Annotated in this window: 52 protein-coding genes and 7 pseudogenes (1 of these 59 running past the window's edge); 38 read left to right on the forward strand and 21 right to left on the reverse strand. The window is 36.0% G+C overall.

Features of this window, described 5'->3' with window-relative positions; genetic code table 11:
• A partial coding sequence (locus C568_RS0123485; RefSeq protein WP_018782879.1) for a GNAT family N-acetyltransferase occupies positions 1-422 on the forward strand: 422 nt, incomplete at its 5' end.
• 382 nt (positions 423-804) lie between these two features.
• On the opposite strand, the gene C568_RS0123490 is transcribed toward C568_RS0123485, so the two are convergent.
• Complete coding sequence (locus C568_RS0123490) at positions 805-1605, reverse strand: hypothetical protein (RefSeq protein WP_018782880.1); 801 nt, start codon at positions 1603-1605, stop codon at positions 805-807.
• A gap of 216 nt (positions 1606-1821) precedes the next feature.
• Between C568_RS0123490 and C568_RS0123495 the strand changes: the two genes are divergently transcribed.
• From C568_RS0123495 to C568_RS0123505, 3 genes and pseudogenes are all read left to right on the forward strand, one after another.
• Complete coding sequence (locus C568_RS0123495; RefSeq protein WP_018782881.1) at positions 1822-2298, forward strand: hypothetical protein; 477 nt, start codon at positions 1822-1824, stop codon at positions 2296-2298.
• 361 nt (positions 2299-2659) lie between these two features.
• Positions 2660-2767 (forward strand): annotated as a pseudogene (locus C568_RS33540) (sensor histidine kinase); the annotation flags it as partial.
• Between the two features lie 76 nt (positions 2768-2843).
• Positions 2844-3341 (forward strand): DM13 domain-containing protein, encoded by a 498-nt coding sequence (locus tag C568_RS0123505; protein WP_003202815.1) that lies wholly within the window; start codon positions 2844-2846, stop codon positions 3339-3341.
• A 167-nt stretch (positions 3342-3508) separates the two neighbouring features.
• Here C568_RS0123505 and C568_RS36545 read toward each other — a convergent pair.
• A pseudogene (locus tag C568_RS36545) lies at positions 3509-3678 on the reverse strand (IS4 family transposase); the annotation flags it as partial.
• Between the two features lie 240 nt (positions 3679-3918).
• Between C568_RS36545 and C568_RS0123515 the strand changes: the two are divergent.
• From C568_RS0123515 to C568_RS0123540, 5 genes and pseudogenes are all read left to right on the forward strand, one after another.
• Positions 3919-6150, forward strand: a complete 2232-nt coding sequence (locus C568_RS0123515; protein ID WP_018782882.1) for an N-acetylmuramoyl-L-alanine amidase family protein — start codon at positions 3919-3921, stop codon at positions 6148-6150.
• Positions 6151-6360: 210 nt separating this feature from the next.
• Positions 6361-6477, forward strand: coding sequence for a YjcZ family sporulation protein (locus C568_RS33545; protein WP_018782884.1), 117 nt, complete (start codon positions 6361-6363; stop codon positions 6475-6477).
• A gap of 487 nt (positions 6478-6964) precedes the next feature.
• The gene (locus C568_RS0123530) at positions 6965-8089 is read left to right on the forward strand and encodes an MFS transporter (RefSeq protein ID WP_018782885.1); all 1125 of its coding nucleotides are present in this window, start codon (positions 6965-6967) and stop codon (positions 8087-8089) included.
• 78 nt (positions 8090-8167) lie between these two features.
• Complete coding sequence (locus tag C568_RS0123535; RefSeq protein ID WP_018782886.1) at positions 8168-9082, forward strand: phosphotransferase family protein; 915 nt, start codon at positions 8168-8170, stop codon at positions 9080-9082.
• Between the two features lie 207 nt (positions 9083-9289).
• Positions 9290-9559: pseudogene (locus tag C568_RS0123540) on the forward strand (IS3 family transposase); the annotation flags it as partial.
• Between the two features lie 80 nt (positions 9560-9639).
• Here the strand turns inward: C568_RS0123540 and C568_RS0123545 are convergent.
• A complete protein-coding gene (locus C568_RS0123545) occupies positions 9640-10593 on the reverse strand; it encodes an N-acetylmuramoyl-L-alanine amidase family protein (protein WP_018782888.1) in 954 nt (317 codons plus the stop codon).
• 380 nt (positions 10594-10973) lie between these two features.
• Here C568_RS0123545 and C568_RS0123550 point away from each other — a divergent pair, with 380 nt between their 5' ends.
• Positions 10974-12158 carry a hypothetical protein gene (locus C568_RS0123550; protein ID WP_018782889.1) on the forward strand — a complete coding sequence of 395 codons (1185 nt, stop codon included), beginning with the start codon at positions 10974-10976 and terminating at the stop codon, positions 12156-12158.
• Between the two features lie 345 nt (positions 12159-12503).
• Positions 12504-12626 (forward strand): hypothetical protein, encoded by a 123-nt coding sequence (locus tag C568_RS36155; RefSeq protein ID WP_003205188.1) that lies wholly within the window; start codon positions 12504-12506, stop codon positions 12624-12626.
• A 6-nt stretch (positions 12627-12632) separates the two neighbouring features.
• On the opposite strand, the gene dhaQ is transcribed toward C568_RS36155, so the two are convergent.
• On the reverse strand, positions 12633-13631 hold the full coding sequence (dhaQ, locus tag C568_RS0123560; RefSeq protein ID WP_018782890.1) for a DhaKLM operon coactivator DhaQ: 999 nt from the start codon (positions 13629-13631) through the stop codon (positions 12633-12635).
• Between the two features lie 12 nt (positions 13632-13643).
• Positions 13644-14216 carry a dihydroxyacetone kinase transcriptional activator DhaS gene (dhaS, locus tag C568_RS0123565; protein ID WP_018782891.1) on the reverse strand — a complete coding sequence of 191 codons (573 nt, stop codon included), beginning with the start codon at positions 14214-14216 and terminating at the stop codon, positions 13644-13646.
• Between the two features lie 263 nt (positions 14217-14479).
• Between dhaS and dhaK the strand changes: the two genes are divergently transcribed.
• Positions 14480-16231 carry a dihydroxyacetone kinase subunit DhaK gene (dhaK, locus tag C568_RS33550; RefSeq protein WP_018782892.1) on the forward strand — a complete coding sequence of 584 codons (1752 nt, stop codon included), beginning with the start codon at positions 14480-14482 and terminating at the stop codon, positions 16229-16231.
• A gap of 392 nt (positions 16232-16623) precedes the next feature.
• Here dhaK and C568_RS0123575 read toward each other — a convergent pair whose 3' ends face one another.
• Together C568_RS0123575 and C568_RS0123580 are read right to left on the reverse strand one after the other, a co-directional pair.
• On the reverse strand, positions 16624-17601 hold the full coding sequence (locus C568_RS0123575; protein ID WP_018782893.1) for a DUF4179 domain-containing protein: 978 nt from the start codon (positions 17599-17601) through the stop codon (positions 16624-16626).
• A 3-nt stretch (positions 17602-17604) separates the two neighbouring features.
• The gene (locus C568_RS0123580) at positions 17605-18135 is read right to left on the reverse strand and encodes an RNA polymerase sigma factor SigX (RefSeq protein ID WP_018766958.1); all 531 of its coding nucleotides are present in this window, start codon (positions 18133-18135) and stop codon (positions 17605-17607) included.
• A 355-nt stretch (positions 18136-18490) separates the two neighbouring features.
• Between C568_RS0123580 and C568_RS0123585 the strand changes: the two genes are divergently transcribed.
• Positions 18491-19924 (forward strand): ABC transporter permease, encoded by a 1434-nt coding sequence (locus C568_RS0123585; RefSeq protein WP_018782894.1) that lies wholly within the window; start codon positions 18491-18493, stop codon positions 19922-19924.
• Positions 19925-19935: 11 nt separating this feature from the next.
• A complete protein-coding gene (locus C568_RS0123590) occupies positions 19936-20622 on the forward strand; it encodes an ABC transporter ATP-binding protein (protein ID WP_018766956.1) in 687 nt (228 codons plus the stop codon).
• A 78-nt stretch (positions 20623-20700) separates the two neighbouring features.
• On the opposite strand, the gene C568_RS34390 is transcribed toward C568_RS0123590, so the two are convergent.
• Positions 20701-20847 carry a hypothetical protein gene (locus tag C568_RS34390; protein WP_018782895.1) on the reverse strand — a complete coding sequence of 49 codons (147 nt, stop codon included), beginning with the start codon at positions 20845-20847 and terminating at the stop codon, positions 20701-20703.
• Positions 20848-21120: 273 nt separating this feature from the next.
• Here C568_RS34390 and C568_RS0123600 point away from each other — a divergent pair, with 273 nt between their 5' ends.
• From C568_RS0123600 to C568_RS36550, 5 genes and pseudogenes are all read left to right on the forward strand, one after another.
• The gene (locus C568_RS0123600; RefSeq protein WP_018782896.1) at positions 21121-21819 is read left to right on the forward strand and encodes a response regulator transcription factor; all 699 of its coding nucleotides are present in this window, start codon (positions 21121-21123) and stop codon (positions 21817-21819) included.
• Positions 21812-22930, forward strand: coding sequence for a HAMP domain-containing sensor histidine kinase (locus C568_RS0123605; RefSeq protein ID WP_018782897.1), 1119 nt, complete (start codon positions 21812-21814; stop codon positions 22928-22930). Before C568_RS0123600 ends, C568_RS0123605 begins: the two co-directional genes overlap by 8 nt.
• 82 nt (positions 22931-23012) lie before the next feature.
• On the forward strand, positions 23013-23873 hold the full coding sequence (gene vanY, locus C568_RS0123610) for a VanY-A/VanY-F/VanY-M family D-Ala-D-Ala carboxypeptidase (protein WP_018782898.1): 861 nt from the start codon (positions 23013-23015) through the stop codon (positions 23871-23873).
• A gap of 54 nt (positions 23874-23927) precedes the next feature.
• Positions 23928-24161 (forward strand): annotated as a pseudogene (locus C568_RS0123615) (zinc ribbon domain-containing protein); the annotation flags it as partial.
• A gap of 273 nt (positions 24162-24434) precedes the next feature.
• Positions 24435-24609: pseudogene (locus C568_RS36550) on the forward strand (IS4 family transposase); the annotation flags it as partial.
• A gap of 162 nt (positions 24610-24771) precedes the next feature.
• Here C568_RS36550 and C568_RS0123620 read toward each other — a convergent pair.
• Together C568_RS0123620 and C568_RS0123625 are read right to left on the reverse strand one after the other, a co-directional pair.
• Positions 24772-26223, reverse strand: a complete 1452-nt coding sequence (locus tag C568_RS0123620; protein WP_029427677.1) for a sensor histidine kinase — start codon at positions 26221-26223, stop codon at positions 24772-24774.
• Entirely contained in the window at positions 26216-26902 is a 687-nt protein-coding gene (locus C568_RS0123625) for a response regulator transcription factor (protein WP_006093794.1), read from the reverse strand. The genes C568_RS0123620 and C568_RS0123625 overlap by 8 nt, the downstream gene beginning before the upstream one ends.
• Before the next feature lie 152 nt (positions 26903-27054).
• Between C568_RS0123625 and C568_RS34880 the strand changes: the two genes are divergently transcribed.
• Entirely contained in the window at positions 27055-27219 is a 165-nt protein-coding gene (locus tag C568_RS34880; protein WP_018782900.1) for a hypothetical protein, read from the forward strand.
• Positions 27220-27553: 334 nt separating this feature from the next.
• Here the strand turns inward: C568_RS34880 and C568_RS0123635 are convergent, their stop codons facing one another.
• Entirely contained in the window at positions 27554-28942 is a 1389-nt protein-coding gene (locus tag C568_RS0123635; protein ID WP_006093796.1) for an MFS transporter, read from the reverse strand.
• 918 nt (positions 28943-29860) lie between these two features.
• On the opposite strand from C568_RS0123635, the pseudogene C568_RS34395 reads away from it, so the two are divergent.
• Positions 29861-30117 (forward strand): annotated as a pseudogene (locus C568_RS34395) (IS5/IS1182 family transposase); the annotation flags it as partial.
• A 109-nt stretch (positions 30118-30226) separates the two neighbouring features.
• On the opposite strand, the gene C568_RS0123645 reads toward C568_RS34395, so the two are convergent.
• Positions 30227-30967 (reverse strand): GntR family transcriptional regulator, encoded by a 741-nt coding sequence (locus tag C568_RS0123645; RefSeq protein ID WP_006093798.1) that lies wholly within the window; start codon positions 30965-30967, stop codon positions 30227-30229.
• Between the two features lie 164 nt (positions 30968-31131).
• Between C568_RS0123645 and C568_RS0123650 the strand changes: the two genes are divergently transcribed.
• The 6 genes from C568_RS0123650 to C568_RS0123675 all read left to right on the forward strand — a co-directional run bounded on the left by C568_RS0123650 (position 31132) and on the right by C568_RS0123675 (position 39925).
• Positions 31132-31278, forward strand: coding sequence for a hypothetical protein (locus C568_RS0123650; RefSeq protein WP_018782901.1), 147 nt, complete (start codon positions 31132-31134; stop codon positions 31276-31278).
• 599 nt (positions 31279-31877) lie between these two features.
• Complete coding sequence (locus C568_RS0123655; RefSeq protein WP_018782902.1) at positions 31878-32678, forward strand: hypothetical protein; 801 nt, start codon at positions 31878-31880, stop codon at positions 32676-32678.
• Positions 32679-32849: 171 nt separating this feature from the next.
• Positions 32850-33161, forward strand: coding sequence for a heavy metal-binding domain-containing protein (locus C568_RS0123660; protein ID WP_003195672.1), 312 nt, complete (start codon positions 32850-32852; stop codon positions 33159-33161).
• Between the two features lie 613 nt (positions 33162-33774).
• Complete coding sequence (locus C568_RS0123665; RefSeq protein WP_018782903.1) at positions 33775-36285, forward strand: GH39 family glycosyl hydrolase; 2511 nt, start codon at positions 33775-33777, stop codon at positions 36283-36285.
• A 208-nt stretch (positions 36286-36493) separates the two neighbouring features.
• The gene (locus tag C568_RS0123670; protein WP_018782904.1) at positions 36494-38773 is read left to right on the forward strand and encodes a glycoside hydrolase family 3 protein; all 2280 of its coding nucleotides are present in this window, start codon (positions 36494-36496) and stop codon (positions 38771-38773) included.
• 45 nt (positions 38774-38818) lie between these two features.
• Positions 38819-39925, forward strand: a complete 1107-nt coding sequence (locus tag C568_RS0123675; protein WP_018782905.1) for an alpha/beta hydrolase — start codon at positions 38819-38821, stop codon at positions 39923-39925.
• 126 nt (positions 39926-40051) lie between these two features.
• Here the strand turns inward: C568_RS0123675 and C568_RS0123680 are convergent, their stop codons facing one another.
• Positions 40052-41722, reverse strand: a complete 1671-nt coding sequence (locus C568_RS0123680; protein WP_018782906.1) for a multicopper oxidase family protein — start codon at positions 41720-41722, stop codon at positions 40052-40054.
• Positions 41723-41925: 203 nt separating this feature from the next.
• Positions 41926-42555, reverse strand: coding sequence for a GNAT family N-acetyltransferase (locus C568_RS0123685; RefSeq protein WP_006093808.1), 630 nt, complete (start codon positions 42553-42555; stop codon positions 41926-41928).
• Positions 42556-42682: 127 nt separating this feature from the next.
• Here C568_RS0123685 and C568_RS0123690 point away from each other — a divergent pair, with 127 nt between their 5' ends.
• The 3 genes from C568_RS0123690 (at position 42683) to C568_RS0123700 (ending at position 45948) form a co-directional block, all read left to right on the forward strand.
• Entirely contained in the window at positions 42683-43498 is an 816-nt protein-coding gene (locus C568_RS0123690) for a MerR family transcriptional regulator (RefSeq protein WP_018782907.1), read from the forward strand.
• A 230-nt stretch (positions 43499-43728) separates the two neighbouring features.
• On the forward strand, positions 43729-44844 hold the full coding sequence (locus C568_RS0123695; protein WP_018782908.1) for a DUF6688 domain-containing protein: 1116 nt from the start codon (positions 43729-43731) through the stop codon (positions 44842-44844).
• Positions 44845-45039: 195 nt separating this feature from the next.
• Entirely contained in the window at positions 45040-45948 is a 909-nt protein-coding gene (locus tag C568_RS0123700) for a polysaccharide lyase (protein WP_018782909.1), read from the forward strand.
• Between the two features lie 221 nt (positions 45949-46169).
• On the opposite strand, the gene C568_RS0123705 is transcribed toward C568_RS0123700, so the two are convergent.
• Positions 46170-46928, reverse strand: a complete 759-nt coding sequence (locus tag C568_RS0123705; RefSeq protein WP_018782910.1) for an SDR family oxidoreductase — start codon at positions 46926-46928, stop codon at positions 46170-46172.
• A gap of 299 nt (positions 46929-47227) precedes the next feature.
• Between C568_RS0123705 and C568_RS0123710 the strand changes: the two genes are divergently transcribed.
• Positions 47228-47791, forward strand: a complete 564-nt coding sequence (locus C568_RS0123710; protein WP_006093813.1) for a TetR/AcrR family transcriptional regulator — start codon at positions 47228-47230, stop codon at positions 47789-47791.
• A gap of 270 nt (positions 47792-48061) precedes the next feature.
• On the forward strand, positions 48062-48559 hold the full coding sequence (locus tag C568_RS0123715; protein ID WP_006093814.1) for a DinB family protein: 498 nt from the start codon (positions 48062-48064) through the stop codon (positions 48557-48559).
• 11 nt (positions 48560-48570) lie between these two features.
• Here the strand turns inward: C568_RS0123715 and C568_RS34400 are convergent.
• Positions 48571-48708, reverse strand: a pseudogene (locus C568_RS34400) (IS1595 family transposase); the annotation flags it as partial.
• A gap of 76 nt (positions 48709-48784) precedes the next feature.
• A complete protein-coding gene (locus C568_RS33570) occupies positions 48785-48925 on the reverse strand; it encodes a YflJ family protein (RefSeq protein WP_018766939.1) in 141 nt (46 codons plus the stop codon).
• A gap of 156 nt (positions 48926-49081) precedes the next feature.
• Between C568_RS33570 and C568_RS0123730 the strand changes: the two genes are divergently transcribed.
• The gene (locus C568_RS0123730) at positions 49082-49441 is read left to right on the forward strand and encodes a hypothetical protein (protein ID WP_006093817.1); all 360 of its coding nucleotides are present in this window, start codon (positions 49082-49084) and stop codon (positions 49439-49441) included.
• 26 nt (positions 49442-49467) lie between these two features.
• On the opposite strand, the gene C568_RS0123735 is transcribed toward C568_RS0123730, so the two are convergent.
• Positions 49468-49653 carry a YhzD family protein gene (locus C568_RS0123735; protein WP_003195690.1) on the reverse strand — a complete coding sequence of 62 codons (186 nt, stop codon included), beginning with the start codon at positions 49651-49653 and terminating at the stop codon, positions 49468-49470.
• A 138-nt stretch (positions 49654-49791) separates the two neighbouring features.
• Between C568_RS0123735 and C568_RS0123740 the strand changes: the two genes are divergently transcribed.
• Genes C568_RS0123740 through yhaM form a run of 3 tightly spaced genes read left to right on the forward strand, consistent with a single transcriptional unit; the run spans position 49792 to position 54937 of the window.
• Positions 49792-51033 carry a metallophosphoesterase family protein gene (locus tag C568_RS0123740; protein WP_018782912.1) on the forward strand — a complete coding sequence of 414 codons (1242 nt, stop codon included), beginning with the start codon at positions 49792-49794 and terminating at the stop codon, positions 51031-51033.
• Entirely contained in the window at positions 51030-53957 is a 2928-nt protein-coding gene (locus C568_RS0123745) for an ATP-binding protein (RefSeq protein WP_018782913.1), read from the forward strand. Before C568_RS0123740 ends, C568_RS0123745 begins: the two co-directional genes overlap by 4 nt.
• 41 nt (positions 53958-53998) lie before the next feature.
• Positions 53999-54937 (forward strand): 3'-5' exoribonuclease YhaM, encoded by a 939-nt coding sequence (gene yhaM, locus C568_RS0123750; RefSeq protein WP_018782914.1) that lies wholly within the window; start codon positions 53999-54001, stop codon positions 54935-54937.
• 37 nt (positions 54938-54974) lie between these two features.
• Here yhaM and C568_RS0123755 read toward each other — a convergent pair whose 3' ends face one another.
• The 3 genes from C568_RS0123755 to C568_RS0123765 form a co-directional block, all read right to left on the reverse strand.
• Positions 54975-56132 carry a site-specific integrase gene (locus C568_RS0123755; RefSeq protein ID WP_018782915.1) on the reverse strand — a complete coding sequence of 386 codons (1158 nt, stop codon included), beginning with the start codon at positions 56130-56132 and terminating at the stop codon, positions 54975-54977.
• 69 nt (positions 56133-56201) lie between these two features.
• Positions 56202-56660: an ImmA/IrrE family metallo-endopeptidase gene (locus C568_RS0123760; protein WP_018782916.1), complete on the reverse strand. Its 459-nt coding sequence runs from the start codon at positions 56658-56660 to the stop codon at positions 56202-56204.
• Positions 56661-56682: 22 nt separating this feature from the next.
• The gene (locus tag C568_RS0123765; RefSeq protein ID WP_018782917.1) at positions 56683-57117 is read right to left on the reverse strand and encodes a helix-turn-helix domain-containing protein; all 435 of its coding nucleotides are present in this window, start codon (positions 57115-57117) and stop codon (positions 56683-56685) included.
• Between the two features lie 273 nt (positions 57118-57390).
• Between C568_RS0123765 and C568_RS0123770 the strand changes: the two genes are divergently transcribed.
• Together C568_RS0123770 and C568_RS0123775 are read left to right on the forward strand one after the other, a co-directional pair.
• Positions 57391-57576, forward strand: a complete 186-nt coding sequence (locus C568_RS0123770) for a helix-turn-helix domain-containing protein (RefSeq protein WP_018782918.1) — start codon at positions 57391-57393, stop codon at positions 57574-57576.
• On the forward strand, positions 57576-57671 hold the 5' end (the start) of the coding sequence (locus C568_RS0123775) for a DUF771 domain-containing protein (protein WP_018782919.1). 177 nt of this gene lie beyond the right edge of the window; the window shows 96 of its 273 coding nt (coding positions 1-96); it begins with the start codon at positions 57576-57578; its stop codon lies beyond the right edge, outside the window. The genes C568_RS0123770 and C568_RS0123775 overlap by 1 nt, the downstream gene beginning before the upstream one ends.

Raw genomic sequence — 57671 nt, forward strand, 5'->3', positions numbered from 1 at the left:
AGGTATCTGAATTAAATTTTGAAGAAGCTTTAGATATTGAATGTAGTATAAAAGAGTTAGGAGGCGAAGTTAGAAAAAAAGCTTTTCAAGATGAATTCCAACATCCAGCATTCACTCACTATCTACTTAGATACAATGGAGTAGCATGTTCCATCGCTTGTATTTTTGAACATGAAAAACAGGCCCGAATGGAAAGTGTAGCTACAATTGAAAAGTTTAGAGGTAAAGGGTTAATAGGTGAACTTATTCACTTTATTCAAAGTGAAGTAATGAATAGAGGACTAGATAATCTTTGGGTGATCCCAATTAACGAAACAGTAGAAAAAGTGTATGAAAAGTATGGATTTGAAACAGTAGAAAAAATTAAAACGGGACATGCGTTTTTAGAAGGAAAAAGCATTAAAGAAATTCACGAGGGGTAGAAAAAATCAACCTATTTTGCTGAAGATAATTATTTAGTTAACAAGTGTATTGAAAGTAAATTAATATACTAAAGTTTACTTTCAAAACTAAAAAAGAGTCCTATTAATTTTAAGTAGTTCAGATAACATGGAGAAACCGTATAAATGGCAGGTTAAATCGAGTATAAAATCACAAAGGTTTTATACTCGATTTTTTTGTTGATATGTAAAGGTTTATCCGATTTCCTTAACGTACAGAAAATTGTCTTGTTGATTAGTTACTCGTTAAAAATGCTTGTAAAGCTTCTAGAGGTTATCATATCAAAAAAAGAAAATTTCACGTTAAACAAAAACATTGTTTACCAAAAAACAATGTTTTTGTTTAATTTCTTAATGAATTCATTCACCTGGGACTTTCTTTTTTATTTTTATGTTGTGTAACGACGGCGAGTTTATGTTTCTTTATCTCAGCAAGCTCATCAGAGGTATAACTAAAAATTCCAGATGCTTTTACTGGATTCGAAGTTATCGTTGCGAGTTTTCGCTTCTCTCCCGGTAGTGCATGAAAAAGTTTATTTAGGTCAAAAGAAGTACTACCTGGTTTTATATTTGGAAATTCCTGTTTAATATATTTTAGAGCTAAAGGACCATTCATTTGACCATTATTGTCACTTTTTAAGTAATATGTTTGCCAATTCGTCAGCGCAATACCAGTATTCCCTGCATCTAATTGTTTTTGTGTAATATAATACGTATCATGTTCATATAGATCTGAGGCATCGGGATTTAAGTCCACTATTATACCAGCTTGCTTAATTAGAAGTTGTTGACCATGTTTTATCGTTTTATATTCAACTTTTCCATCTTCATAGAAAACTTTAATTTTTTTAGAAAAGTTTTGGTTCTTATAATAATCATACACACTAATACCAAATTCTCCTTTGTTAAAAGTAGGAGCTTTGTAAGCACGGTTTTCATTGTTAGCTGTATAATCATATTTAGCACTTTGTTCTGATAAAAGAATAACAAAAGGCTCTTTTAGAAACGTATCATAGGTATCTCCAAATGTTGTAAGAATCGTTTCTCTTGTATCAACGTCTGCTTTCACTTTATGTTTTGTAATTGGGTTGAAACTGAATAAGATTCCCATCGCTATTCCTACAGGGGAAATTTTTTTTATACTTCTCTTTATCTTTTCTTTCATGACTTTGTTCCTTACTTTCTAAATATACTGTTACCAACATGTTTAAATTAATATCGGTAAGTTTATCTTAATTTAAACCCCTTTCAAATTTCTTTCGTAATTGTTACAAAAGTCTTTCTTTGACTTTCTCTGTTTTCGTAAGAATTGTTGCTATCTTGACCATACTGATAAAAGGTTGACTTTCAACTAGTACATTGGAGTTAAAGGAGGGTTAACATGAAAGATGAATTAAGTATAAATATCTATTTAGATGAAACTGATACTCCGTTTTCAAGATATTATAGCTCAGATGATGTTCACCTAAGCTCTGACCTTGAAGATTTTCTTTTGTCAAAGCTACGCAGTGGCAAAAGAAAAGAAGTTGAAATATTTTTTTTAGGTCAGAATGATTTTGACGAAAAGTTACTGAAGACTGCCACATGTAACACTTTTTCTAACATCTTGAACGAAGAGGAATATACATATGCTAGAAATGTCAATAAGGCTATTGTTTTGTTTGTGGTTGGTATTATTGTTGGGTTGATATACTTGAAGCTTTCAAGCAATCATGCCTATATTGCAGGAGTTTTAAGCATAGTGTGTTGGGTTTTTGTTTGGTCAGGTACAGAGATTTATTTTTTTGAAAATCAGCAAATTAAACAAAAAATTAGAAAATGCAAGAACATTATAAATTCTAATATACACAAAAAATAGAATGCTAGTAAATATTTACATTCGCGAAGCTGATTTTCGGATTCTATCTTGTACTTGGAAGTCGTGATGAAGATTAATATCGCCATACGAAGAAAGCGTTCATAAATACCTAAGACCTGGATTTAATCCGAGGTCTTATTTTTATCGCAAAAAAACAACAATCTATACAAAAAGAGCCGTGACTTTAAAGAAGTTTAACCAATATGAATGAAAAACAAGCGAATTTCAGTCTCTAATTTATGTTAACAATAATGTGTCTACTTCTTCTATGTTTAACCGGTGAATTTAAAAAAGGTTTCTAACGGTATGCTATGAAACGATACCAGTTTGATTTTAGTTAAGAAGCAAATATGGAGAGTTAGGAGAAATTGGTGTGAGAGATCGCTCAGATGGAAAACAGGGAAGTGAATTTTGGTTTACTCTTCCCATCACATCAGAAAAAAATAAGACCGCTGAAAGACTTTTGTAATATTTATATTATAGAAATGAAAGACTTTCTTGTTACTATACCACTAAACAGTATACTACAGGAGGACTTTTACTTTATGAAAAGAAAATATGTATTGCTTATAGGAGGTTCCATAATTGTTGGGGGAATTTTATGGTCATTGTTCCGCCCCGAGAAATTATTTATTGATAAGCAAGTGAATGAAGCATTGCCACAAACAGAAATACAATCAAACAAAACAAAACAACAAGAAGAACGAGTAATAAGTACAGGTCAGTTTCAAAACGGTGTTCATGAAACAACTGGAACGGCAACGATCCATCAATTAGGGGATGGAAAACGTGTTTTACGACTTTCAAATTTTTCAACTTCTAATGGGCCAGATGTTCGAGTTGTATTAGTTCCTACGAATCGTTTGAAAAATAACGAAGATGTTAAAAACCATCAGTATATTGAATTAGGAAAGTTAAAGGGAAACAAAGGAGACCAAAACTATGAAATTCCTGAAGGGATAGATGTAAGCACATACGGTTCGGTTTCTATATGGTGTAAGAGATTTAATGAAAACTTTGGTGCGGCTTATTTTGAAAAGTAAGAAAGAACATAAAAATGAGGCTTGTGTACATGTCCCATGCCTATTAACTTAAGAACGAAAACAAAATAAACTTTCGTTCAAATGAACTAAAAAAACTCTTGAAATACTTTTTCCCTTAAAAATGAGCATGCCAAATAAACATAGATAGGCATCATTTTTAAAAATGATGCAGCTTTCTTTTGTCTTCTCAATCCATCATACTCATAGACAACACCCATAATATCAAAGACTGTTTTCTTCTCATATCGATGAGATTTCCGACCATTTTCTGTACTAGGTGGAATAGGCGGATTAGAATCTTTGTTATTTCTTGGGTGTTTTTCTGTATAGCTTGATGGGCATGAGGCCAAGTTGAAAAATACAGAATATCTTATAAAATTCGGAATTTTATAAGATATTAACGAAAGAGTTTTGTAACATTTTCGCAAGAAAGATGAAAGGTATTTAAACTAAGATGAACTTATAAATATTGATTTTATATTTTTAAATCAACATACGACAGTCTTTATATGTTTATTTTTTACAGTGTTACATGTAAGCAATCTAGGCTAAATTTTACTAAGAGAGGACAACAAAAATGAAGAAAAAATTTAAAACAATTGGAATTGGAAAGAAAGTCATTCCTACCGCAGCGGCATTAGGTATTCTTTTTTCAGTAGCTCCTATTGCAGAAAACAAGGCTAGCGCAGGGATAGGTACCGTACTCGATGTGACGATTACTTCATTAGGTATAGTGAAAGACATTTATGAAGGACTTGGAATATCTCCAAATGATCCAGGACCAGGCACTCACATTGATGTATATGCAGAAAATATAACTTACAGGGCTCCTAATTTTACATCTGGGGAATTTAATATTTCCATGCATCATACAGAAGATGATTCAAATTTTACTAAATCAGTTAAAGTACTCTATCCAAATGGAAAAATTGAAATTCATAAATTAAGATCTGGGCAGCAGCTTAAAATTACTGAAGCGGGTACAATTATAGATCTAAACCCTAATGCAAAATCTGTCTCAGAACACGATCTTCTTTACATTACACAAGCACAATTAGACGAAGGAAAGACCGGAGTTGTGATGAATCAAGGTCAAACAGCATTCGTAGAAAAAACATCTGGTAAAAACCCAAGACTTGTTATTCCATTTCATAAGAAAAGATACCCATCATATACTTCTGAATGGTCATTTGCTAGAGGTACAGATGCCCTATTTGCTGAGTTATCAGATGAGGAAAAGCGAATATCAACATTGACTTCAAAGCCAGTATCCAAAGATGTTCTTGAGAATTATGTTAAGAATGACCCTAAAGCTCGTGCGGATTTTAATAACCGGTCAACTAATATATTGGCGGAATCTACAAAAATCCTAGAGACACCTATTACACTACCATTTAGTATACTAAATGACGGTAAACCTTATCAAATTATCCCCTATAAAAAAGGGACGAATAAAGTATTGGTAAAAACAGGTTCAAAATATCTTTCAGGGAAAGAAGGAAATGCACTTCAATATTCTGATTCGATTGGTGATGATGAAGTGTTTGAACTTGTTCAGACCGGTAATTCTCATGATAATAAATTCCAATTCTATTTAAAAAACAAGAATGGAGTAAGTTTGGCTGGTAATTCTTATGTTCAACAATTTGGTACTGATTGGAGTTTCAAATCCGAAATTCGTTTCACTGCAAAAACTAACAATGAAATTCATAACTGGTTAAGAGAATGGTACCCTGGGAAAGAAAATGAGAAACAGAATTATGACGGAATAGAGTTCAGAAGTAATGATAAAGGTGATAGTTCTATATGGACTGCATATGATTCTACTGGAAAATTGATTAAAAATAGTTGGATAAACCAAGGTACGCAAAATCCCGGTTGGTATTATGCAGATGCTTCAGGAGTTCTCTTGAAGGGTTGGCAGAAAATTGGGGGGAATACGTATTATTTTAATCCGGAGTCTAACATGATGGCTTCAGGAATAAATTCACAAATTGAGGGTAAGTACTATCACTTTAATGATTCTGGTGCTTTGCAACGATCAGCATGGAGAGATAATTACTATTCTGATGCTTCTGGAGCGTTGGTTAAAGAAGGTTTGCGGGAAATCGATGGTAAAATTTATGATTTCCAAAATTACCAACCTACTAAAAATAAACTACGTTTAGAAGATCAAAAAGTCATTCTTCATTTTTCTGACAAGGGCGTGCTTGAGAGAGCTTCTGATCTGAATGGAAACGCACTAACTACTCCTACAACTGTTATTTTTAACGAGAAACAACTAGCCTTTGAGAAAAACGGTGCTATTAGAAAATTAGGAGTGACTGAAAAGAGAGCTTTTCCTCAACCGGATGGAAGTGAGAAGGATGCAATCCACTATTATAGCTTAGAAGAAGGAGCTACTTATTCTGGTTGGAAAACGATTGATGGAAAGAAATATCATTTCAAAGACGGCGTACACTATACTTTCGATGGACATGAAACCATTGACGGAAAAAGATATTATTTTAATCATGACGGAGAAGCTAAGCTAACAGGGTTCGATAAAGTTGATGGTAAGATATACCATTATGACGATAAAGGTGTAATGCAAACGGGCTGGCAAGAAATCGATGGTAAATGGTATTACTTCGATGAATCTGGAGCAGCTAAGATAGGATGGTTCCAAGTTGGTGGTGGGTATCATTTCCCTTATTACGGATACTTTACGTATTATGCTAAACAGGATGGTTCAATTTATACAGATACCAAGGTTGAAATTAACGGAAAAACCTATACATTTGACAGTCATGGACACAAAGGTTATTAATCATCCAAAAAAATATAAATATGACTCGCTAAATGAGACCCACACAGCCTCCAGATGCTTTCAGCATCTGGAGGATTTTTATTAACTTGATGGTGATGTGGTGCACCCATAAAGAAAAAGGACCTGCTCATATATTGTTTAAAAACATAAAGTAATGTGTATCCGTTAAAACACATGTGTATGGTCCCTCTTACTCAAGGAGGAAATGTTATGGGCTTTGGAGGTAGTTGTGGTGGTTTTGGTGGCGGATTCGCTTTACTAATTGTCCTGTTCATTCTGCTAATTATCATTGGTTGCAGTTGTTGGGGCGGCGGATTCGGTTGCTAGTAAAGAAAAGGCACTCATTGGAGTGTCTTTTCTTTATGAAAAAATCCCCACACATTGTGCAGAGATAAAGAGTGAATGTACTCATATATTACAACAATATTCCTCCACTAACAAAACAGTAAAATCTCATTATGGGGCACGGCAAGAATTCCTTCTTTTTTGAGCCAATCACTAGAGGACAGTTATATAATTATGTTTTTATATTTAATGGAAATGAAGTTATTTGAGGTCTATTAGGGGTCCTGACGTCAAAACGCGGACATCGTATATTATCAAGACCTAAATTGTAAAAGGTCATAAAAAATTAAGGGTATTACATATAAGTCATTTATAATATGTAATACCCTTTTACTTCTTTTATTTTGATTGAGAGATTAAATTATTACTTTATAAGAATTAATTATAAATATAGATAATTAAGTTGTAATTTACTCTGTTGAAGTGATGCACCTAAAATGAAGGTAACTATTATATAAGGGGTAATTTTATGAGTAATAAATTGAAATATTTATTAGGGATTAGCATTACCGGATTCGGGGATGGAATTCAACAAATTGCTTTGCTATGGTATATTTTTCATTTAACAGGACAATCAACTTCTATCGGATTAATGATTGCTATTTATTATATACCAAGTGTCATTTTAACACCTTTTGTGTCTGTTTATGTAGATCATCATGACTCTAAAAATATTGTTGTTCTAACAGATAGTATTCGATTTGTACTTGTTTTAATCATGGCGATTCTCGTTTTCATAAGATTTGAATCAGTATTTGTTTTTTACATTATGCAATTCTTATTAGCAGTTTGCTACACCGTTTACAAACCTGCATCTTCTGCATTTATTAAGGAAGCATTCTGTAATCATGATATACCATTTGTCATATCAAAAGCATCTTCATTAAATGAAGCAGCATTAATAGTGGGAACTGGTATTTCTGGGTTATTTCTAGTTAAATTTTCTTTAGCTACTAGTTTCTTTATTAATTCTGTAACATTTTTAGTTGCGGCTATTTTCTTTTCTTCCATAAAAAGAATGAACCCTAAAAAAATAAAGAATACAAGAATATTCTACCTTGCAGAATTAATATCGGGATGGCATTTTATTAATCAAACAGAAGGAATGAAATACTTACTGTTTTTATCTATTTTGAATAGCATTAGTATACAAATGACAACAACTTTATTATTACCTCTTGCAGAACAGTTTGAAGGAGGGATTATAGCAGGTTTTATTGCTATCTATTTTTTAAAAAAGTTTAAACATAAAGTTATTTTTATTACGATGGTGGGTATGGCAACCTCTTCTTTTTTATTATATTTGAATGACTATAAAACAACGGCCGTTATTTGTATATTTATAATGGGATTATTTACCATGTCGCACTTGATTATTGTGCAAACGTTAATACAGTTGAATACTACAACAGAATATATTGGCAGGGTAATAGGCTTAAGAACGATTCTAGCATCATTTGTTAAGATATCATCTGCTCTATTGACTGGTATTTTAATAACTCGTATGGGAGTGAATCATATTTTGCTTTTATTTTCTATCTTAATATTGGCTAGCTTTATTACGATTGGAAATATGAAAAAACAAATGTATTAAAATGAAGGGAAATACATCTGGAAGATTAATCAGAGATGCTGTTACAGGTTGTAAATAACTTACGAATCGGGGGATAAAATGATTAATATACGTTCGAAAACAGAAGAACTAAGAGCAAAATTAAAAACTATATTGAGTCGAGAATATAAAGAATTGGCTGTTAAGGAGTTAAAAGTAGTAGGAAATGGAGTACAAAATATTGTGTTTCGAGGAGATTCGAAAAAAGGACCTTTAGCATTTCGAGTACCGTGGGAACGTGAAGTGAAAAATATAAATGAAGAGTTGTTTAGTAGTCGACTTTCGTTACAAAAGGAAGCGGAACTTTCTAAGTTTTGTAATTCTAAAGACATTCCAGTACCAGAGATTCACGGATTGCATCTTTCTACGGAACTTGATTTTTTAATTTCAGATTACCTGGCTACTGATCATATTCCAATTTCTGCGTACAAAATAGGAGAAGTAGTTAACAAGCTTCACAGTATGCCAATTGAAGATTTAAATTACCAACATAGGACTAGAAAACCATCTAGCAAGTATATAGCTGAACGTCTCGTGAAAAGAGTAGAAGGATTTAATAAAATTACGCATTGCGATATTAAATTTCCTGATATATCAATAATCGAACAGATTCTTAAACAAGCGGATCATGTAAGGAAGTTATTACATATGGACATTCGACCAGCAAATCTAATTGGATATAATGGAGAAGTTAAGGCGTTGGTTGATTGGGATAATGCTCTAATTGGTCACCCGCTGCTAGAACTTATGAGGATAGCTGAAACTAATGAGATCGATTGGTATGAATTTAAAGATGGATATCAGAATAAAGATATATTTGAATATATTCCTCCTATTGTCAGCTTATTGTATCAGCTTGATACAGCGGTAATGCTTGCAAACCTGTTTATAGCGCAACTGAAAATAGAGGATAAAGGCATATTCTATAAAGAGCGTGTTAAAACACTTCATAATGAAATACATAGATGTTTATAAGAATAAATAAAAGATGCTTTCACATAGGGGGGCCCGCCACATCGCCATCAAGCTAAATGCACGAGTTATCCCAAAACAATAAAAACGAGCAAAATGCACAAAATTTTCGTTCTGGGGGTATTATGAGATCTTAAGTTGATGGGCATGGGGTATCTCATTTTCGTTAACTTGATGGCGATGTTTCCGTACCCCAAATAGGGTGATAATTATTACAGGCACCCGGAATTTCAGCGCTGTGTAAAGGAAATGGGTATGAGACAGTCTATGTCACGTAGAGGAAACTGTCTAGATAATGCCTCAATGGAATTCTTTTTTGGTCATATGAAAGATGGATTAGACTATAAGTGTTGTCAAACGTTCCGCTCTCTTCAACTAGTAATCGAGAATTATATACAAGATTATAATTATGATCGTTATCAATGGACTCTCAAAAAAATGGCTCCGGTACAATACTGGAACCATCTTTTAAGTGCTTAATTTTTTAAAGGTCTTTTTATTAAACTGTCCATTTTATAGGGTACAGTTCATATATTGGTTCTCCTCTTTTTTATGAAATCTTATCTTCTATAAATAGGCAATGTATGTTTCCCTTGAATTAAGTTCCACTCATCCGAACTTTTTAGAAGTTTAATATTTAACAATGCTTTGCCATCTACGATTTCAATATCAATTTGACCTTGTTTACCAAATTGATCAAAAATTAAAGTTGCTTTATTATTTTTGAATGTTACAGTACCGTCTATATATGCTATATCTTCAGCGTTATCGGAATAAGAAGATACACCGACAACTGCTTCGTTTTCAGAAATAGGACTAATCTTCATCATTGTGAAAGCTGGGCCGATATACGGTGGTTTCGTCGGTAGTTCTTGTTCTGACCATGTTCCTTGAACGTTGTATAGAATAGAAGTTGGTTTTGCATCAGGATTCCATGCACCGTCTTTATCGAGATAGTACCATTGTAATTGATCGTCGACAAACCATCCAGTTTTCATTGCACCGCTTTTATCAAGGAAGTACCATTTGTTTTGGTCGAGTACCCAACCCGTTTGCATAATACCCTTTGCATTTAAAAAGTACCATTTGTTTTGATCAAGAACCCATCCAGTGTGCATAGCGCCATCTTTATTTAAGTAGTACCAATCATATGGTGAGTTTTGATGCCATCCAGTTTTCATGACACCATCTTTTCCAAGAAAATACCATTTCTCACTGTCGGAAACCCATCCATACTGCATAGCACCGTTTTTATTGAAGAAGTACCACTTTTCATCTTGTTTTAGCCATCCAGTGTGCATAGCGCCATCTTTATTTAAAAAATACCAATTGTTATTTGTGTTTACCCATCCTGTTGCCATTTTTCCATTTATGTAGTAATACCATGCGTGTTGTTTTTGTACCCAACCCGTTATTGGAGTAGACTGTTTATTTGTTTCTGCATAAACATGAGGTTGTATTCCGCTAAACAATATACCTGCAACAAATAACATACTAAAGATTTGTTTTTTCATGATAATCTGCTCCTTTTTTAGAAAAATGCCTTTCCCTACTACTAATATATCTAACTAATAAAACGAATTCAATACTTTTATTACAAATATGTTACAAATATGTTAAAAAATATCGAAAGTATTTCTTTCTGTAAGGGTTTTATTCCTTATTATCTGTTAATAAGGAATAAAATCACCATTATCATTAGTATGCAAAGGAGTTTTAAAATCCTTCTTGCTAGCTGTTTCTTTTCCATTCTATTATAGAAGAAAGAAATTCGTAAAAATTAGCAATGTGGTTTTGATTCTCTAGCATTTTTCATAGGAGGCTAGAAAAATTTTCTGTTAGATATTTTAAAAATGTAAGTGTATATTCTGTAAAGAAAAAGAGGAGAAATGTAATGAAGCGAATGATTGCATCAATATGTGTAGCAGGAAGCTTATTAATAGCACCTATACAAAGTTTTGCAGAAGTAAAGACAGGTGGAAATCAGCAAATTGTCGTAAAAGACGGCTGGGTGTTTGAACAAAACAATTGGTATTACTATGTGAATAATGTGCCGGCAAGCGGATGGAAAAAGATTCAGGGAACGTGGTATTACTTTGAGAGTAACGGCGTAATGAAAACAGGTTGGTATTTTGACGGAACGAATTGGTTTTATATGAATAGCAATGGTGGAATGGAGACAGGATGGAAAAAGATTCAAGGAACGTGGTATTACTTTGAGAGTAATGGCGTAATGAAAACAGATTGGTATTTTGATGGAATGAATTGGTTTTATATGAATAGCAATGGTGGAATGGAGACAGGATGGAAAAAGATTCAAGGAACGTGGTATTACTTTGAGAGTAATGGCGTAATGAAAACAGATTGGTATTTTGATGGAACGAATTGGTTTTATATGAATAGCAATGGTGGAATGGAGATTGGTTGGAATAAAATAGGTGGGGCATGGTATTACTTTGAGAATAGCGGTGTATGGGTTGCAAGCAATGATGCTGACTATTTATATACAATAGGAGAAAATCAACAGCTTATTCTTGTGACGGCAAATGATTATGGAACTAGTAAGGCAGAAATTCAAACATTCGAGAAGCGAAATAATAAATGGTATCCAGTGTATGCTGCTATGCAAGGATATATTGGACGTGATGGATTTGCTTATACAATGGCAGAAGGAGGAAAAAATTCTCCGCGCGGTAAATATACAATTGGAACAGCTTTTGGTCGCTACGGTAATCCAGGAACAAAATTACCATATCGACAAATTACATCAAATGATGTTTGGGTGGATGATTCTAATTCACCTTTATATAACACGTGGCAGCAAAAACCAGCAAATGACCGTTGGAGCAGTGCCGAAAATATGAATATTCCTCAATATGATTATGGGTTTGTGATTAACTATAATACAGAACGAATAGCTGGAGCTGGCTCGGCGATTTTCTTCCATATTTCAGATATGTATACATACGGTTGCACAGCAACATCTCGGGAAAATGCTCTTTCTGTTTTAAGATGGTTAAATCCTGCTAAAAGTCCTGTGATTGTACAAACACCGGAGAGTGAACTGAAATATTATTAAACGAAAGAAAGTGTCCGTCAGTGGGGGACTTACTGCCCACGAATAGCGGGATTAAAGAGTGATATAAAAAAAGAAGGTGGCACGATGACATGATCCCCCTTATTGTAGACAGTAAAAAGAAAGCACATTAATCTGTTTACTATGGAGGGGATTTTTCTATGGGCAAAATTAGTGTTTATTTAGGGAAAAGAATTTTTATTAAAATAAAGTTTTAGACCAGAAAGTTAATTTGAAATTTTGATAATGAAATGTTATGTAGGCTTCATGTATATACGGGATCTAATAGTTTTATGTATCTTAAGTTGGTGTTATATTCAAGCAAAAAACGAGTAAGGAGACAGAACTATGGATAAGCAAGTTGTTATTGAGGAGCATACACCAGAATGGGCACTACAATTTAAAGAAGAACAAAGGATTCTAAACAATATAAAGGTGTTTTCACATATGGAAAACACCTTTTCAAGCTAATTGAAACTACCAGCTAGCCACCTCAACATCCGCTTTTAACCATTTTTCCCAAAGTGGATCTTCTATTTTAAGTAAGGTTAATGAAGTGCCTTGCATGTCTAAGGAGGTTAGATGGGTTCCGACTTTGACAAATCGAATATCTAATCCTTCAAGCTCACATAAACGGCGAATGTCATTTGCGAAGATATACTGTTCCATTAATGGGGTAGCGCCTAATCCATTAATCAAGATGGCAAACTTGTCTCCTTTTTTCCAGCGGTAAATACTTTTGAGCTTATTCATAAGCTCAATCGCCAATTTTTCAGAAGAAGATAACATTTCTTTCCGGTATCCTTTTTCTCCGTGGATGCCGACTCCGTAAAAGACTTCATTGTCTTGTAAGGTAAAAGAAGTCTTTCCTTGGATAGGGTCGGTTGCTGGAGAGAGCGCAACTCCTAATGTATGCAGATTCCGAATGACAGAATGGCCGATGCCTGTTAATTGTTGTAATGAATGGCCTTCAAGAGCCGCTGCTCCAAGTATTTTATGAACAAAAATCGTACCAGCTACTCCTCGTCTTCTTTTATTAAAGGAAGCATCATCTTCAATGGAAACATCGTCATTCACAATGACATGATCAACAAGTCTTCCTTCTTCTTTTGCCAAAGATTCAGCAGTTAAAAAGCTTTCCACGTCAGCTTGAAAGTTTTTAATGATTAATAGGACGCCCTTGTCTTTGGGCACAGAGCGAACTGCCGCTACTATTTGTTCTGGTGTAGGTGGGGTGAAAATTTCTCCATTGACTGCCGCTGAAAGCATGCCTTTTCCTACATAACCAATATCAGCTGGTTCGTGCCCGCTACCGCCGCCGCTTATAATGGCAACATCTTGCCCAATTTCAGCAAGGTCTTTCTGATAAATGATGTTGTGTTCTTTGTTATAAGATATTCTATCGTTATGTTCAAAATAAAAACCATGCAACATATCTTGAACAATATTTTGAGCATCATTCATAATTTTTTTCATTGTTTTTCCACCTTATGATTTGTGTGCTGATTGCTTTAGTAAAAGGACTAATTGATTGTTTATCATATTTTTGATCATCGAAGACATGATAGACGGATCAATAGCGCAATGATTCTCAATCCAATTTTTTATTGTCCCAACAAATCCGTGACTATAAAAAGAGGCCAGTGTATCTTTTTTTACCTCAGAAATTGCTAATTTACAGCCAATTAATAGTTCATCGATGATTTTGAGATATAAGTTTTTCGTATGTTCAAAGAGATAATAATTAAATGAATTTTGCTCGATTACTTTAAATGCATTTCGGTAGAAGCATTGGTTTTGGTAAAAGTAATCAAATAATAGGTCGAAAATATTTTCCCATTTTTCATAATCAAGAAAGTCTATAATATTCTCTTTTGTTTCTTCTTTATAAATCCAACTTAACAATTCAAATTTATCTTTAAAGTGATAATAAAAAGTTTGCCTGCGCAACTGACAATTTAACATAATGTCACTCACGGATATTTTATGGAAAGGTTCAGTTTCCATTAATTTTTTTAATGAGTTGGCTATGATTTTTTTTGAAATGATAGAAGAGGTCATTATAATCATCCCTACAGCTTTATTCGTTTTTAATAATTAACATCCTACCTATAAATGAAGTGGGTGTCTTTAGACAAATCGTTCATTTTGTCCGTTTACCATAAAACGCTTTCATTTTATTATAGTTAATAAGAATACGCTTTCAAATATATCATAATTCAGAAGAGAATGTACCGTGGCAGGAAAAGCAATAAAATTATGGAAGTGTGGATACGAATAGGTTTGCGAAGAATGTAACAAAGCTTACAGAGGAGGAATAACAAATGAAAAAAATTATAAATCAACCTGAAACGCTCGTTATGGAGATGTGCAATGGGATGGTTATGGCTCATCCGGAACTCGAGTTATTAAAAAAGTATAAGGTCATTAAGAAAAAAGAAATGAACGAAAATAAGGTAACTTTAATTAGCGGTGGCGGTAGTGGACATGAACCGGCACATGCGGGGCTAGTAGGAAAAGGAATGCTGGATGCGGCAGTATGCGGAGATGTGTTTGCTTCTCCATCGCAAATACAGGTGTATCAAGCGATTAAAGCAACAGCTAGCAAAAAAGGTACGCTACTAATTATTAAAAATTACAGTGGCGATATCATGAACTTTAAAAATGGTGCTCACTTAGCTACTGAGGATGGCATTGAAGTAGAATATGTCCGCGTAGATGATGATATTGCAGTAGAAGATAGTCTTTATACAGTAGGACGTCGCGGTGTTGCAGGAGTTGTGTTAGTACATAAAATAGCCGGTGCAGCAGCGGAAGAAGGTATGGATTTGATGCAGGTGAAAGCTGTAGCGGAAAAAGCAGCGGCAAATGTTCGAACAATCGGTCTCGCATTAACTTCCTGCACGGTTCCGGCGAGTGGATCACCTACTTTCAAATTAGGTGAAGATGAGATGGAATATGGCGTTGGTATTCACGGAGAGCCAGGCAGAAAACGCGAAAAAATTATGGCTGCAGATGAATTAGCGTTACGTATGACAAATGACCTTGTGAAGGATTTAGGACTAGATGAAGATGCTGAAATTACTGTTCTAGTAAACGGATTTGGTGGTACACCGCTTCAAGAACTGTATTTGTTTAACAATGCAGCTACGAGAGAGTTAAGTAAAAGAAATATACGAATCAATAGAACGTTTGTCGGTAATTACATGACGAGTATTGATATGGCTGGAATTTCTCTAACAGTGATGAAACTAGACGATGAGCTGAAGACATTGCTATCGAAAGAATGTAATACACCTGCGTTTAAAGTAGATGGACCAATTGAGAGTGTAGAATACGTTGATATTGCGGAGCACGAAGAAGAGAAGCCAGTTTTCTTTGAGACGGAAACAGCTGAAGAACATGCAATCATTAAGAATGAGGTAATCACATTAAATAATATGATTTATCTTATAGATAAAATGAGCGAAGTTATTATTAAGAACGAAGTACCATTCTGCGAACTGGATACGCATGCAGGTGATGGTGATTTCGGAATGAGTGTCGCGAAAGGATTTAAACAATTAAAGCGTGAATGGAGCTCGATTTTAGATCAAGAGCATTTAAATATTGGAACTTTCCTTAATGCGTGTTCTATGGTGATTATGGAACATTGCGGTGGAGCTTCTGGTCCAATTTGGGGCGGAGCTTTCCGAGCTGCAGGTAAGGCTATGGAAGGGAAAATGGAATTAACAGTTGGAGAGTTTGCTGAAATGTTGCAAGCCGCACTTCATGGTATACAGTCTATCGGTGAGCGCTCTTTCGGAAGAGGAGCAGAAGTAGGCGATAAGACGCTTGTAGATGCGCTTGTACCTTGTGTAAATGCTTGGTCAGAAAGCGCTGCAGCTGGTACAGACTTTAAGACTGCTTTTGAAAAAGGGGCAGCGGCTGCCGTTAAAGGAGCAGAATATACAAAAGAAATCGTCGCTCGAATGGGCCGCGCTGGTACGGTTGGTGAAAGAAGCTTAGGTTATCCTGATGCTGGTGCCTATGCGCTAGGGGTTATTTTTACGGAGCTTTCTCGTAGTTTAAGATAATAGTATTTCGGGATACTGGAAAGTCTCAATTGTGTAGGTGAATAGAAGGAAAATAAGAAAGATACCTATTTTGAAACAAGTCATATGGCATACTGTGAAATACCGTTAAATCTATTTCATTAAAACATCCCAATAGGGTTTACTCTATTGGGATGTTTTTGTGAATAAAAGATTTATGCTATTTAGCCTATATTTCCGTTGAAATGTAGACGGGTACGCCTTTTAGTCGTTATTTTCTTATCAGAATTACGCATATTGATTTTATGAACCTAATTAATAAATAAAAGATAGGATGAAAACAATGTACGAAATAAATGTAATGAAAACAAGGAAACATATAAGCATCGTATTGGATACACATTGTTCTATTCTTTTTTTCATTTTAATTTGTTTTATTTTTTCAATTTTGCAGGATCAATTTGAATTTGTCCTTTCCAAGATCCAGTTACTTTTCCGATTTTATTTATATTTACATTTATCGTAAGTGGTTGTTTAAAGGATCCTTTCCCTTCAGGACCTTCAACAAATGTAACAACGCCTTCGGGTTTATCTTTATCACGAATACCTACATGTTTTAATTCTTTTCCATCTGCCATTAATTTGAATGGTAAATCATCTGCACCTTGAATAAATCCTAACTGTGAGAACATACCATCCTTAGTATTATATTCAGGATTTTCTTCTTGTTGTCCATTTGCCTTACCATCACTTTTAAGGTCTAATCCAGTTGTATCAAATTCAAACGGTACTAGACTTCCATCAGCTTTTTCAATTCTATAATGAACTGATATACGTGAATCTGCAACAAATAATTCTTTAAAATGCACAGTAACACCTTGATCAGTTATTTTTTCATCCAGGGGAATAAATTGACCATTCTTCATCATATCTTGTGTGACACCATTTTCATCCTTTATTCCCTCATTTACAACCTTATCATTTGTAACTTCATTAGAAAAATAGGAGGCAACATTCGTAGCTGCAACTTGTACTTGTGGAATCATTGCTGTTGTGAAAAGTCCTGCTGCAGCTACCGCTGTATAAATGAAACGTTTTGATTTTTTACTCATGTTTGTAAACAATCCTTTCTTCTTCTGCGTTTTATTATTGATATAAGAAACATTTTCTTGCTTTGAACGCTTTTCAAATGTCTGCCATGCTTGTTCTACATCAATATTGATTTCTTGTGTTGCATGTACACACTCTTCATCAAGCATTAAATTTTCCCATTGATTTAATTCACTAAGTTCTATTAATACTTTTTGACAATCTTCACATGTATCTAGATGTTGTATAAATTGCTTTCTTGCATCACGAGGAAGTTCTCCATCTATATATGCTTGAATTAACCCCATATCATAACAAGTCATTTGTTATGCCTCCTCCATTTGTTTATAAATCTTGCGAAATTTTGTTTTGGCTCGTATCAACAATGTTCCAATAGAAGCTATGTCAATTTGAAGTACTTCTGCAATTTCTTTATATTGAAATCCAGAAAATTTCATTAATAAAATGGTTCGATCTCGATCACTCATGTTACTTAGTACGGTTTGTACCTTTGTGACTTCTTCTTTTCTTATCCAGTCATCATCTAGCGATGAAGCATGTTGTACTTCATGATATTGTATTGTTTTATCTATTCTCGCTTGATGTCGTTTTTCAGATCGTAAATAGTTATAAGCTACATAAGTAGAAGATCTAATCAGCCACCCAGGTAAGTTTTCAATTGCTTTCCAATCGGTGCGATATAATTGTAAAAACACTTCTTGTGCTAGTTCTTCAGCGATTGTTTGTTTTTTGATAATCCATAGGATCTGTTTTACAACGTAACCATAGTATCGTTTAAACACCTGTTCAAATGTCACATCCGAAATATGCCTCTCTTCATTTTTTATAGTTAACATGTAAGTCAAAACCTCACTCTCATTTGCTGCCTGTATTATAGAGAAACCAGAAAATCCAGTTTTGTGACAAGAATTTTTATTTTTTTATTATGGACTAAAAAAAGCATTCATCTTTCAATCAGATGAATGCAAAAATTGAAGTCAAATGAATCACTTGATCTAAATTAATCTTAGTATAGTCGCTATTTTTTTCAACTATGTTGATGTTACAAAACTGTGCAACAGAACCCGTTAGAAATATGTACATGAATAACTCCATATAAACTCCTTAGCCCTCTAGATAAACTACTGAATAACTCCATACAAACTCCAGATAGTGTATATAGAATAAAAACTATCAAGGAGGTTAGAAAAAATGAATTTTATAAAACGCGCAATTCTCAGTATGAAAAAACGAAAAGGAACATCATTAATTTTGATGGCTGTCTTTCTGATTGTTACCAATTTAGTGTTGGCAGGATTCACAATCCAAAATGCATCAAAAAAAGCTGCTGATGCTGCAAGAAAAAAACTGGGTGCAGATGTTACTTTGGGTCTTGATTTTGATAAATTAGGAAAACAAGCAAGGGGAACTGGAGAAATGCCTAATCCGCCGCATCTCAACACAAAAGAAGCAGATCAATTAGCGAAGTCCAAGTATGTAAAAGACTATAATTATATAACCAATACTTTCGGAATTTCGGATGGGTTTAAATTAGTAGGGGCTTCAGAAGGAGAAGAAGAAGGAAAAGGTAGAGCGGGAGTGGCGACTGTACGAGGAGGATCAGGTTCAGGTTCAGAAATAGATATGAATTCTTCTCTTATAATAGAAGGAGTGCGCAAGACTTTATTACAAGAAAGTTTTAAAAATGGAAAAAGTAAAATCATTGATGGGAAACCAATTACAGAAAAGATGAACGATCAGAATGTAACTTTAATGGAAAAACGATTAGCGGAACAAAACAATTTGAAAGTAGGAGATAAGGTTAAAATTCAATCAGGGGATAAGAAGAAAACTCTTGAAGTTGAAATTATTGGTATTTACGAAACGAATGAGCAACCACTGGGTGAGCATGCCCCTCCTATGATGGATCCAGCTAATAAGCTATATATGCCTCACTCTACTTTAAAAAAATTAGAAGCAGATGAAGGTACTAGTAGTAGCATTCAAGTCGTGTACTTCTTGAACGATCCACAATACATTGATGCATTTAAAAAAGAAGCAAAACAATCTGATATTGATTTTAATTATTTTAAGTTAGATGCACATGATTCATTGTACAAACAAATGATTGGTCCTATCGAAAATATCTCTTCTACTTCTCAAATGATTATCTATATGGTATCTATTGCAGGCGCTATTATCTTAGGATTAATCATTATGTTATCAATTAAAGCACGTCGTAAGGAAATGGGGATTCTATTGTCCATTGGAGAGAAAAAATGGAAACTGATGGCACAGTTCGTAGTAGAAGTAGTATGTATTGCTATTTTAGCATTTGGATTATCCCTAACAACAGGAGCTAAAGTTTCTCAATTCGTAGGAGATAATTTACTTTCGAGTGAAATTGCTACAGCAAGCGAAGAAAAAGACAATTCACAAAATGGTAGTGTAATGATGGTTGGAGCTGGTGGTAATCTACAAAACCAAAGCGAAGATCCAATTGATAAAATTGATGTAAGTGTAACAGGAGAGGATTTAGGAAAAATGGGAGGAATTGGACTGACTATTGCTATATTAGCAACCATTCTTCCGGCATTATCTATTCTACGCTTAAATCCAAAACAAATCCTTTTAAAAGATGAATAAGGAGGCTCGGCATGGAGACAATTTTACAATTTAAAAACTTAAATTATTATTATGAAAGTAACCGAAAAAAAGTAACGATACTAGATAATGTGAATTTTTCTTTTCAAACAGGGCATTTTTACACGATTTTAGGGCCGTCTGGATCTGGCAAAACCACAGCTCTTAGCCTAGGTTGTGGTTTGGATATACCTAAAAATGGTTATGTACTGTATAAGGGTAAGGATATTCGAAAGATTGGTTTAGATCGATACCGGAATCAATATGTATCCGTGATTTTCCAATCCTATAATTTAATTACCTATATGACCGCTCTTCAAAATGTACTAACGGCAATGGAAATTACAGGTGTTCAGGTGAAAAATAAAAAGGAAAGGGCATTAGAATTATTAGAGAAGGTAGGACTTACAGAAGTAGAGGCGAAGCGAAATGTCCTGCAACTAAGTGGTGGACAACAGCAACGTGTAGCAATTGCTCGAGCGCTATCTTGCAATGTTGATATACTTATCGCTGATGAGCCAACAGGAAACCTTGATGAAGAAACCGCAAAAGAGATTATTGATTTGTTTCAGAAGCTTGCCCATCAAGAGAATAAATGTGTAATTGTTGTTACACATTCACAAGAAGTTGCAAAACAATCGGATCGAGCAATTTATTTGAGCAAGAAGCAATTAGTAGTAAAAGATATTAATAATTCTTAAATAACAAACTCCCCTATTAATAGGGGAGTTTATTTGTTAGTTAGATATTGTAATATTAGGGGTCACCATACATGCCCATCAACTTAAGAAGAGAAGCAAAATGAACTTTCGTTCGCGCTTTACAAGCTCGAGTGTTCTTGCAAGTTTTTCTAAAAATACAGTCGTAACATATCGTTGTAATCCTTTGGCAAATAGTTGTAGCTGATCTTGAATCGAGAGACTCATAACAAAACGTCATCCATTCTAACCTATTTAGGTATTTTTGAGTATTAAAATCTCTTAAGTTGACGGGTATTTATAATGGGACCATATAAAAAACTAAACTGGAAGCCAGATTCCCTATTACTATGATCTAGTTTTACGCGTATCTCGACTGTAATCTCCTTATTGTACAAGCAGAGCGGACTAGTATAAAATCGAGTGTATGAAAATATATAATGAACAAATTTTTTAGAGTGCCAGTGGAATAGAAGCGGAATGATATAGGAGTGTAGTAAAATGAATCGAATTTCAATTTTAATAGCTGACGATGAGGCAGAAGTTGCTGATTTAATTGCGATACATTTAGAAAAAGAAGGCTACCATGTTATTAAAGTAGCTGATGGAAAAGAAGCTATTCGTGTTATTCACTCTCAACCAATTGATTTGGTGATTTTAGATATTATGATGCCTAAAATGGACGGTTATGAAGTAACGCGTCAAATTCGTGCACAATATCATATGCCCATCATTTTCTTAAGTGCAAAAACATCAGATTTTGATAAGGTGACAGGACTTGTAATAGGTGCAGATGATTATATGACGAAACCTTTCACTCCGATTGAATTAGTTGCCCGTGTAAATGCGCAATTACGCCGATTTTTAATGTTAAATCAACCGAAAGCAGAGGACGATAAATCAGTTTTAGAAATTGGTGGAGTAGTCATTTATCCTGAACAACGGACAGTTAGTGTATATGAAGAACAAATTGAATTAACTCCAAAAGAATTTGATATTTTATATTTATTAGCAAGTCATCGGAAGAAAGTATACAGTGTGGAAAATATCTTTCAACAAGTATGGGCAGAAGATTATTATGAAGGTAGAAACACAGTAATGGTACATATTCGTACCTTAAGGAAAAAACTTGGAGAAGATAAAAGAAAGAATAAATTGATAAAAACGGTTTGGGGGGTAGGTTATACTTTCAATGGCTAAAATGATAAGAAGCTTTCGTTCAAAAATGATCGCACTATTTGCGTTAAGTATGATACTAGCTGGTAGCGTAACGTATATGATCTACAAAGGGCTGCAGCTCTACTATAAAACGGTGGTTCGTTATGAGGATCCTTTAGCTCAATTCCGTTCAACGATAAGAGAAATTGGAGACATTAATTTCTTTTTAATTATATTTATCCCTTTAGCTATTTTGTTTTTCTTCTTTCTTACTAGACCATATTTGAAGTATTTTAATGAGATCTCTAATGGGATTCATCATCTTGCTAACGGTGATTTTACAAACCGGGTTTATGTTTCATCGAATGACGAGTTCGGGGATATCGCACACGAAATTAACCTAGCGAGTGAAAAGTTAAAAGAAGCGGTAGAAAGAGGAGATTTTGCAGAAAGCAGTAAAGATCAGTTAATTGTTAATCTGGCTCACGATTTAAGAACACCATTAACATCTGTTTTAGGTTATTTAGATTTAATTCTTAAAGATGAGAATTTGACGAGGGAACAAATTAAACATTTTTCTACTATTGCTTTTACGAAATCTCAACGACTCGAGAACTTGATTGATGAGTTATTTGAAATAACAAGAATGAACTATGGCATGCTGAAGCTGGAAAAAAGACCAATTGATATAAGTGAATTACTTATACAGCTAGATGAAGAATTATATCCGTTATTAGAGAAACAGGATTTAGTAGCCAGAATGAATGTGAATCCTCACTTAACTATTAATGGAGATGGAAAATTATTGGCAAGAGTATTTGAAAATCTTTTAACGAATGCAATTCGCTACGGATATGATGGACAATTTGTTGATATGAACGGGTATATTGATAATGGAAAAGTTGTCGTACAAATTATTAATTATGGAGATAGCATTCCAAAGGAAGAGTTACCGTATCTTTTTGATATGTTTTATACAGGAGACAAAGCAAGAACTCAACAGCAAGATAGTACAGGGCTGGGGCTATTTATTGCGAAAAACATTGTGGAACAGCATAATGGGACGATTTCTGCAGAAAGTAATGTAATACGAACAATATTTGAAGTGAGGTTACCGAAAGACGATGGCCCGGAATCTCATTTAATAATTTAATAAAAATTTAAAGTTTACCCCACTTTTTATTTAAATAGTTTTTTCTATCCTATACGTAAGTTAGGTCAAGGAGGAACTAGGAATGAAAAAGTGGATATTTTTTTCTCTTTTTATATTGTGCACAGTATGTGTTGGTATTTATATAGCACCATTATTTCAAAATGGAGTAGATGTTAAAATCGTAGAAAAAGGTGATAAGGTAAACTCTACGAATACTGAAAAGAAAGAGATTACAAAAGAACAAATTTATAAAGGTGATTTATTATTAGTCAATAAAGATTATCCTGTTCAGAAAGATAGCATAAGGTCTGATATTATAAATGTATTTCAAAATACGGAATTAGTAAGAGGGTATGTAGTGCTTGATAGAAATATTCATTTATCAAAGGATATTGTGAAAAAGTTTTTGAAGATTGTAGATGCTGCAGAAAAAGAAGGGATTCATCATTTTTTGATCAGTAGCGGCTATCGAGATTTTAAAGAACAAAGGAAGCTATATGAAAAAATGGGTTCTGATTATGCATTACCAGCAGGGTATAGTGAACATAATTTAGGGCTATCACTTGATGTAGGGTCTACTCAAATGAAAATGGAGAAAGCCCCTGAAGGAAAATGGATTGAAGACAATGTATGGAAATACGGTTTTGTTTTACGCTATCCGAAAAATAAAAGTAATATTACAGGAATTCAATATGAGCCATGGCATATACGTTATGTCGGTTTGCCTCATAGTGCAATCATGCAAAAAAATAAATTTACTTTAGAAGAATACTTAGATTTCTTGAAGGAGAAAAAGGAGATTTCAACTAATGTTGAGGGGAAAGAGTATACGGTTTCTTATTATAAATTATCAAAAAATACGACCATTAATGTCCCGGTAAATCAGCATTATGAAATTTCAGGGAACAATATGGACGGAGTAATTATGACGGTTCATAAATAGTAGCTTACTTTATAAATTAAGCCTACATCATCAACTTAAGAATGGAAACAAACTAAATGGATGCTTTTGTATAAGTGCGAAAAATTTGGAGATTTACTTGTGAAAGTAGACCCAGTATACACATCGCAAGATTGTTCTGGTTGTGGAAATCGTGTGAAAAAATTACTTTCTATTCGAACACATATTTGTGCAAAGTGTGGAACGGTATTAGACAGAGATCATAATGCAGGTCTAAATATTTTGCAAAAAGGGTTAGAACAATTACTTATGAGGACGACCAAAGATTGAAACTGTAGGACAAGGTTGTGTCCAAACAGTATAAACGACGCCTGTGGGGAGTATGTAAGACTGCTAAACAGGAAGCCCCTTCTTCAAACGACTTGTAAGAGTGTTAAGGAGGGGCATTCACTATTGGTGTAAAAGCATCTTGTCCTTGCTTATAGTAACAAAAAGTACTCCAATGTAAATTATCATGCAGTAAAGAATCAGTTTCCATATTATGTTCCAATAACTGTTTTATATAGATGATAGCATTAATTCGTTCAGTATATTTTTCAGAGAATTTTTCTGTTTCGATCTATACCAAAAGACACCCAAGAATTATCAAAGATTCTTCTTCGTCTGTTTAAACTCCTACAGTGAAACGGACGAAAATCGCATCGATACGAGAAGAAAACAGTCTTTGATATTAGGTGTCAATTAAAATTGTACCATGTCTCACAATCAAGCAGCTTAATAAAAGAATGAAACCCGTTTGTTTTTTGATATGCAGAATTTCTAATGATCTACACTGGTTTTTTAGAAAAAGAAAAAAGTTTCTTTTGAAACTGACCTTTTTTAATCTTATCTTGATAGCGATGTGGTGAGACCCCGAAATAAGATTAAGATTCTTTTTTGTTTATTTGATAGATAATGGAATGGTAACAAAAAATTGTACACCCTCTTCTACATTATTTATAGAATACCTTATACCCAGTGCTTCAAAAATTTGTTTGACGATATATAACCCTAAGCCACTCCCTCCAGTATTTCGATTTCTTGACTTTTCGATTCGATAAAATGGTTTGAAGATATCTTGTATATTCTCTTCATTAATTTTGACACCTGTATTGATGACTTGCATTTGGATGTGGTTTTGTTTAGAATCTTTGGTTAACTGTATATAGACTTTTTCGTTATGCGGTGAATACATAACCGCATTATGAATAATGTTTTTACAGGCTTTTTCTAACAGAACACAATCTGTATAAACAAAAAGGTCAGAATCAATTTGTTTTATGATTTGAATGTCTTTTTGAGAAGCAAAAAATCCGATATCTTTTGTGATTGTATCCATTAATTCTGAGAGATTTACTTCTTCTAATTGTAGTTTAAAGGTATGTTGTTCTAGTTTTGACATGCTTAAAATTTCGCGAACCAGTTGTTCCATACTTTCAATAATTTGGTGATTTTTCTTTAAGTATTGGTCACGATCTTGATAGGGACCAATATTATAGATCATCCCTTCTAGGTATCCTTTCATAACAGTGAGAGGAGTTTTTAATTCATGTGATACAATTGCAAAAAATTCTCTGCGTTTTGCTTCTATTTCTCTTTCTTTTTCAATATCGCTCTTTAATTGCTGATTCGCTTTTTGTAAATTGAACATAGCTTGTTGTAAATTAATAGACATATCGTTCAAGCTATTGGATAATTCTCCTAATTCATCCGTGGAACGAACCTCAATTTTTTCGGAGAAATCTAAGTTTGCCATCTTTTGTGCACCCTCATTAATATAAATGAGTGGTTTTGTAATAAACCTCGAATAGAAATAAGCACTTCCTATACCAATCACAAGTACAATGATACTGATATAGGGAAGAAAACGTACTAAGACTTGCGTAGCTTCATCAATAGGTTGAAATGTTGCGAACACCACAAGTGTTAAGGTAATATCTTGGAATTGAATCGGCACAGTAACATCATATGAATTACGAAGGTAATCTGAACTCCCTAATGGTGTTGCTTTGGCAATCACATGTGCTTGGGTACCTCTTTGAATAAAACTAAAAGAAGGAGAATACATAACTACGCCTTCCTTATTTTGAAGGGAAATCATTGCGTTATTTTTTTGTGCGTATTCATCAAAAAGTGGTATAGCATTTTGAAACGTAAGATCTTTAGATTTATCAATTATTTCTTCTATTCCTGTTTGAAGCTGATCTGTTTTGTATTGCTCATAAAATGTAGGGAGAAAGAAGTATAAAGTTAAATAAATCAGGACTGCAAAGGCTAACAAAATGAGGGATGTAGTCATAAAGAGTTTATAGGTAATTCTCTTCGTCTTCATGATTTTCACAATCCTATTCATCGATTTTGTAACCAATGCCCTTTACTGTTTTAATGTAGGAAATATCTAATTTTTTTCGTATGTTTTTAATGTGTGTATCGATCATACGAGTTTCTCCGTGATACTCGTATCCCCAAACCTTTTCTACGATGCTTTCTCTTGTGATTACTTTTTTCTTATTTTGAAGTAGTAGTTGCAGAATTTCGAATTCTTTTGCCGTTAAGGGGATTTCAACCTCATTTACATATACTTTATATGCATCGCAATCAACATGTATTTCTTTAAAAAATAAATGATTCTCCGTACTTTGATCATAGCTTCTCCGCAGCACTGCTTCGACTCGTCTAATCAAAACATGAAAAGAAAAAGGTTTCGTAATATAATCATCGATGCCAAGATCAAATCCCTTCATTTGATCTTGTTCTTCTTCTAACGCGGTTAGCATAATAATGGGTATATTTGACTGACTTCGAATCATTTTGGCAACTTCAAATCCATTAAGGTTTGGCATCATCACATCTAGTAGAATTAAATCAAAGGATTGTTTATTAAATTGTTTCATGCCCTCTAATCCATCTGATGCAACTGTAACAGCATACTGCTGAGTCATTAAAAATTGTTTGATTAATTCCTGAATTTCTTGATCATCCTCTACCACAAGAATATGATAGTTCATCCTTATATCACCTCTTGTAGCCATTATAACCTGCTTATCTGGAGTTTATGTGGAGACGTATTAGAATACATAGAAACAATATAAAAACTTCACAGGAAAACTATATTTATATCATATCAGCTCCAGATTCAAGAGATATGATATAAAAAACTACAAGAAAGAAGGAGGTAATCAAAATGTCACTTGAAACAAACATAATTCTTTCTTTATTAGATGTAAAACTGTGGATGGTCTATCATTCGGATAGTAGTCGCATAAAAGTGAAAAAGAAATTAAAACCAGCACCATACTTACATAAGTACGTAAGTGTAAAGAAACGAAAGCTATATAAGTCTAGTTAACAAAAATGTTACATCTCCTCCATCGTACACACTCTTTATAACATCCTTATTTTCATTCCTGAATAGTAACTTTACGGGTAAAAAGAGAGAATCAAATTGATTCTCTCTTTTTCGTATACTGAGAATTTGCAAATGTTTAGTCCTGGTACAGTTATTGGAGCGGGTGTTATTGGGATTTCATGCCCTATACAAACAAAGGCGAAGTCTTTAAATAGACTCCGCCTTTTCGGTGTATAACGAATTACAGGAATTATTAAGGGTTGCATAACCATTTAACGATGCAACCCTAGATTCTCTATGTTTTGGATAACTTTGCAACAGAACCTTTATAAATCTATTTTGTCGCTTTTCGTCCTACTAATACCCAGTACAGAGATAAACTGAAAAGGGTAACGAGTACGAGAATGAATAGGATGTTACTAAACATGGAAGCATCCACATTGTTTGTCATTCCGAAGAAACTTTTTTTCATTGCGGAATGGTCCATCATCGCTGCTGTGTAGGCAATTCCGATTGACATTGCGACATTTAGTGTTAAGTTATAAAATCCGATTGCTGTTCCTGTTTTTTCTTTATCAATTGTACAAATGCAAGAGTCAAGTAATGGTGCATACATGAATGCAAATGAACTAGAGAATAGAACCATAGAGATTACGAATACAACAACAGAAGTTTTGATAAAGAATCCGCCTAATAGTAAGCTGATTATAATGCTGCACATAGCGAGCGTAATACATTGCTTGCTTCCCATAACCTTTGCAACTTTTCCTGAAAGAGCTCCAACGATAGTCGCTGCGATATATCCTGGAATTAATAATAGTGAAATTGCATCTAGCTGCAAACCGTAAATCTTTTCAAGCAAGAATGGGAATAGGAAAATATATGCTAGCTGTACAGAGTAAATGATAAATGCAACGCCAAGCAATGAGATAAACTGCTTATTTTGGAAGAATGAGATTCCGATAAAAGCTTTTGAATTCTTACTAATATAAGTAAGGAACAAGGCAATTGCAACAATAAACAAGACTAGGTAAAGCCAATTGAAATCTGTAATATATAGTAGTAGAGATGCTGAAATGGCTCCCACTAGGAATAATCCTAATACATCTACATGACTGTTTTTCGCTTCTTCCTTAGGAATGTATTTTAAAATAAAAGGAAGAGTGAAAAGTGTTACTAAAGAAATTAAAAATAGAGTTGTCCAATGGAAATATGTTGAAACATAACCTCCAGTTAATGCACCGATAAGCTGTGAAAGAGCAAAACTACTTGTACTTAATCCTAAAAATTTCTTTTGTTCATCTGCAGGTAAATGCTTTGTGACAAATATTACATATAACGTTTCAGCTGATGCTAAACCAGCAGTTTGGATAATACGTGAAATAACAACTAGTAAAAACGAATGTTGAAAAATATATCCCATGACTGAACCGACACAGATTAAAATAATCCCAGCGCTAAAAAGTTTTCTAAAACTAATAGAATCCGCTAAAGCTGCGTAAACGACTGCTCCAATTCCAATCACAAGACCAGCTAATGTTGCTTGCCAGCTAACTGTTGTCGCTGAAATGTGAAAATCTTTTGCCATATCAACAGAAATAATCTTAAACGAATTGTCAATTACTAAACATAATAGAAATAACAGTAAGGTAACAGGTACTGCTTTCTTAGCGCTATATTTCTGAGTTTTCTTCATGCTCACATCTTCATTAATTGTAGACATAGCTATATTCCTCTTTTCTTGTTATTCAGGGAATTGTCTTCCTGAGTCTTGATTGTCTGGCCTTTAACTACCAATTGATCCTTTTGTAAAGGATGGTTTCGGTAATTTCTACACCTTTTGTTTCATATGCGAGGCTTTCTTGTGCACAGTTGTACCGATTTTTGTTCGTTCCTTCTTATAGTGTTTAAAAAGGAAACGTTTTCATGAACAACCAAAAACATCTTATCTTTTGATTGCGCTTTCATGATGATGCATAATAACTCCTTGAACTATATAATATTGTTTGGTTATTTAAAAACTTGTATGCACTTGAATATTGAAAAGGATATCATGCCTTTCCTTCTTATGATGCTTACAAGGAAGCATTTTCATGAACAACCAAAAACATCTTACCTCTTGATTGCGCTTTCATGATGACTCTTTGGGATATACAATATTGTATAGTTGTCTAAAAACTTGTATGCATCTGAACAATGAAAAGGATATCATACCTTCCCTTTGCTCACAACCCATCTTTCTTTTGGAATTTGTCTTTTTTGTTACAAAAAAATCGCCCCCATTATAATTGTAAGTAACCACACAAACAAGAAATAGGAGACGATTTTTTTATCCCGCATTAACGGGCAGTAATACTCCCACCTCAAAATTCGGTGAAAGCAAAGCAGTTAGATGGGAGATCAACTGCCCGTAAAAGCCCGATTGGCTCAACTAATAATCAGTGGGGGATGAAGAAATCCCCCACTGATTAAAGTTTCACTTTATGAGTAACCATTCAGCTATTTTCATTCATTAATAACATGGGTCGGTTAATTCTACCAATGGACTATAGCAATTTAATCCCAGAAGATTATGTGGTAAGAGTGATCCATGACATGGTGAACAAGCGAAAACGGAAGTAGAACAGGAACAAGATAAGGGAGCAAAAAAGAGAAAAAGAAAGTGTATCAAGAGAAACGAAAAATACATAAGAAACTGAAAGAAGACTATTTATCACGACTACAAAAATATGAGTCACATCAAGAGACTTTCGGTGATCGTAATAGTTTCTCGAAGACAGATCCAGATGCCACGTTTATGAGAATGAAAGAAGACCCCTGAAAAACGGTCAACTGAAAGCTGGATATAATGTGCAAGTAGGAACAGAAAATCAGTGTATTGTAGGATACTCTCTTCACTAAATTCCGACAGATACACGTTGTTTCATACCGCATTTGGAGAAGTTAAAAGAAGCCAATAGCTCTCCACAAATGGAAATTTCTAAGAGATAATAGATTGTTCATTCGGTTATTTAGATGTTTTAATCCTAATTTGACTAAATTCTATTGGTATATAGTATTTATTATAAACCACAGGGTATTTGTCGCTGATATATACACTTTCTAAAATTAAATCAAATTCCTCCCCGTGGAAAATTTGGTATTTTAATGACGGAGTATTGGCGGAATTAGAACGTTTAATTTCAATGGTAGAGGAGTTAGCCAGTTCATATACTTTCTCCTCCAACATTTCCAATACTTGCTTCTCGTTATGTAAGTCAAGGTTCAATTTGGAAACGGCTTCTATTGGCATCATAGTAAAAGCAAAAGCTACTATCTTATCGTGATTTTTATACCAGCGTTCCAACGCAACCACTGCAGTCATTTGTTGATTTAATACTTGCATTGCATAGTCCGTTACTAGGTCAATTCGGAAATTAAGTTCGATATCATCTATTTTTTCCGTATAGCATTTATATAAAGGATTCCCCAGCTTCTCTAAGCCATCGCTACTTTCATTATGATGAAATCTTGTAATGAAATTTCCTTTTCCATGAATATTTTTAACCAATCCATCTTCTTGTAAAAGTGCCAAAGCATGTCTTAATGTCATTCTGCTCACACCAAATATTTTGGCCAATTCGGGTTCTGTTGGAAGTTGGCTGCCTAGAGGAAATGTTCCATCCGTAATTAATTTATACAATTGGTCATACACAATGACGAATAGTGGTTTTTTTTGTTTATTGAGTTCATGAAGTTTATTGTTCATTTTCTTATACCCCTATAGTTTTTCAAATTCGTGACGATAAATTCTATTTCTTCTCGTTTTATAGTAGTTTATTTTCTTTTTCTATTGTAGCTTACTTTTCCGCGTAAATTAATACGCTTTCAAAAATTCATTATAATTTGCACTAGGTGTATTTGTCACTCAAAATGAAGATGAACGATATTGCGGACCACATCTTCATTAATCAAGATTACGAATTTCAGTGGCTTGCGTTACATGAAGAAGAGGATGATGGGAAGGACTTCTGTTATGACCTTCGAAATCAAGCGGTTCAAACCATTTATCGGGATTAAAGAAGGTCATTGTACTTGATGCTGGAGGGAAAGCGAGTGACCTTGGTGTATGAACAAGAGAATTTCCAAGACAGTCTTCTTTAGCCGTAAACATTGGGTGTAAATACTAATTTTAGGATGCCTGATATTTTATCAATTGGACTGGGTGGGGGAACTCGCCTTTTTGGATTAGACGAAAAGTTGACGAAAGTGTAGGCTATGAGATTACCAAAAAAGCACTTCTTTTCGGTGGAGATGTACTCATTTCTTCATATGTTGTGACGCTTTTAGGGCAGGCTTTTGACGATAAAGCAATGTAGATAGAACATGTATCAGTAGAGTTTTGTAATAAAGCTACTGGATATTACCTTGTTTTATTTCAAACAACTTATGCATCCGTTTAACTTTGTTTTTTGATTTGTTCTGATGGTACTGAAGGTACGGGAATGAAATGAATGAGCTATTTCACTGCGAGTGGCAGTTTTATAGAAAGAGCCTTAAAATTATATACTTAGAAGATGGTTTCAATATCGCAACGAATCTATTTTTTTCTAGAGGATCTAATTTGTTTTTGATACATTAATAGTTGGGAAATACAAATAAGGGGTAGAGACGTAGATATGGAATTATTTGATTATTATAAGCGAAAAGGGAAGTTTAAACTTTTTATTGGAACCTGTATTTTTCTATTTGCACTATGGTGTGTATATGGAACTTGGGGAATGGTGAATTGGGGAGAAGTTATTTTTATTGTAATCGTTTCTTCTGTTTTTTTCGGAATTGGATTTTGGCAGTTACGAAAAGGGAATTTGATACAAAAGAATGCGGTGAAAAGTAATGTAACGTTTTGGGATGTCGATACGTTTGTTGTATTAGAATTGCCTAAACAGAATAAACAATTTGGTTTATATCATCCTGATGGGGGATATGTTGCTGGAACAAAGATCATTTCATCTAACATTCTTTTTTCAGTGATACCTTTTTTAAGTAATAAAGATGTTTATGGATTAGAAGCGAGTAGCGGGGAAATTCTTGCATATTTTCATACTGAAGCTGACGGGTATGATTGGGTAATCTATGATTCGAATTATAACCAAATTGGTATGTTTAAAGAGAAGATGATACAAGGATTTGCGGCGATACGTGGTTCTTTAATGACTGATAAAGTAACAAAATTGTCCGATGTAGAAGTAGAGTTTGATTTTATTCAAAGTACTCTTCGTACAACAGATGGACGTACATTAGCAATCGGTAAGCAAGGGTATATGCCTATAGAATGGAGTGAAAGGTTTATGGGACTAAATGTGCCTACTATTACATTAGGTTCCAATGCGTCTAAGAATGAAAAAATTCTAGGGCTAGGGGTGCTCCTATATAGCTTACGTACAATTGAGATTAGAAAAAATAGAGCGAACGTTTAATAGAAAAAAATAAACGAAACGATTAGAACAGAGTCCATAAAGTGATTCTGTTTTTTTATAAATCTTACAAAGATGTCATCTTTCTGTAAGATTATTAGATAGTTCATTTATTTTTTTAATGTAATAATAAAGGTATAAGAAACGCCAATAAATGATAGGAGAGTGTCAGTAATGATTGTAACAACAACTTCTGGAATTCAAGGAAAAGAAATTATTGAGTATGTGGATATTGTAAATGGTGAAGCTATTATGGGTGCAAATATTGTCCGCGATTTATTTGCTTCTGTTCGTGATGTTGTAGGTGGCCGTGCTGGGGCATATGAAAGTAAATTAAAAGAAGCGCGTGACGTTGCGATGGAAGAAATGAAACAACTTGCGAAGCAAAAAGGAGCAAATGCAATTGTTGGCATTGATGTAGACTACGAGGTTGTTCGTGACGGCATGTTAATGGTTGCTGTAAGTGGTACGGCTGTGCGTATATAAAATAAAAAAAGCATCTCATGAAATGATAGGATCATCCCCTCCAGGTAACAGTGTAAAAATACCATGTGCATACATGGGTGATACACTGTTACTTGGAGGGGATTTTTCATAGTTAAAAAGGCTCAACACCTAATACTTATTCAGACGAATTATAACTATCGGCTGTTCAAAGCTATTTATATGGTGAATGCAATTATCAACTCATAGCTAAGCGATAGAATATTAGGAGTTCTACACAAGTTAAAGATTGGCGAAGAAAGTATAAAGAATTTGGTGAAATTAAAGGTATCCGTGGAAAGAATAATGGAACTCAAGGGATTCTTCATCTACTAAAAGGCACAAGTTTCATATTTAAAAAAGACATGTCTGATTACATGGCATACTAAATTTTTCAGTGTACATTGCTCGAGTTATTATAAATGGATTCAAATGAAGTGCTCGTTACAGATGAAGCTTTAGAATTCAATGGTATAATACTAAAAAACGGATATACCCAATAAATCTATCATTATTGTAATTTTAAGGGATTATACTACAAATCAGAGCCTAATGGAAAAGAAAATTCCATTCCAGAAAACAGGTAAGAGTACCGTTCTAAAAGGAGGAAAGCTTCATGCGAAATGCTGTATACGAGTTGGTTGAGACGAATGATAGTCTGCCTTTTGATGTTTCATTGAACAGTGTCAATTATGTACCGAGTCATTGGCATAACAGCGTAGAGATTATTTTTGTGCTGCGCGGTACGGTGGAGGTTAGGCTAAGTCATGAGAAACGGACGCTTTCTGAGGGAGACGTGCTACTTATCAACCAATGTCATGTGCATGAGGTGATTGGCCTTGATCGGAATATTATTGCAACGTTTCTTATTCCTTTCAGTTATTTGAAGGAAAAAATAGCACGTGCAGATGAGATTAGCTTTGATTGTTATTCAGGAGATAAGGAGCGGCGTCATGCTTTAGACCTGGTGCGACGTTTATTGGCTGAGATGGTGCAGCTAATGTATCAGAAAGGTGACGCCTATGAGATCGATATGCAAATTCGAATGTTGGAAGTGCTCTCTATTCTTTTGAAGCAATTTAAGGTTTCAGCATCTGCGGGCATTATGAATGAGAAGTATATGGAGCGGATGCTTCGTATTATTACTTATATAGAAGATCATTATAAGGAGCCGATTACACTGCAGGCAATTGCTGAGCGTGAATTTTTGTCTATTCCGTATTTGTCTAAGTTTTTCAGTGATAACATCGGTCTTAATTTTCAATCTTATTTAACGAGCATTCGTTTGAAATATACGGTGGAGGAACTGCTTCACAATGGGGAAATACCTATTGCTGATATTGCTTTGAAGCACGGATTTCCGAACGCTAAGTCATTCTACACTGCCTTTAAAGCAAGGTATAACGTAACGCCAAGTGAATACCGGAAGCATTTCCGCCCAGATCTTGGTAAGAAGAAGGAACGGGAATCTTCCAATTATTTGACGTTTAATCAATCGAGCGCACTCGGAATTATTAGCCAATATTTACAGAGAAGTCCTTCGCAGCAGGTAGAAGAGATTATAGGGCTCGAAACGAAGGCATATCAGGTTAGCCTATCCGCTCACAGCAGTCCAATAAGGCATACATGGAAAAGTTTGATCGCGATTGGAAAAGCAAAAGAAGGATTGCATGCGGACGTGCAGTGGCAATTGAAACGAGTTCAGGAGCGCTGTCCTTTTCGCTATTTGCGGTTTCATGGCATATTTGACGACTCTATGATGGTATACACTGAGGACGAGACAGGCAAGCCTGTATACAATTTTAGATTGGTCGATGAGCTATTTGATTTTCTCCTTTCAGTTAGAATTAAGCCGTTTATCGAGCTTGGATTTATGCCATCTGCTTTGGCAGCGGACAAGGAGAAAAGCATTTTTTATGTAAAGAGTTATATTAGTCCGCCGAGGTCTGTCGATAAATGGTGTGAGCTTGTTGATCGCTTTTTACGCCATTGTATGAATCGCTACGGCAAGGAAGAGGTAGAGTCCTGGAAATTCGAATTTTGGAACGAACCGGAGTTGAAGGCATTTTGGCCGGGAACGATGGAGGAATATATGGAGTTGTATGCTCGCACCTATGAAGCTGTGAAACGTATATCGCCTCGTCTTCAAATTGGAGCGCCTGGCCGAATCATTACGATTGATGGAAGAAAGTTTTACGATGCGTTTTTTGCATTTTGCCGTAAGCGACAGTGTTTGCCCGATTTCGTTCCGCTTCATTTTTACCCGCATGAAAGGCTGAATAATCTAGAACAATGTGACGTGTTTAACGAATTGGAGTCGTTTCGGAAACTGATTGAAGAATTTGGCGGTGTATCTCCGAATCCAGATTTTCTAAAGGAGCGACTTGCACATGAGAAAAGGTTGCTTGAGAAACATGAGATGCCCGGGGCCGATTTGTATTTGACAGAGTGGAATTCGACTTCGTATCATCGCGAACTAACGAATGATACGCTGTACAAGGCTGCTTATATCGTCAAAAATATTATTGATAATTTGGACAGTATCGAAGGCTTTGGTTACTGGGTGCTAAGCGACAACATTGAAGAAACGGCTGCTTCACCGGATTTGTTTCACGGGGGACTTGGACTGATTGCTCAGCATGGTATCCCTAAGGCTGGTATGATTGCCTATGAATTATTAGCAAAGTTAGGTGATCACCTGATTGAGCGTGGTGATCGTTACATCGTTACTTCTGGCCGGGGCGGCTATCAAGTGCTTACCTTTAATTATTGTCATTTTGATGATTTGTACGCACTTGGTGATATTTCCTTTATTGATGCGGTTAACCGCTATAACGGTTTCAAGGACGTGAAGACTGTAAAGTTAGAGCTAGAGCTTACGGGTTTACCGAGCGGAAAGTATCGGATCGTTACCCGCACGGTCGGCCGAAAATATGGAAGCAGCTATGACCGCTGGGTAGAGATGGGGGCGCCGCAATCACTCTGCCTAGAGGATGTGGAATATTTGAAGGCCGGCGCTCAGCCGCGTATGACGAGTCGGTATGTTGAAGTGGAGAACAGTCACACTTGTATTTCCATTTTGGAGCCGCACGGAGTCGAGTTGATTGAGTTTATTCCTGCATGGTGACGAATTGTGTTAAATTTTAATCCCTTTTGATTCAATGATTCAAGTTGTTTACATAAAAAGATTAAATAAGGCAATAAAAGTCGATAAACCGCTGTCTCTTTGAGGACGAGCGGTTTTTTTATAATTAAATTGTAAACGCTTTCTGAAAAAGTATGACTTATATGTTCGCTATACAGCGATTTTATTTAAAGAAATGGAGGGTTCTTCTATGTCAGCCAAAGAAAATAACGCAGGTCAGCCGTTGATTGCATACGTCTGTAACGAAGGCGGACCTACACTTGGCTATTCCATTTTATCCAAGGTTCGCATCATTGAGCAGAACGGCTCGTTTTTTAAAAACTTAAGTAAGGATGGAGTATTGAAGCCGTATGAGGACTGGAGATTACCAGCTGAAGAACGGGCAAAAGATCTTGCCACGCGGATGTCTATCGAGGAAATTGCAGGATTGATGTTATACAGTGGGCATCAAGCAATTCCAGCCACGAGTGATAGTTGGTTTGCCGGGACTTACGACGGAAAGTCTTATGAAGAGAGCGGCGCTCAGCCGTGGGATTTGACCGATGAGCAAATCGCATTTTTGACTGAAGACCATCTCCGTCATGTTCTCATGACAACAGTTGAAAATCCGGAAACAGCCGCGCGCTGGAACAACAAGCTGCAGGTTGTTGCGGAAGGGACAAGTTTAGGCATTCCAGCGAACAATAGCTCGGATCCGCGTCACGGTTCTGATGCCAGCTCCGAATTTAACGTTGGCGCAGGAACGGCTTCACGCGTATCATTCTGGCCTGAAACGCTTGGTCTTGCAGCGACATTTGACCCTGAAGTGACACGTCAATTTGGAGAAGTTGCCTCGAGGGAGTACAGGGCACTTGGCATGACAACAGCACTGTCACCGCAAATCGATATCGCAACTGACCCGCGCTGGTTCCGCTTCAGCGGCACGTTCGGTGAGGATTCACGTTTGTCTACGGATATGGCGCGCGCTTATGTGGACGGTTTCCAAACATCAGAAGGCGAGCAGGAACTAGAAGGTGGTTGGGGATTGGATAGTGTGAATGCTATGGTGAAGCATTGGCCTGGAGGAGGAAGCGGTGAGGGCGGAAGAGACGCACATTTTGCCTGCGGAAAGTATGCCGTTTATCCAGGAAACAATTTCGAAGAGCACTTGAAACCGTTCGTCGACGGAGCTTTTCAGCTGGAGGGTAAGACGAGTAAGGCTTCTGCAGTGATGCCATATTACACGATTTCGTTTGATCAAGATCAAGTAAACGGAGAGAACGTCGGCAACTCTTATAATTCCTATTTAATTACCGACTTACTGCGGGGGCAATATGGCTATGACGGCGTTGTTTGCACAGATTGGTTGATTACTGCTGATGAGCATAGTAGTAAAGATACATTTTTGACGGGTAAGTCATGGGGCGTTGAGCATCTGAGCGTTGCGGAGCGTCATTATAAGCTGTTGATGGCTGGTGTGGACCAGTTTGGCGGCAATAACGAAGTTGGCCATGTTCTAGAAGCTTACCAATTAGGGGTATCTGAACATGGAGAGGTTTATATGAAAAAACGGTTTGAACAATCAGCGGTTCGTCTGCTTCTAAATATGTTCCGACTTGGTCTCTTCGAAAATCCTTATCTCAAGTCTGAGGAAAGTGAGAAAATTGTCTGCAATCCAGATTTCGTGAAAGCAGGTTATGAAGCGCAGTTGAAGTCAATCGTCCTTCTGAAGAATAAGGGGCAGACGTTGCCGATTCAGCCAAAAAGCAAAGTATACATTCCGAAAAGGTATTTGCCCGCTGGGAAGAGCTGGTTTGGAATGCCAACACCGGAGAAACTGGAGCATCCAGTCAATCTTGACGTTGTGGCCCAATATTTCGATATTACTAATAATCCGGACGAAGCGGATTTCGGACTTGTGTTCATCCAAAGTCCGAAGTCATGGGTGGGGTACAACCAAGAGGATGCTGATAATGGAGGAAATGGTTATGTACCAATTAGCCTTCAATACAAGCCGTATACAGCTGAGCATGCCCGCGAACGGAGTATTGCTGGCGACCCTAGGGAAACCGATGTGCTAAACCGTTCCTATAAAGGTAAAACAGTTACAACGCACAATTCACACGACTTGGACATCGTGCTTGAAATGAAAGAAATGATGAAAGGAAAGCCGGTCGTCGTATCGATTTTACTGTCGAATCCAATGATTGTCGCAGAGTTCGAAGCGGAAGTTGATGCGATCGTAGCGAACTTTGGCGTTCAAGATCAGGCAATTATGGACGTTCTGTCGGGAGCTTACGAGCCATCAGCCCTATTGCCGATGCAAATGCCGGCGAATATGAGAACAGTTGAGCAGCAGCTAGAAGATGTCGCACATGATATGGAAAGCCACGTTGATTCTGAAGGCCATGTATATGACTTCGCTTTTGGACTCAATTGGAACGGTGTAATTGAAGATTCTCGTATAGCGAAGTACGGGAGAAACCAGTAACCCAATTTTCCGAAAATAAAATAATCAAAAAAGGAGACGGTAATGATGAGTAATACAACTTCTTACGTTAATCTAGTTTCTAAATTGAGCAAGGACGTGCAAGCTGTCCAAAAAAGAGGATTCGATTTTATCGTTAAACCAATTCCTGATTCTAATGCGATTGGTGAATTAGATCCTCGTGTTCTCCAAGTGACTTTACAAGCGGCAGAAAAAATGGCTGCGACGGAAAACCAGTCATTTGATCCGTCAGATACTCTCGGTTTTGTTCAGGGAATGCGCGCTATGATGGGATGGAACAATGACGACGTTACGAAGGGTAAAGTCGAAACCACTTATAAAACAATTGATGGAACGAATGGACCGATTCCACTGCGTATCTATACGCCTTCTAACGAAGGAATTCTGCCAGCGGTTGTCTTCTTTCACGGCGGAGGTTTCATAGGCGGCAGTGTGGATGTCGTGGAAAATCCATGTAAAGCATTGGCAGAAAAAGCAGGCGCCGTTGTGATTTCCGTTGATTACCGTTTAGCGCCTGAACATCCATATCCAGCAGGACTGACAGATTGTTTCGAATCCGTAACATGGGTGTATGAGCACGCTGAAGAAATTCGTGTGAACCCACAGCGAATTGCCGTATCTGGAGACAGTGCGGGTGGGAATTTAGCTACGGTGTGCGCGCTCATGGATATTGAAAAGGGAACAGAGATGATTAAGCTACAAGCGCTTATTTACCCAACAGTGAATATGGCCGGCGTCCAAACTGAAGATTTCAACTGGAGCCTCGACCAATATGAGATTCGTAACTATTCTGAGCTCATCATTCCAATGATTAAAGGGTTGGCTGAAAGCGGTGAGTTATTTTTCAGGCTTTACTTGCAAAGTAAAGCGGAAATTACTGATCCTCACGTTTCTCCGCTCCTTTCAGATCAATTAAGTAATATGCCGCAGACACTAATTGCAACTGCTGAATTTGATTATTTAAAAGTAGAGTGCGAAGCTTACGCGGCAAAACTTGCACGAAGCGGCGTACCTACGAAGCTTATTCAGTACAACGGTACAGACCATGCATTTATGGATAAAATTGGTTTGTATCCGCAAGCGGAAGATTTAATAAATGAAATTGCAAAAGAGGTTAAGCGAGTATTTGCTTAATTAGAAAGAGCTTGTTCAAAAATACGTTTTTTGAACAAGCTCTATATTTCAAGATGTATAAGGAACTTTGAATAGTTTTATGATAAAGATATCAACTGAATGAAAAAGAGAAGAGAAATCATGGAATTATGATTTCTCTTCTTTTTTATTTTTCCGTTGTTGATAGCAGCCAAAACATTGAGAAAAGGCGTTATCGCTACATTGTTCAGGATCTCGTTCGCATGGGTTAAAGCTAGGGTTAGCTAGCACCTCGTATGGTCTCATCATATCGTAATCTTCGTGTTCAAGAATATGACAGTGCCACGGGTAAGTTCCTGTAAATGGACCAAAGCGTGCGATAATCCGGGTCACTTCTCCGGGATTAGCACGAACAGTATCTTTCCATCCTCTCTCGTTTGGATCGGGTGGTATGGGCGGTCCGACTTTGAGGTCAGAACCATTTGGATCGCCAGTAAATACAGCACGATTCAAAATTTGAAAATTGACAAGGTGCAAATGAATCGGGTGAGTGTCTGGTGTCGTATTGTACAGCTCCCAAATCTCTATAGTTCCATTATACGGGGTTTCTGTAATAGGCTGATTCCACTCCATGTTATTTAATAATGGCATAGGGCGTCCAAAACTATCGATAGCTTCAAGTAAAGTGTTTTTTCGTGTGATTACAGCATCCTGGGGATTCAACTGTTCCAAGCAACTCAACTTCTCTGGAATTTTACTTTTGTCATGTTTGCAGTATGTTTGTTTGACGCGAAATTGCATAATCTGTCTCAGATCTTCAGAAGGACTTTCGCCGTCAGGGAACGGGGTTGGTGCGTCATTTGTTAAAATAATACTCTGACCATTATGGTTTGAAAAATCGACAATGACATCGGCACGTTCCGCAGGTGCAAGGATGATTTCGGATACTAGGACTGGTTTTTCCAAAAGTCCTCCATCCGTACCAATTTGGACAAAATTTTGCCCAGAGCTCAGCTTCATACGATAAAAACGAGAATTGGAGCCATTTAGGATGCGGAACCGGTATTTCCGCGGCTCAACCTCAAGATAAGGCCATACTTTTCCGTTGACTAAAATTGTGTTACCGAAAAATTCAGGGACCACTGACGGATTTGGTAATGTAGGATCGATTGGTGGAGGTGGCTGTGGGGCTGGAGGCGGCGTATTTCCTGGTTGGGATGGATAAAAGAGTTCACCATTGGCATAGAACGAACGATCTTGGATGACCAGCGGGATTTCAAAGTTTCCACTCGGAAGATTCAACTTCTTCTCTTCTTCATCTCTGAGAAGATAGAAGCCCGCAAGACCTGCATAAACGTTCAAACGAGTAATTCCAAGGGCGTGATCATGATACCAAAGTGTTGTAGGGCGTTGACAGTTTGGATAATAGTAGACTTCAGTCACGAATTTCGGCCCAACATTTTTAAAATCTCTTGTGAACCATGCATCAGGATATCCGTCACTTTCTGGACGAACACGGCCTCCATGTAAATGGACAACCGTCCTAACAGAAGGTATGGATGATTCCGCACCATGAACAGTTTGGTCGACAGGAAGCAGGTGTTCAAAGGGCAATTTATTTTTCCATTTTACAAGAATAGGGTGATTTCTTTCTGCTTCGAATGTAGGACCCGGGTACATACCGTTATAGCCCCAGACAGTAGTTGGCGGCAAATCCCGATGTAATTTTTGTTTGACTTGCTTCATTGTTACTTCATAGAATGGTACTCCATCATGGTTACCTTCTGCTTTTAAGACAGGAGGAATTGGTAATGCATCGACAAATTTTTTAAAAGACAATTCACTGCCTCCTTTTTAAATCATCAAATATTGTTTGTCATATATAATATGAATTTAATGTAGGTCGGTATAGACGAATTTCTAACAGGAAATGAATGAAATAGGCTGGAATTGTAAAAAAGCAATTTGTTTCAGAGGAAATTTCATTTAAATGAGTTATGGTAAACCGTACCCCGAATAAGTGATACGGTTTTTACCAACAGTTAAAAATCATAACAGTATAAAAATACATTAAGTTTTGTTTTCATTGAATCAAAATAAATTTCTTTTTCATTTATACGTTCAAAGTTTTGATTATCATAAAATCCATAGTTACATTTATTATCTGTATATAGATATAAAGATTTCACATTCGTACTTTTCATATAATTAGACAAATGATTCATTAGAGCCTTTCCAACCCCAAGACCTCTAGATTCCCCTGATACAATAAATAACTGTATACAACCTTGAAAATCATCTTCCTTTCCTTCTATAAGTTCTTTATATGTGTCTTCAACCTTTGAGGATTCTTTTATGAATTTTTTATTCTCTTTATTAGTCATGAATACTTTCAGCATGGTGTAGGCAAAACTTAAAGTATTATGAGCTTTCTTTAAACGTTTTTTGTCTTTTTTTGAATCCCCCAAAATAACACCAATAATTTTATTGTCTTTTTCTGCTACTTTGCTAAATGAGCTCCCTAAAATACAACTCTGTAGATAGATGTTTAATATGGAATCTAAAAATTTTTTATCCTCAATCATTTCATTGAAGCCAAATGCTTCACCAATCAAAGCTTTGACAGATTCATAATCTTCTTTAACTAGACTTCTGTATGTTACTGTATTCATGTTTCGAAACTCCCTTGTATATAAGTGAATTTTGTATTTTATTGCAAATATCTTATTATGATCATAAGGTCTCCCTTAAGAGGAGAGTCAATGATAATATAAGAAAAATATAAAGGAAGTGATTAGGGTGAAAAACTTATTTTCTATTGGGGAAGTTGCGAAAATAAAGGACATCACAATAAAAGCGTTACGATATTATCACAAAATGGGGATTCTTATTCCAAGATATATTGATGAAACAACAGGTTATAGGTATTATTCTATAGATCAATTTATTCATATAGATATTATAAAAAGCTGTAGAGAGTTAAGAACGAGTATAGTAGAGCTTCAAGAGATTTTTAAGGACTGTGATACTGATCAATTACTACAATTTTTACAATTAAAAAGATATGAAGCAGAAGAAAACATAAAGAAAATGCAAGAAGTAATCAAAACCATTGATAGCTTAAATATGAAGGTAGAGACTTCTAAGGATATATTAAATAGTGATGAGATATCTATTCAGTTCTTTGAACCGCGCTATGTAATTGTAGCACCATGTAAAGAAGTGGGAAGTTTACAAGAGCTACTTTACTATTCAGACTTAGAGAAAATCATTCAAGATAAAGAGGGGAAAATGTCAATGGAAAGAGGAATCATATATAACTTTAATTCAGAGGGGGATGCAGAACCAAAATATGTTTTTAGTAGATTTCAAGGGGATTCTAATATAGAAGCTGAACAAAATATAAAAATATTACCAAAGGGAAAGTATGTAACGTTATCTTATAGTAAAGAGAATGAAGAGGAACGTCGAAATAAAATCATTAAATATGTAAAAGAAAATAATTTAAAAGTTAAAAGTTTCATTGAAGTGGAGTTATTTAACGATTTCTTTAATACAGAATCTTATAGCTGTCAAATTCAAATGTTGATAGAAAATAATGAGCCAGTTGGATAAAAGATAAAGATCTCTTTCTTTTTAGAGGTGGTCGAGAGCATCTGGCCATGCATAGAAGCGGTCGGGGCGAAGGGATTTTGTCCGTTTTATTTATCATTAAACATTTATTCTCATATTTTTGCTCGTTCTTAGGATTATTAATAGCGAGAAATAAGATGATAGTTTTTTTGCAAAAGGTAAACTGTTAAAATACTAACAAAGTGTTTGGATGGATTAGAGGAGGGAGAGAGTTGCTTGTTTTTATAAAGGTGCTCTTATTTATTTCAATTCCTAGGTATGCCTTTTTTAGGATGTCTCGGAATTTTACGAAGGAGAAATCAGTCAAAATCAAATCAATAGATGTTTTTGCCTCCATGGTTATTTATTGTTTATTCATGCTTGGCTTTTTTCTAAATGGAGTGGCAGCGGGTGCTGGTGAGCAATTGCATATTTTTGAAAGGACTGGTGCTAAGAATAATGGATATGCTTCTCTTGCAAATGAATATATAGTTTCAGTAATTGTCTTAATAACATTGGGGATGATTAGCTTTTGGATCGTAAGCCTTAATTATGGGGATCTTCCTCCGCTTATTTATGTGGTATGCAGTACATTAATGATACTGAATATCATATTTGCGGTTGCCTATCTCACTCATACAGCCTTCTCAAATGATGGTGAAGAATATTCGGTTTTTCTTCTGCAAACTAGCTGTCTATCGTTGTTTGTTTTATATATCGCAAGCTTGAAAGATTCTCTGAACCATTTTCTTGCTAGTCAGCATGAAAAAGAGATTGAGTACAACAATAAATGTATGCTATTTCTCTTCCGGGTATGTAATAACTATCAACAGATGTCAAAACTATGGGCTATAAGCTTGTTTCCAGTTCTGATTATCATCCAACTAATTTTGGTTCTGTTTGGGCAACGACCAGATAGCTTTATTCGTGTGTTCCTTGAAACAAGTTCTTTCAACTATTCGAATATCCCTGCGCCAAAACCAGAGATAGTGGCGGGTGACGGGCATTATTTGTGTACGGTCTCTGCTAGAGGACATAAAAAATTGGTCAAGCCAGTTAGGGCAGGCATCAGAAGTGGAGAAAGAATCCCTGTGAACCGCCAGCTACTAATTGCTAATGCATTTGAGAACATTCTTGAACAATATGTTCCAAACTTCCATAAAGCCATCCGTAATTTTTATGACAGGTATGGCTACCCAATCAGCAGGCATATCAATTCAAAATGGTCTGCAGACATTATCTATCTTATCATGAAGCCTTTGGAATGGTTATTCCTTATTGTGTTGTATACAGTGGACAAAAAACCAGAAAACAGAATTCATAAGCAATATAGTGAGTTGAGGAAGTGAAATGACCAGAGATGGTTGCTATGGGACATTCAATATTTATTCTGTTGTTTCATTTAATGATGGATTAATTCGATATAATAGGAGAGGAATGGGCTGGCATTACATAATAGGGGAACTATACATCGCCCTCAACTTAAGAGATTTTAATGCCATTAAATGCAAAAGAAACATCAACCAGATGGAGTGTAACGAAAGATGAAAAAAATTCTTGCTATATCTTTCCTATTTGTCAGTTTACTTGTAGGTGGTATCGTATTGGTTAATAGAAAAGAGACAGTGACTCAACCCTATATATCCAAAAAAGAAAAGAAGCCTAAGTTGAAGGAAACAAACAATTCTATTATGTTAGAAGATATCTTTCAATCTGGGCTAGAAAAATGGAAAATAGCAATCAACGACTCGGAAAACCGCACCAACCTAGATATTGACACGATCACGCAGCGTGTACATGTAGTAAATGCGCCAGGCATGACGGGAGATCACAAAGCAGTGCAGTTCGTTGTTCCGCATTCTCAAGGACAATTCCGCTCGGAAATTGCACAGCCATACGAAGAAGGGTTCCACGAACGTTGGTATACAGCACGGATTTATATCCCGCAGGATTGGGTGTTCGACAAGGGCAGTGGCGACGATATCGTCATGCAATGGCATGCTGTACTCGGCAGTGAGCGGGTGGATCGGGATTTTCCGGAATTGGCTATTGCAGTGAAAGGTGACAGATGGAGTATACAACGCGCATTCGGTCCTACTGCAAATATAGAGCGCGATTCTAAGACATTGGACGAACTGGTGCAAAAAGGAGTCTGGTCTTCTTGGGTAATTCATGCAAAGTGGTCATCAGAGAACGACGGATTGCTACAAATATGGAAGGATGGAAAAGTTGTATGGGAAGTGCAAGGTCCTAATGCCTATACTACACGTGCGCGTACGCCTTACCTCAAAACAGGGCTTTACCACCCACAGTGGAAACCGAAGTACGGTGAACCGAAACCTAGTCCGGTAAAAGAACGGAAGATTTTTATCGCTGATGTCAAGATTGGAAACGAACGGGCGACCTACCAGGATATGGTGACCAAAGATGATTTCTCAAAAACGGAAAAATAGACATCCAGAACAACTGAGTGATGCAGAAGATTTACGATTTTAACATAAACTTACTAATTTGATGAAGAGTATAATGATATAAAGAGTAAAACGGGTCAGTTCATGTTATGACCCGTTTTTACATGTATTCTGAATGAACACCATACCCATCAAGTTAAGAAAACAGATCAACTCATTTCTCTAAACTTGATAGCTATGTGTTGTAACCCCTAATAGGTGTATTAATAGGAAGTCCAACCGCCGTCTACCGCAATCACTTGTCCGTTTACGAAACTAGCCTCGTCTGAGCCTAAGAAGATAGCTAGCCTTGCAACTTCTTCTGGTTGTCCAACGCGTGGATTAATTGCCATACCTAATGCTTGGCGGCTTGCTCCAAATTCGCTCAAATGAGTCATTGAAGAAGCAATGTTTGTCATGACTGCTCCAGGAGCGATACCGTTACAACGGATGTTTTTGTTCGCATACATAAAGGCAGTGTTTTTTGTTAGGCCAACGACTGCATGTTTAGATGCTGTGTAAGCAGCACCAGCACGTGAGCCGTATAGTCCGCCTGCAGAAATGTTATTAACGATCGTACCATGTCCTTGTTCTAAGAATAGATTCACTGCAATCCGCATTGTTTTCATTACAGCTACTGTATTAACGGAGAAAACCTTCTCCCAGCGTTCGTCTGAAATTTCACCAACAGGCTCCATTCCGTCCATGATGCCTGCATTATTAACAAGAATATCTAATTTTCCATAAGCTTGTTTTGTTTCATTGAAAAGACGTTGTAGATCTTCATCGGAAGTAACGTTTGTTTGAACAGCAATGGCCTCTGCACCTGTAGCCTTAATTCCCTGTACTACATGTTGAGCCCCTTCTAAGTTTAAGTCTGATACAACGACCTTTGCGCCCTCTTTTGCATAACCTTCTGCGATTGCTTTCCCCATGCCTGACGCAGCACCAGTGACAATTGCTACTTTTCCTTTTAATCTCATTCGAAACGGCCCCCTTTGTCTGTTTATTCCGCATTAACGGGCAGTAAGACCTCCACCTCAAAATTCAGCGAAAGCAAAGAAGTTAGGTGGGGGATCAACTGCCCGTAAAAGCCCGATTGGTGCAGGCTGATAATCAGTGGGGAATGAAGCCCCCCCACTGATTAAAGTTTCACTTTATTGAACAGTTGTTCAATAAAAATTATAATCATATAAAAGAGCGCTTACAATGAGCAAAAAAACGATAAATGTTCAATAATTAACACATAGTTAGAAATGTGTTCAATAAGAGGTGAAAAAAGATGCGTACAGATATGCGGATTGTGAAAACAAAAGAGGCGTTACATAATGCATTGTTAGAATTACTAAATGAAAAAAATCTAGAAGTCATCTCAATCTCGGAAATTTGCAGAAAGGCAAAAATAAATCGTGGTACATTTTACTTGCATTATAAACAAGTAGAAGATTTATTCGAGGAATATTTTAAAGAAATTACAGCGGATTTGGTCCGTTCTTATCAAGAACCTTATCGCCACGTATCAGTATTGAAAACGAGTAAATTAGACCCGTCTACCATTCGGGTTTTTCATCATATCGAAAAATATAAGTCATTCTACAGAATTGTTTTTTCCAAAAAGGTTCCATTAATGTACTATTATTTATTATTTGAGGAAATAAAGCGTTTGTTACTTCAAGATCAAGAGGCTTTTCTTAAAGAAGGAGTTAATCATTCACTCTATTGTTCCTACCAAGCGAATGCGATTATTGGCATTATTATTGAATGGTATCAAAATGATTTTTCTTATAGTACAAGTTATTTAAATGATCAACTTGTGCAATTCTTAAATATGAGAGTAGACGAATAGTTCAATTTGATAGGAATTATAAAAGAGAGGATTATTATGATAAGGAGACAGAGAATAAGGATATTACCGAGGTTCATGTGGCGAAGCATCGGAACGGGTACCTAATTTCTTTAAGTACCAACCTTTGCTAACGAAATGCATATCATCGGTTTCTTTTTTTATAAAAGGCTGTTGGTTTTATAACTGAAAACATTTACAAGAACGTATGTTTGTGTATTGTGAGTTTAATGTTATAATTATATTAAATTAATTTAGAAAAGAGGGATTAAATTGAGTGAGGTAAAAAACATAATTAGTAATTTTAGTCATTATTCATCTTGGTTAAGCACTTTAGAAGAAATTGATGACACATTATGGTCTAAATCAATAGCCGAAGGTAAGTGGTCTGTAAGGGAGATAATAGTCCATATTATGAATTGGGATAATCATCTATTAAAAAAGGTCCTCCCATCTGTACAAAATGAAAAGGGAATGGAGTTTCCAAATTTTGATACACATAATAAAAAGGCATCAGACTATGCAAAATCAGGAATATCACAATCAAAACTTCTTGAAGAAGCAAAAGATACAAGGGAACTACTTATAAAAGAACTTAACGAATTTCCAATCGAAAAGTTAAACAAGTCATTAACTGCAAATGGTGTAACTCATTGTCCACATACTGGAGCACCTTACTCACTTATATATATTGTTAAGGAATTTACAGACCACGATAACCACCACAAAGGGCAAATTATACAATTCTTAAGGGAAAACAATTTGGATTAATTCAAGTTGTTTTTTTTGTCTTTTCTATGAGCGATTTCACGATGACCTTTTAAAGATTCTCGAAAGAAAGTTTCGTCGTTCACTATGATGCCTTGTAATTGATTAAAACCAAGAGTTCCTAATACGTTCAAGATTTTGTGTCTCCAATATATACGAAAACAGCCTTTATGAAAAATAAAAAAGAAGCAACGCAAAAACAAACGTTGCTTCTTTCTTGTATTAGTATTAAGCCGATTCTTTCTGAACTCTCTCAAGCAAACTAGCCAACACATGCGTACGATAGGATTCTAGTTTTTTACCTTCATAAGTACGGATACCTAATTTTTTTAGTTCCTTTACATACCAACCTTTGCTACCGAAATACATAGAATCGCTCCCCTTCAAATTTGTTTTTTTATGTGTTCTGATTGTTACTTGGAGGTACGGGAAATAGATGAAGGAAATGAATTTCGTGTGAAAATGGTTAACTTTGATGCAAAAGACATATATACTAAAGGTAGTATATAACGAGGTGGGCACGACGTGATTATAGAGAAGCACGAAATTCAAATTGACCAAATTACGAGCGGAAAGGTAAATATATTTACTTTCTACCGAAATAGAAAGCAAATTGACGATCCGTTTTTACAATTGCAAGAGCCATCGCTTACGGCCAACTACTATTTCCATTTTCATTTGGATGCAGAGAGCTTGAGTCTTCTGCAGGAAGAGTTTCCTAATGTATATCCGTACGACGGGAATGGAACCATTCACGACTGGACGGAAAAGATGAAAGATGAGCTAATGCGCCAAATTCAAACTGGAAAGTGGAACAGACGCGTGCGTATTGGTAACCGGATTCTAGATGTGGTATTTACGTGGTGTGATGAAGATATAGAATGAAAAAGAAGCGGATGACGCTTCTTTTTTTAGCGCTGGAATAAAACGAGCTTTCCTGCTGAAGATGTGCAGCGATGTGTGTGCTTATGCAATCCCTTTTCTTGTAAAATGGATGCTCCTTTTGATTTCGCTTCTGCTTCTGTTGCCGCCTCGAATGATTCGTCTAGCATTTTTGAACCATCTTTTTCAAAGACTGTTAGAACGTATACTCCCATGAAAATTCCCTCCAAAAATTAAAATCAGAATCTTATAACTATTTTGTCATAAAATGCTAGAATATGCAAAGAAATATGTGACATTGCGTGGTAAAATAGAGTGAAACTTTTATAGGATAAAGAAAGGATCGTTTATTTGTGAAACAAGTAAAGTTTATACATGCGGCAGATTTGCATTTGGATAGTCCGTTTAAAGGGATGGAAATGAATGTGCCGTCATCTGTTTGGGAAAGAATGAAGCAAAGTACGTTTCAGTCGTTTGAGCGTATTATCGATAAAGCAATTCAAGAGCGCGTTGATTTTGTATTACTAGCAGGAGATTTATATGATGCGGAAACGAGAAGTCTTAGGGCGCAAGTGTTTGTGAGGGAGCAGATGAAGCGCCTTTCGCAGTATGAGATTCCGGTTTATATCATTCATGGTAACCACGATCATTTAGGGGGAAGCTGGGCAGCAATTGAGTTTCCTGAAAATGTTCATGTGTTTGCAGAGCCATATGTAGAAGAAAAGCCGTTTTATAAAGATGATGAACTGCTTGCATCTATTTATGGGTTTAGTTATTTGCAGCAGGCTGTAACGGATAATATGACGGCGCAGTATGCAAAAATGAGCGATGCGCCTTTTCATATTGGCATGCTTCACGGGAGTGTGGAAGGCGATGCGGAACATAATCGCTATGCGCCGTTTCAAATTCGTGAGTTAAAAGAAAAGGGATTTGATTACTGGGCTCTTGGGCATATACATAAGCGAGAGATTTTAGCAGAGGAGCCATATATCATTTATCCAGGCAATATACAAGGACGCCACCGGAAGGAAACAGGAGAGAAGGGGGCGTATCTTGTTGAGATAACAGAGCAGGGAACGGTGTGCTCATTTTTCGGTGCGGCGGATGTAGTTTGGGAAGAGACGGAAATTAGCATTGATGAACTGCAAACAGTTGATGACCTTATGACAGCTTGTACGGAAGTGATGAATGAATGGCGTCAGGAAGAGGAAGGAACTCTTTTGACAATTGTATTCATCGGACAAGGGCCATTGTCTCCTTATTTACGTGATGAAAAACGTGTGGAAGAGATTTTTCATATTTTAGCAGCGGGAGAAGAACGAAGAGATTTTGTGTATGTGATGAAGTGGAAGAATGAGACGGTTTCATTTGCAGAAATCCAGCGATTAAAAGAGGAGAATCATTTTGTTGGTAGTGTATTGCAAGAATTGGAATCATTTACGAATATGGATGCGGTGCTCAGGACGATTTGGACATCTCCAGTTGCGCGTAATGTGATTGAAGCCTTTTCAGATGAGGAAAAAGCAGAGATTCAAAAGGAAGCGGAAAATATTATATTAGAGCAATTATTCCAGCAAGAGAGGGATAAAAAATGAAAATTGAAAAACTCCATATTTATGGTTATGGAAAATTAGAAAATGTGGAAATGGATCTTTCATTGCTGACGGTGTTGTACGGTGAAAATGAAGCAGGAAAATCAACGATTCGTTCGTTTATGAAGAGTATTTTGTTTGGGTTCCCAATGAGAGGACATAGGCGTTATGAGCCGAAAGAAGGCGGGAAGTACGGCGGCAGGGTGACTGTTATGACTGAGCAGTATGGGAGACTCCAAATCGAGCGCTTGCCGAAAACGGCTGCTGGGGAAGTAACAGTATACTTTGAAGATGGAAAAACAGCTGGAGAAGAAGTGTTACAGACTGTGCTGAGCGGGATGAATGAGAGCCTGTTTGATTCTGTCTTTTCGTTTGATATGCACGGTCTTCAAAATATTCATCATATTGGAGAAGCTGAAATCGGAAATTATTTATTTTCGGCGAGTGCAGTTGGGAGCGATGCCCTGCTGCAGTTAGATAAAAAGTTAGAAAAAGAAATGGAGCAGCGTTTTAAGCCAAATGGTCGTAAGCCTGAGATCAATGCGTCACTTCAAGAAATAAAGAAGCTCCAAGAAAAGCTTGGGGCGTGGCAAGGGAAGATTGGTACGTATGAAAAGTTAATGGGGCAGTTAAAAGAAAATGAAGGGCGTCTTGCTCATATTCGGAATGAAAAAGAGATGGCAGAAAAGCGTAAGCAAGACTATGAAGTATTGGCTGCATTGCAACCTCTTGTGATTGAAAAACATGCATATGAAAAAGTGCTAGAAGAACAGAAGAATCCGTTTCCTGTTCGAGGAGTAGAACGTTATGAAACGATAAAAGCAAAACTCGAGCCGCTCGGGGTGCAATTGGATTCCATCCAAAAAAGGATGGAAATGGTGCAAACGGAAGTGGATGGGGTAGAAGTACAAGAAGAGCTCTTGCAAAAGGATAGCTATGTAGAAGAACTTCGTATGCAGCATATGTCATATGAAAATGCACGTCAAGAAATGCGTGATATTACAGTAAGTATTGGAAATATGAAAGAAGAGATAGAAGAGCTTGAGCAGCAAATTGGTGCTACTTTTAAGAAAGAAAGTGTGCTTTCATTTGATACAAGCCTTGCAGCGAAAGAAATGATAACGCAAACGGTGCAAAGGGCGAGAGCATTAGAGACGCGGAAAGAGCAGCTAGATGAGCGCTTTAAAGTAGTGCAAGAGCAACTAGAAGAACAGGAAGAGAATGTAGGGCACATCCGAAAGCAGATGTTAGCGGATGAAGAGCGACAGGCGCTTGTAGAAAAGGAAAGATCGTTTCAAGATACAGTTTTTATGGGTACTGGCGTGGAACGAATGAAGCGTAAATATGAAGAAAGAATGAAAATCGCGCAGGAAAAGAAAAAGCGCTGGCAGACGATTTGTTTCCTTTTGTTAGCTATTAATACAGTGATTTTGCTGACAAGTATATTTCTAGATAATCGTGCGTTGTTATTTACAAGTGTTATCGTCTTTGTCCTAATTGTACTTGCACTTGTTTTGTATAAAGATACTTCTTCCGATGGTTTACAAGAAGAACTGCTCTCGCTGCAGCAAAGTGCAGGCGGAAGGCAAAATGAAGAGGCGCTATCCATTCGTTATCAATTAGAAAAAGATGAAGAAATTCGTAAATTATTTGAGCGAGAGTCTTATAAATTACAACAAATAGAACGAACCTATGATAAAGGTGTTTCTGCATATGAAGAATGGGAGCGAGATACGTTTCGTATGGGAGAGCAAGTCGATACATATAATGCGCGCTATTCTTTCCCGCACTTTTATACATATGCGCATATATTGCCAGCATTTGAACGCATTGAAAAGATGCAGCAGTTATATCGTGAAGTAGGAAAGCTGGCGGAGCGAAAAGGAATATTATATGAAATGATTTCGCAGTTTGAACATAAACTAGAAAACGTTATGGAAAATACAGATTTTGATCATCTTCATATGATCAGTAATCGTATTCAAAAGGAAAAAGAAAAGAAACAAAAGAGGGAGCAGCTTTTAGGGAAGCTAGCTGATTGGAAAGAAGAACAAGCACTATTACAGCATCAAGTAGAACAACTTACATTAGAAAGAGATGCGCTCTGGGAAATGGCAGCAGCTACTGATGAAGAAATGTTTTTAGAAGCTGGCAAGAGGGCAGAAAAGCATGAAGATGCAGAGAAGCAAGTAGAGCGGTTATCACCTCAAATTGACATGTTAGAAAAACGTTTAACAAGCTTATCATTAGCGGAACACTATCAAGTGGAAGGGTATGAAGGAAAGCTGAAACAAGAAGCGCTCTATATACAAGACTTCCTTTCACAAGAGAAGGAGTTGACCGAGCGTATTGCGGAGCACCGCGTAGATGTTGCGAACTTAGAAGAAGGTAGTACGTACGGTGATTTACTCCATGAATGGGAAATGAAAAAGTCCCAAGTGCGTGAGCAAGTGAAGAAGTGGGCGGCGTATGCAGCGGCAAAAACAGTGTTAACAAAAACAAAGCAATACTATCATGAAGTGCAGCTGCCGCGCATTTTACAAAAGGCCGAGGAGTATTTTGTATATTTAACAGGTGGTCAGTATAGTAAGATTTTTTCACCATCAGAAACAGAGCCGTTTATTGTAGAACGAAGTGATGGTATTCGTTTTTATAGCCATGAACTCAGTCAAGCGACAGCGGAACAGCTCTATTTATCATTGCGCTTTGCATTAGCGCGGACGTTTGAGCATGATTATCCATTTATTATTGATGACAGCTTTGTGCATTTTGATGCACTACGAACAAAACGAACAACCCAGTTAATAAAAGAAATTGCGAAGGATAGACAAGTGATTTTCTTTACATGCCATGCCCATCTATTATCATTCTTTGCGGAAAAACAGATTATAAAATTAACACGTGAGCATAAAGAAAATAAGGTATAATGTGCTATACTAAAAGTACTTAAGTTGGTGGAGGAATCAGGATGAAAAAGAAAATTGCAGAATATGAAGTTGGTGAACAAGTCGATATCTTCTTGTTAATTAAGACAGCGACAAAAGGTATCGCGAGTAATGGGAAGCCATTTTTAACAGTAATCTTACAAGACCAAACTGGAGATATTGAAGCGAAGCTATGGGATGTATCACCAGAAGTTGAGAAACAATATGTAGCAGAAACGATTGTTAAGGTAGCTGGAGATATTCAAAACTATAAAGGGCGCATTCAACTTCGTGTAAAGCAAATTCGCGTTGCAAATGCGAATGAAGTGACAGATATCTCAGACTTTGTAGAAAAAGCACCAGTGAAAAAAGAAGATATGGTAGAAAAGATTACACAGTACATATTTGAAATGAGAAACTCAAACATTCAGCGTCTCACAAGACACTTATTAAATAAGCATCAAAGTGAATTTTTAGATTATCCAGCAGCAACGAAAAATCACCATGAGTTTGTATCAGGGCTTGCTTATCACGTTGTATCGATGCTTGATTTAGCGAAAGCCATTGCTACGCTATACCCATCTTTAGATAAAGATTTACTGTATGCAGGTGTTATTTTACATGACCTTGGTAAAGTAATTGAATTGTCTGGTCCAATTTCAACAACGTATACATTAGAAGGAAATCTACTTGGCCACATTTCCATCATGGTAAACGAAATTGGAAAAGCAGCAGATGAGCTGAAAATCGAAGGAGAAGAAGTATTAATTCTTCAGCACATCGTCTTATCCCATCACGGGAAAGCGGAATGGGGTAGTCCAAAACCGCCATTAGTAAAAGAAGCGGAAATTCTGCATTACATTGATAATTTAGATGCGAAGATGAACATGATGGATCGTGCCCTTGGACGCACGAAACCAGGTGAATATACAGAACGTGTCTTTGCACTTGATAATCGTTCGTTTTATAAGCCTAAGTTCTAAAGCTGTTGTGGCAAGTGATTTCGATTTGTATTCAGAATCACTTGCCCACAATTTGCCCACGAGATTTTAAAAATTGATCATATTGGTTTACGGAAGATTCTTCTATGGACTTCGTTATATGTAGATAAACATTAGCCGTCATATCAATAGTAGAATGTCCTAACCGTTCTGAAACATATTTAAGGTTTGCTCCGCTTTGCAATAAATGCACAGCATGCGTATGCCTAAAACCATGTAGTGTGATATATCTGAAATTCCCTTTTTTACAAGCTTGTTGTAAAAATTTTAACGTGGAGGGATGTAACATGCAAGAATTATCTTCATGAGTAAATACAAAGTTATAATCTTGATAGTACTTTCCGGATTTCAAAATGTTTTTTGACTGCTCTAGTTTCATTGTCTTTAAATGTTGTAATGTAGAATCATCTAATGTAATTGTCCGGATGCTGCTTTTGTTTTTTGGAGGACCGAAAATTATAGGTTGATTCCTTTTGGTGGAAATCAGAGTTTTATTAATATGGAAATTCTTTTTCTCAAAATCGACATCATCCCATTGTAGAGCTAAGCATTCGCCAATTCGTAAGCCAGTTCTTGATAAAAACATAAATAATGAATAGTATTTAAATCCACCTTTTTCATTCAAAACATAATTTAAGAATGCATTTAATTCAGCAATGTCATAGCATTTTATTTCTTCTTTCTTATCTACTATATGACGTTCTTTCATTTGTATTTTATTTGTTGGATTTTTACTTAATATCTCAAGTTCATTCACTGCTGTATCGAGTGCATGATGCATAGTGACATTAATTGTTTCTACTGTTTTCTTACTAAGTTTGTTTAGAAGTTCATTAATAAACTTTTGATATTTCATTCGAGTTAGATCTTTCAGCTTCATATTACCGAATACGGGAAGGATATGTAGTCTTATGTTTTTTTCATACACTCCGTATGTTCTTGGAGAAACATTTCCTTTTTTGTAAAGTTCTAACCACTCGTACATGTAATCCTTAAACGTCATGTTACTATTGTTTATACTTACTCCATTAACTACTTTCTCTTCTATTTTAGCTGCAGCTAGTTGCGCTTCTTTCTTTGTTTTGAATCCTCCCTTTGATGTTTCTTTATATTTTCCCATTTCTTTATACCTAATCCGATACTCCCATTTATCATTTCTTTTTCTGAAGCTAGCCATCTCGTTCACTCCGTTTCTTTTTTTAGAACTAACGTTCGTCATTTGGGTGAAATAAAAGTCCAGCAAGGACTAAAGTGGGCAACCTATGGTTTTCTTATATTTTAATAATAATAATTCCTCAGAGATTCCTGCGTAACAAGATATCGCATCGATTGTTTTGAATTTCTTTATATATGCATACCAATCCTCATCAGGCATTAATAGTTCGACTGCAAATAAATTAGCTTGTCTTTCTAGTTTATCTACAGTCAAAAATGTATTTGTACGTAAAAATGGAGTGTTGATATGTTTATGCATTTTGCAGTGTCCTAATTCGTGAGCACAAGTAACAATTTGACTATGATCATCCAAGTTCTCGTTGATACAGATGTACTGGTTCTTTTTATGATATTTATAAAAACCCATAATACTTGGATGTAAATTTTGATAAAAAACATTAATGTTTAGTCGCTCAGCTATTTCAAATGGGTCTGTTGTTTTAAATTTATTTGCTAGTTCTAATGCTGTGTCTTTTTCGTAATAACCCAAAATAAAATCCCCTTCCTTTAACTCACTCTGATTTGTCTCTATATTTTTTAGGGATGTATTTTTTATTTACTTTTTGTGTATGTTTTACGATGTATTCCATCGCATCCATTAGTGAGTCTAGAGCTTCTTCAGAAAGAGGTTCACCAGAAAACATTAATCCGTCAGCATTTGTTAGGTCTTTACGTATTTCTTCCATTCTTTTTCCGATATCTTTTCTATCTTTTTCAGTAAAACCTTCTGCATCTTTAGTGATATTATCTGTTTTGTTATTTCTTCCTAATAGAAAATCTATCGAAACATCAAAATAGTCAGCTACCTTTTGTACCTTATCAATAGAAGGTTGTCTTTCCTTCCATCTGTATAAAGAATTTTTACCAAATCCCATCTCTTCCTCTAATCTAGAAATTGATATGTCTTTCTTTTGACAAAGCTGTTTAATCACATCAACAATAGTCACGAAAACCCATCCTTCTAATGCCGCGAAAAAAGTTTTAGACAATATGATAGAAAGTGGTTGACGTATCTATCATATTGACGTATACTTTGTTTCGTAAGCTACTTATTTAGCTTTTAAAACGCTACTAAATAAAAGCCACAGATCACGTTCCCCAACGTATAAAGGCTATTAATGTAGGTTTATTTAGCTATGACTATATACTATCATATTGACTAAAAATGAGTCAATAAAAAGCTGAAAATTTAGCTAAAAAGATAAAAAGGAGTTGAGTGTATGGATAATATGTTCGGTAAAAAGGTCAAAACTTGGCTGATTATCAACGATATGAAGCAAAAAGAATTAGCAGAAATGCTAGAGATTTCTAACGCTTATCTATCCGATATTCTTTTAGGTAAAAGAAAAGGAAAGAAAGTAAGGGAAAAAATCACTAAAATCTTAGAAATCAAGGAGGCTTCATAATGACAGCGACAGTACAAGTCATTGTTGATGATAGCTACTTACAAAAAGAGGTTACTCGTCAAGTCAATGAACGTTTAGTGGATATGGGAATTGGA

It is taken from the genome of Bacillus sp. 95MFCvi2.1, from assembly GCF_000374965.1.
GTDB lineage: Bacteria > Bacillota > Bacilli > Bacillales > Bacillaceae_G > Bacillus_A > Bacillus_A pseudomycoides.

Coding starts and splice junctions, on each gene's coding strand:
- C568_RS0123490 (WP_018782880.1), bottom strand. CDS start 1,605: ATGAAAGAAAAGATAAAGAGAAGTATAAAAAAAATTTCCCCTGTAGGA.
- C568_RS0123495 (WP_018782881.1), top strand. CDS start 1,822: ATGAAAGATGAATTAAGTATAAATATCTATTTAGATGAAACTGATACT.
- C568_RS0123505 (WP_003202815.1), top strand. CDS start 2,844: ATGAAAAGAAAATATGTATTGCTTATAGGAGGTTCCATAATTGTTGGG.
- C568_RS0123515 (WP_018782882.1), top strand. CDS start 3,919: ATGAAGAAAAAATTTAAAACAATTGGAATTGGAAAGAAAGTCATTCCT.
- C568_RS33545 (WP_018782884.1), top strand. CDS start 6,361: ATGGGCTTTGGAGGTAGTTGTGGTGGTTTTGGTGGCGGATTCGCTTTA.
- C568_RS0123530 (WP_018782885.1), top strand. CDS start 6,965: ATGAGTAATAAATTGAAATATTTATTAGGGATTAGCATTACCGGATTC.
- C568_RS0123535 (WP_018782886.1), top strand. CDS start 8,168: ATGATTAATATACGTTCGAAAACAGAAGAACTAAGAGCAAAATTAAAA.
- C568_RS0123545 (WP_018782888.1), bottom strand. CDS start 10,593: ATGAAAAAACAAATCTTTAGTATGTTATTTGTTGCAGGTATATTGTTT.
- C568_RS0123550 (WP_018782889.1), top strand. CDS start 10,974: ATGAAGCGAATGATTGCATCAATATGTGTAGCAGGAAGCTTATTAATA.
- C568_RS36155 (WP_003205188.1), top strand. CDS start 12,504: ATGGATAAGCAAGTTGTTATTGAGGAGCATACACCAGAATGGGCACTA.
- dhaQ (WP_018782890.1), bottom strand. CDS start 13,631: ATGAAAAAAATTATGAATGATGCTCAAAATATTGTTCAAGATATGTTG.
- dhaS (WP_018782891.1), bottom strand. CDS start 14,216: ATGACCTCTTCTATCATTTCAAAAAAAATCATAGCCAACTCATTAAAA.
- dhaK (WP_018782892.1), top strand. CDS start 14,480: ATGAAAAAAATTATAAATCAACCTGAAACGCTCGTTATGGAGATGTGC.
- C568_RS0123575 (WP_018782893.1), bottom strand. CDS start 17,601: ATGACTTGTTATGATATGGGGTTAATTCAAGCATATATAGATGGAGAA.
- C568_RS0123580 (WP_018766958.1), bottom strand. CDS start 18,135: ATGTTAACTATAAAAAATGAAGAGAGGCATATTTCGGATGTGACATTT.
- C568_RS0123585 (WP_018782894.1), top strand. CDS start 18,491: ATGAATTTTATAAAACGCGCAATTCTCAGTATGAAAAAACGAAAAGGA.
- C568_RS0123590 (WP_018766956.1), top strand. CDS start 19,936: ATGGAGACAATTTTACAATTTAAAAACTTAAATTATTATTATGAAAGT.
- C568_RS34390 (WP_018782895.1), bottom strand. CDS start 20,847: ATGAGTCTCTCGATTCAAGATCAGCTACAACTATTTGCCAAAGGATTA.
- C568_RS0123600 (WP_018782896.1), top strand. CDS start 21,121: ATGAATCGAATTTCAATTTTAATAGCTGACGATGAGGCAGAAGTTGCT.
- C568_RS0123605 (WP_018782897.1), top strand. CDS start 21,812: ATGGCTAAAATGATAAGAAGCTTTCGTTCAAAAATGATCGCACTATTT.
- vanY (WP_018782898.1), top strand. CDS start 23,013: ATGAAAAAGTGGATATTTTTTTCTCTTTTTATATTGTGCACAGTATGT.
- C568_RS0123620 (WP_029427677.1), bottom strand. CDS start 26,223: ATGAATAGGATTGTGAAAATCATGAAGACGAAGAGAATTACCTATAAA.
- C568_RS0123625 (WP_006093794.1), bottom strand. CDS start 26,902: ATGGCTACAAGAGGTGATATAAGGATGAACTATCATATTCTTGTGGTA.
- C568_RS34880 (WP_018782900.1), top strand. CDS start 27,055: ATGTCACTTGAAACAAACATAATTCTTTCTTTATTAGATGTAAAACTG.
- C568_RS0123635 (WP_006093796.1), bottom strand. CDS start 28,942: ATGTCTACAATTAATGAAGATGTGAGCATGAAGAAAACTCAGAAATAT.
- C568_RS0123645 (WP_006093798.1), bottom strand. CDS start 30,967: ATGAACAATAAACTTCATGAACTCAATAAACAAAAAAAACCACTATTC.
- C568_RS0123650 (WP_018782901.1), top strand. CDS start 31,132: ATGAAGATGAACGATATTGCGGACCACATCTTCATTAATCAAGATTAC.
- C568_RS0123655 (WP_018782902.1), top strand. CDS start 31,878: ATGGAATTATTTGATTATTATAAGCGAAAAGGGAAGTTTAAACTTTTT.
- C568_RS0123660 (WP_003195672.1), top strand. CDS start 32,850: ATGATTGTAACAACAACTTCTGGAATTCAAGGAAAAGAAATTATTGAG.
- C568_RS0123665 (WP_018782903.1), top strand. CDS start 33,775: ATGCGAAATGCTGTATACGAGTTGGTTGAGACGAATGATAGTCTGCCT.
- C568_RS0123670 (WP_018782904.1), top strand. CDS start 36,494: ATGTCAGCCAAAGAAAATAACGCAGGTCAGCCGTTGATTGCATACGTC.
- C568_RS0123675 (WP_018782905.1), top strand. CDS start 38,819: ATGAGTAATACAACTTCTTACGTTAATCTAGTTTCTAAATTGAGCAAG.
- C568_RS0123685 (WP_006093808.1), bottom strand. CDS start 42,555: ATGAATACAGTAACATACAGAAGTCTAGTTAAAGAAGATTATGAATCT.
- C568_RS0123700 (WP_018782909.1), top strand. CDS start 45,040: ATGAAAAAAATTCTTGCTATATCTTTCCTATTTGTCAGTTTACTTGTA.
- C568_RS0123705 (WP_018782910.1), bottom strand. CDS start 46,928: ATGAGATTAAAAGGAAAAGTAGCAATTGTCACTGGTGCTGCGTCAGGC.
- C568_RS0123710 (WP_006093813.1), top strand. CDS start 47,228: ATGCGTACAGATATGCGGATTGTGAAAACAAAAGAGGCGTTACATAAT.
- C568_RS33570 (WP_018766939.1), bottom strand. CDS start 48,925: ATGTATTTCGGTAGCAAAGGTTGGTATGTAAAGGAACTAAAAAAATTA.
- C568_RS0123735 (WP_003195690.1), bottom strand. CDS start 49,653: ATGGGAGTATACGTTCTAACAGTCTTTGAAAAAGATGGTTCAAAAATG.
- C568_RS0123745 (WP_018782913.1), top strand. CDS start 51,030: ATGAAAATTGAAAAACTCCATATTTATGGTTATGGAAAATTAGAAAAT.
- yhaM (WP_018782914.1), top strand. CDS start 53,999: ATGAAAAAGAAAATTGCAGAATATGAAGTTGGTGAACAAGTCGATATC.
- C568_RS0123755 (WP_018782915.1), bottom strand. CDS start 56,132: ATGGCTAGCTTCAGAAAAAGAAATGATAAATGGGAGTATCGGATTAGG.
- C568_RS0123770 (WP_018782918.1), top strand. CDS start 57,391: ATGGATAATATGTTCGGTAAAAAGGTCAAAACTTGGCTGATTATCAAC.